The 46,629-nt window shown below is 41.1% G+C and carries 50 protein-coding genes and 13 pseudogenes; 34 read left to right on the top strand and 29 right to left on the bottom strand.

Features of this window, described 5'->3' with window-relative positions:
* Positions 1-79: 79 nt before the first annotated feature.
* The 5 genes and pseudogenes from aceA to JCM19055_RS19725 all read right to left on the bottom strand — a co-directional run bounded on the left by aceA (position 80) and on the right by JCM19055_RS19725 (position 5,898).
* Entirely contained in the window at positions 80-1,396 is a 1,317-nt protein-coding gene (gene aceA / locus JCM19055_RS19745; protein ID WP_081833858.1) for an isocitrate lyase, read from the bottom strand.
* Positions 1,397-1,564: 168 nt separating this feature from the next.
* The gene (locus JCM19055_RS19740) at positions 1,565-2,497 is read right to left on the bottom strand and encodes a peptidoglycan-binding protein (RefSeq protein ID WP_042360957.1); all 933 of its coding nucleotides are present in this window, start codon (positions 2,495-2,497) and stop codon (positions 1,565-1,567) included.
* Between the two features lie 206 nt (positions 2,498-2,703).
* Complete coding sequence (gene ytvI / locus JCM19055_RS19735; protein WP_042360956.1) at positions 2,704-3,870, bottom strand: sporulation integral membrane protein YtvI; 1,167 nt, start codon at positions 3,868-3,870, stop codon at positions 2,704-2,706.
* A 78-nt stretch (positions 3,871-3,948) separates the two neighbouring features.
* On the bottom strand, positions 3,949-4,887 hold the full coding sequence (locus JCM19055_RS19730) for an agmatinase family protein (protein ID WP_042360955.1): 939 nt from the start codon (positions 4,885-4,887) through the stop codon (positions 3,949-3,951).
* Positions 4,888-4,904: 17 nt separating this feature from the next.
* A pseudogene (locus tag JCM19055_RS19725) lies at positions 4,905-5,898 on the bottom strand (lipoate--protein ligase).
* Between the two features lie 105 nt (positions 5,899-6,003).
* Here JCM19055_RS19725 and JCM19055_RS19720 point away from each other — a divergent pair.
* The 7 genes and pseudogenes from JCM19055_RS19720 (at position 6,004) to JCM19055_RS19690 (ending at position 9,746) form a co-directional block, all read left to right on the top strand.
* Positions 6,004-6,264, top strand: a complete 261-nt coding sequence (locus tag JCM19055_RS19720) for a hypothetical protein (protein WP_042360954.1) — start codon at positions 6,004-6,006, stop codon at positions 6,262-6,264.
* 88 nt (positions 6,265-6,352) lie between these two features.
* A complete protein-coding gene (locus JCM19055_RS19715; RefSeq protein WP_042360953.1) occupies positions 6,353-6,577 on the top strand; it encodes a hypothetical protein in 225 nt (74 codons plus the stop codon).
* A gap of 228 nt (positions 6,578-6,805) precedes the next feature.
* Positions 6,806-7,099, top strand: coding sequence for a hypothetical protein (locus JCM19055_RS19710; RefSeq protein WP_042360952.1), 294 nt, complete (start codon positions 6,806-6,808; stop codon positions 7,097-7,099).
* 95 nt (positions 7,100-7,194) lie between these two features.
* Positions 7,195-7,835 (top strand): annotated as a pseudogene (locus JCM19055_RS19705) (viroplasmin family protein).
* Between the two features lie 59 nt (positions 7,836-7,894).
* Positions 7,895-8,418: pseudogene (msrA, locus tag JCM19055_RS32330) on the top strand (peptide-methionine (S)-S-oxide reductase MsrA).
* Positions 8,418-8,852: a peptide-methionine (R)-S-oxide reductase MsrB gene (msrB, locus tag JCM19055_RS32325; RefSeq protein ID WP_042360951.1), complete on the top strand. Its 435-nt coding sequence runs from the start codon at positions 8,418-8,420 to the stop codon at positions 8,850-8,852. The pseudogene msrA and the gene msrB overlap by 1 nt, the downstream one beginning before the upstream one ends.
* Positions 8,853-8,885: 33 nt before the next feature.
* Entirely contained in the window at positions 8,886-9,746 is an 861-nt protein-coding gene (locus JCM19055_RS19690) for an alpha/beta hydrolase (RefSeq protein WP_042360950.1), read from the top strand.
* Here JCM19055_RS19690 and JCM19055_RS26760 read toward each other — a convergent pair.
* Positions 9,691-9,948, bottom strand: coding sequence for an FbpB family small basic protein (locus tag JCM19055_RS26760; RefSeq protein ID WP_152549995.1), 258 nt, complete (start codon positions 9,946-9,948; stop codon positions 9,691-9,693). The two genes, JCM19055_RS19690 and JCM19055_RS26760, sit on opposite strands and share 56 nt — an antisense overlap.
* A gap of 220 nt (positions 9,949-10,168) precedes the next feature.
* Here JCM19055_RS26760 and JCM19055_RS19685 point away from each other — a divergent pair, with 220 nt between their 5' ends.
* Complete coding sequence (locus JCM19055_RS19685; protein WP_042360949.1) at positions 10,169-10,564, top strand: hypothetical protein; 396 nt, start codon at positions 10,169-10,171, stop codon at positions 10,562-10,564.
* 68 nt (positions 10,565-10,632) lie between these two features.
* Positions 10,633-11,427 (top strand): VLRF1 family aeRF1-type release factor, encoded by a 795-nt coding sequence (locus tag JCM19055_RS19680; protein ID WP_042360948.1) that lies wholly within the window; start codon positions 10,633-10,635, stop codon positions 11,425-11,427.
* Between the two features lie 164 nt (positions 11,428-11,591).
* Here JCM19055_RS19680 and JCM19055_RS19675 read toward each other — a convergent pair whose 3' ends face one another.
* The 8 genes and pseudogenes from JCM19055_RS19675 to JCM19055_RS32315 all read right to left on the bottom strand — a co-directional run bounded on the left by JCM19055_RS19675 (position 11,592) and on the right by JCM19055_RS32315 (position 17,373).
* Complete coding sequence (locus JCM19055_RS19675) at positions 11,592-12,632, bottom strand: hypothetical protein (protein ID WP_042360947.1); 1,041 nt, start codon at positions 12,630-12,632, stop codon at positions 11,592-11,594.
* A 176-nt stretch (positions 12,633-12,808) separates the two neighbouring features.
* The gene (locus tag JCM19055_RS19670; protein WP_052366582.1) at positions 12,809-13,525 is read right to left on the bottom strand and encodes a 5-formyltetrahydrofolate cyclo-ligase; all 717 of its coding nucleotides are present in this window, start codon (positions 13,523-13,525) and stop codon (positions 12,809-12,811) included.
* A gap of 1 nt (position 13,526) precedes the next feature.
* Positions 13,527-14,272, bottom strand: a pseudogene (locus JCM19055_RS19665) (YihY/virulence factor BrkB family protein).
* Positions 14,273-14,399: 127 nt separating this feature from the next.
* Positions 14,400-14,858, bottom strand: a complete 459-nt coding sequence (locus JCM19055_RS24775) for an MFS transporter (protein WP_265182404.1) — start codon at positions 14,856-14,858, stop codon at positions 14,400-14,402.
* A pseudogene (locus tag JCM19055_RS30525) lies at positions 14,843-15,780 on the bottom strand (MFS transporter). Before JCM19055_RS30525 ends, JCM19055_RS24775 begins: the two are co-directional and overlap by 16 nt.
* 139 nt (positions 15,781-15,919) lie before the next feature.
* Positions 15,920-16,189, bottom strand: a complete 270-nt coding sequence (locus JCM19055_RS26755) for a hypothetical protein (protein ID WP_152549994.1) — start codon at positions 16,187-16,189, stop codon at positions 15,920-15,922.
* 6 nt (positions 16,190-16,195) lie between these two features.
* The gene (locus JCM19055_RS32320) at positions 16,196-16,708 is read right to left on the bottom strand and encodes an MFS transporter (RefSeq protein WP_370543240.1); all 513 of its coding nucleotides are present in this window, start codon (positions 16,706-16,708) and stop codon (positions 16,196-16,198) included.
* Positions 16,612-17,373, bottom strand: coding sequence for an MFS transporter (locus JCM19055_RS32315; protein WP_370543239.1), 762 nt, complete (start codon positions 17,371-17,373; stop codon positions 16,612-16,614). Before JCM19055_RS32315 ends, JCM19055_RS32320 begins: the two co-directional genes overlap by 97 nt.
* A gap of 130 nt (positions 17,374-17,503) precedes the next feature.
* Between JCM19055_RS32315 and JCM19055_RS19650 the strand changes: the two genes are divergently transcribed.
* The 3 genes and pseudogenes from JCM19055_RS19650 (at position 17,504) to JCM19055_RS25890 (ending at position 19,417) form a co-directional block, all read left to right on the top strand.
* Complete coding sequence (locus tag JCM19055_RS19650; protein ID WP_042360945.1) at positions 17,504-17,890, top strand: OsmC family protein; 387 nt, start codon at positions 17,504-17,506, stop codon at positions 17,888-17,890.
* A 349-nt stretch (positions 17,891-18,239) separates the two neighbouring features.
* Positions 18,240-18,473 (top strand): annotated as a pseudogene (locus tag JCM19055_RS32310) (DUF3592 domain-containing protein); the annotation flags it as partial.
* A gap of 150 nt (positions 18,474-18,623) precedes the next feature.
* Positions 18,624-19,417: pseudogene (locus JCM19055_RS25890) on the top strand (YfkD family protein).
* A 39-nt stretch (positions 19,418-19,456) separates the two neighbouring features.
* On the opposite strand, the pseudogene yfkAB reads toward JCM19055_RS25890, so the two are convergent.
* Positions 19,457-20,587: pseudogene (gene yfkAB / locus JCM19055_RS19640) on the bottom strand (radical SAM/CxCxxxxC motif protein YfkAB).
* A gap of 103 nt (positions 20,588-20,690) precedes the next feature.
* Between yfkAB and pdaA the strand changes: the two are divergent.
* Complete coding sequence (gene pdaA, locus JCM19055_RS19635; protein ID WP_042360944.1) at positions 20,691-21,536, top strand: delta-lactam-biosynthetic de-N-acetylase; 846 nt, start codon at positions 20,691-20,693, stop codon at positions 21,534-21,536.
* Here pdaA and JCM19055_RS19630 read toward each other — a convergent pair.
* Positions 21,472-21,810: a hypothetical protein gene (locus JCM19055_RS19630; RefSeq protein WP_042360943.1), complete on the bottom strand. Its 339-nt coding sequence runs from the start codon at positions 21,808-21,810 to the stop codon at positions 21,472-21,474. The two genes, pdaA and JCM19055_RS19630, sit on opposite strands and share 65 nt — an antisense overlap.
* Before the next feature lie 209 nt (positions 21,811-22,019).
* On the opposite strand from JCM19055_RS19630, the gene JCM19055_RS19625 reads away from it, so the two are divergent.
* The 7 genes and pseudogenes from JCM19055_RS19625 (at position 22,020) to acsA (ending at position 28,994) form a co-directional block, all read left to right on the top strand.
* Positions 22,020-22,682 (top strand): hypothetical protein, encoded by a 663-nt coding sequence (locus tag JCM19055_RS19625; protein ID WP_042360942.1) that lies wholly within the window; start codon positions 22,020-22,022, stop codon positions 22,680-22,682.
* Between the two features lie 148 nt (positions 22,683-22,830).
* A complete protein-coding gene (locus JCM19055_RS19620) occupies positions 22,831-24,636 on the top strand; it encodes a PLP-dependent aspartate aminotransferase family protein (RefSeq protein ID WP_042360941.1) in 1,806 nt (601 codons plus the stop codon).
* Between the two features lie 29 nt (positions 24,637-24,665).
* Positions 24,666-25,652, top strand: coding sequence for an aliphatic sulfonate ABC transporter substrate-binding protein (locus tag JCM19055_RS19615; protein WP_265182403.1), 987 nt, complete (start codon positions 24,666-24,668; stop codon positions 25,650-25,652).
* A gap of 106 nt (positions 25,653-25,758) precedes the next feature.
* Positions 25,759-26,502: pseudogene (locus JCM19055_RS19610) on the top strand (ABC transporter permease).
* A 14-nt stretch (positions 26,503-26,516) separates the two neighbouring features.
* Positions 26,517-26,762: an ATP-binding cassette domain-containing protein gene (locus JCM19055_RS32305; protein WP_370543238.1), complete on the top strand. Its 246-nt coding sequence runs from the start codon at positions 26,517-26,519 to the stop codon at positions 26,760-26,762.
* Between the two features lie 139 nt (positions 26,763-26,901).
* Positions 26,902-27,264 (top strand): annotated as a pseudogene (locus JCM19055_RS32300) (ATP-binding cassette domain-containing protein); the annotation flags it as partial.
* A gap of 20 nt (positions 27,265-27,284) precedes the next feature.
* Complete coding sequence (acsA, locus tag JCM19055_RS19600) at positions 27,285-28,994, top strand: acetate--CoA ligase (RefSeq protein WP_265182402.1); 1,710 nt, start codon at positions 27,285-27,287, stop codon at positions 28,992-28,994.
* A gap of 44 nt (positions 28,995-29,038) precedes the next feature.
* On the opposite strand, the pseudogene JCM19055_RS19595 reads toward acsA, so the two are convergent.
* From JCM19055_RS19595 to ectA, 3 genes and pseudogenes are all read right to left on the bottom strand, one after another.
* A pseudogene (locus JCM19055_RS19595) lies at positions 29,039-29,426 on the bottom strand (ectoine synthase).
* 36 nt (positions 29,427-29,462) lie between these two features.
* The gene (gene ectB / locus JCM19055_RS19590) at positions 29,463-30,731 is read right to left on the bottom strand and encodes a diaminobutyrate--2-oxoglutarate transaminase (protein WP_042360939.1); all 1,269 of its coding nucleotides are present in this window, start codon (positions 30,729-30,731) and stop codon (positions 29,463-29,465) included.
* Entirely contained in the window at positions 30,713-31,282 is a 570-nt protein-coding gene (ectA, locus tag JCM19055_RS19585; RefSeq protein WP_370543237.1) for a diaminobutyrate acetyltransferase, read from the bottom strand. The genes ectB and ectA overlap by 19 nt, the downstream gene beginning before the upstream one ends.
* Before the next feature lie 319 nt (positions 31,283-31,601).
* Between ectA and JCM19055_RS19580 the strand changes: the two genes are divergently transcribed.
* Entirely contained in the window at positions 31,602-32,495 is an 894-nt protein-coding gene (locus JCM19055_RS19580; RefSeq protein WP_042360938.1) for an AEC family transporter, read from the top strand.
* Between the two features lie 45 nt (positions 32,496-32,540).
* Here JCM19055_RS19580 and JCM19055_RS30520 read toward each other — a convergent pair whose 3' ends face one another.
* The gene (locus tag JCM19055_RS30520) at positions 32,541-32,909 is read right to left on the bottom strand and encodes a DUF1731 domain-containing protein (RefSeq protein ID WP_265182401.1); all 369 of its coding nucleotides are present in this window, start codon (positions 32,907-32,909) and stop codon (positions 32,541-32,543) included.
* Entirely contained in the window at positions 32,870-33,436 is a 567-nt protein-coding gene (locus tag JCM19055_RS30515) for an NAD-dependent epimerase/dehydratase family protein (RefSeq protein ID WP_265182400.1), read from the bottom strand. Before JCM19055_RS30515 ends, JCM19055_RS30520 begins: the two co-directional genes overlap by 40 nt.
* Before the next feature lie 329 nt (positions 33,437-33,765).
* Here JCM19055_RS30515 and JCM19055_RS19570 point away from each other — a divergent pair, with 329 nt between their 5' ends.
* The 3 genes from JCM19055_RS19570 to JCM19055_RS19560 are packed head-to-tail and all read left to right on the top strand — an operon-like array spanning position 33,766 to position 34,891.
* A complete protein-coding gene (locus JCM19055_RS19570) occupies positions 33,766-34,362 on the top strand; it encodes a RecX family transcriptional regulator (RefSeq protein ID WP_042360937.1) in 597 nt (198 codons plus the stop codon).
* Positions 34,310-34,573 carry a RecX family transcriptional regulator gene (locus JCM19055_RS27700; RefSeq protein ID WP_081833853.1) on the top strand — a complete coding sequence of 88 codons (264 nt, stop codon included), beginning with the start codon at positions 34,310-34,312 and terminating at the stop codon, positions 34,571-34,573. Before JCM19055_RS19570 ends, JCM19055_RS27700 begins: the two co-directional genes overlap by 53 nt.
* Positions 34,574-34,891 carry a YfhH family protein gene (locus JCM19055_RS19560; protein WP_042360935.1) on the top strand — a complete coding sequence of 106 codons (318 nt, stop codon included), beginning with the start codon at positions 34,574-34,576 and terminating at the stop codon, positions 34,889-34,891. It begins immediately after the preceding gene.
* Here JCM19055_RS19560 and JCM19055_RS19555 read toward each other — a convergent pair.
* Positions 34,871-35,911: a metal-dependent hydrolase gene (locus JCM19055_RS19555; RefSeq protein WP_042360934.1), complete on the bottom strand. Its 1,041-nt coding sequence runs from the start codon at positions 35,909-35,911 to the stop codon at positions 34,871-34,873. The genes JCM19055_RS19560 and JCM19055_RS19555 overlap by 21 nt on opposite strands.
* A gap of 93 nt (positions 35,912-36,004) precedes the next feature.
* Between JCM19055_RS19555 and JCM19055_RS19550 the strand changes: the two genes are divergently transcribed.
* Complete coding sequence (locus tag JCM19055_RS19550) at positions 36,005-36,310, top strand: hypothetical protein (protein WP_042360933.1); 306 nt, start codon at positions 36,005-36,007, stop codon at positions 36,308-36,310.
* 14 nt (positions 36,311-36,324) lie between these two features.
* A complete protein-coding gene (mutY, locus tag JCM19055_RS19545; protein WP_081833852.1) occupies positions 36,325-37,443 on the top strand; it encodes an A/G-specific adenine glycosylase in 1,119 nt (372 codons plus the stop codon).
* Here the strand turns inward: mutY and JCM19055_RS19540 are convergent.
* Positions 37,353-37,709, bottom strand: coding sequence for a hypothetical protein (locus JCM19055_RS19540; RefSeq protein ID WP_042360932.1), 357 nt, complete (start codon positions 37,707-37,709; stop codon positions 37,353-37,355). The two genes, mutY and JCM19055_RS19540, sit on opposite strands and share 91 nt — an antisense overlap.
* A gap of 60 nt (positions 37,710-37,769) precedes the next feature.
* On the bottom strand, positions 37,770-38,072 hold the full coding sequence (locus tag JCM19055_RS19535) for a hypothetical protein (RefSeq protein ID WP_042360960.1): 303 nt from the start codon (positions 38,070-38,072) through the stop codon (positions 37,770-37,772).
* Positions 38,073-38,198: 126 nt separating this feature from the next.
* Between JCM19055_RS19535 and fabL the strand changes: the two genes are divergently transcribed.
* The 3 genes from fabL (at position 38,199) to JCM19055_RS19525 (ending at position 39,797) form a co-directional block, all read left to right on the top strand.
* Positions 38,199-38,948, top strand: a complete 750-nt coding sequence (fabL, locus tag JCM19055_RS19530) for an enoyl-[acyl-carrier-protein] reductase FabL (protein WP_042360931.1) — start codon at positions 38,199-38,201, stop codon at positions 38,946-38,948.
* Between the two features lie 58 nt (positions 38,949-39,006).
* Positions 39,007-39,168: a gamma-type small acid-soluble spore protein gene (locus JCM19055_RS26750; protein WP_152549992.1), complete on the top strand. Its 162-nt coding sequence runs from the start codon at positions 39,007-39,009 to the stop codon at positions 39,166-39,168.
* Positions 39,169-39,272: 104 nt separating this feature from the next.
* Positions 39,273-39,797 carry a DUF402 domain-containing protein gene (locus JCM19055_RS19525; RefSeq protein WP_042360930.1) on the top strand — a complete coding sequence of 175 codons (525 nt, stop codon included), beginning with the start codon at positions 39,273-39,275 and terminating at the stop codon, positions 39,795-39,797.
* Here the strand turns inward: JCM19055_RS19525 and JCM19055_RS30510 are convergent.
* The 4 genes and pseudogenes from JCM19055_RS30510 to JCM19055_RS19510 form a co-directional block, all read right to left on the bottom strand.
* A complete protein-coding gene (locus tag JCM19055_RS30510) occupies positions 39,794-40,261 on the bottom strand; it encodes a hypothetical protein (protein WP_265182399.1) in 468 nt (155 codons plus the stop codon). The genes JCM19055_RS19525 and JCM19055_RS30510 overlap by 4 nt on opposite strands.
* A 10-nt stretch (positions 40,262-40,271) precedes the next feature.
* Positions 40,272-40,853, bottom strand: a complete 582-nt coding sequence (locus JCM19055_RS30505) for an aromatic acid exporter family protein (protein ID WP_265182398.1) — start codon at positions 40,851-40,853, stop codon at positions 40,272-40,274.
* Between the two features lie 69 nt (positions 40,854-40,922).
* Positions 40,923-42,101, bottom strand: coding sequence for a GTPase family protein (locus JCM19055_RS19515; protein WP_042360929.1), 1,179 nt, complete (start codon positions 42,099-42,101; stop codon positions 40,923-40,925).
* Between the two features lie 21 nt (positions 42,102-42,122).
* Positions 42,123-43,414, bottom strand: a pseudogene (locus tag JCM19055_RS19510) (glutamate-1-semialdehyde 2,1-aminomutase).
* A gap of 116 nt (positions 43,415-43,530) precedes the next feature.
* Here JCM19055_RS19510 and bcp point away from each other — a divergent pair.
* The 5 genes and pseudogenes from bcp (at position 43,531) to perR (ending at position 45,856) form a co-directional block, all read left to right on the top strand.
* Positions 43,531-44,004: a thioredoxin-dependent thiol peroxidase gene (bcp, locus tag JCM19055_RS19505; protein ID WP_042360928.1), complete on the top strand. Its 474-nt coding sequence runs from the start codon at positions 43,531-43,533 to the stop codon at positions 44,002-44,004.
* Positions 44,001-44,357, top strand: coding sequence for a hypothetical protein (locus tag JCM19055_RS24750; protein WP_081833849.1), 357 nt, complete (start codon positions 44,001-44,003; stop codon positions 44,355-44,357). Before bcp ends, JCM19055_RS24750 begins: the two co-directional genes overlap by 4 nt.
* A pseudogene (locus tag JCM19055_RS32295) lies at positions 44,303-44,955 on the top strand (NAD(P)-dependent oxidoreductase). The gene JCM19055_RS24750 and the pseudogene JCM19055_RS32295 overlap by 55 nt, the downstream one beginning before the upstream one ends.
* 54 nt (positions 44,956-45,009) lie before the next feature.
* On the top strand, positions 45,010-45,240 hold the full coding sequence (locus JCM19055_RS19495) for a cyclic-di-AMP receptor (protein WP_265182397.1): 231 nt from the start codon (positions 45,010-45,012) through the stop codon (positions 45,238-45,240).
* 169 nt (positions 45,241-45,409) lie between these two features.
* The gene (gene perR, locus JCM19055_RS19490) at positions 45,410-45,856 is read left to right on the top strand and encodes a peroxide-responsive transcriptional repressor PerR (protein ID WP_042360958.1); all 447 of its coding nucleotides are present in this window, start codon (positions 45,410-45,412) and stop codon (positions 45,854-45,856) included.
* A gap of 55 nt (positions 45,857-45,911) precedes the next feature.
* Here perR and JCM19055_RS19485 read toward each other — a convergent pair whose 3' ends face one another.
* On the bottom strand, positions 45,912-46,262 hold the full coding sequence (locus JCM19055_RS19485; RefSeq protein WP_042360927.1) for a DUF2614 family zinc ribbon-containing protein: 351 nt from the start codon (positions 46,260-46,262) through the stop codon (positions 45,912-45,914).
* Between the last annotated feature and the right edge of the window lie 367 nt (positions 46,263-46,629).

Raw genomic sequence — 46,629 nt, 5'->3', positions numbered from 1 at the left:
TCTGAACACCAGGTTTCCTGGTGTTTTTTTTGTTTTGAGGAAGAAAGCTCTAGTGTAGACAACTAGGGCTTTCTTTTTTTTATTTGTTACGAAAGAAAAGGCTACCAATTGGTAGCCTTTTTTTTACTGTATTAGAACTGTTCAGTTCAGTAGAGCCTGCAAGAGCTGTCGTGGAAGAAGTACCAGAAGAGATCGTTTGTGCGACTTCATCAAAGTACCCTGTACCAACTTCACGTTGATGCTTTGTTGCAGTATAGCCACGAGACTCAGCTGCAAATTCGTTTTGTTGTAGCTCAGAATAAGCTGCCATTCCGTGATCTCTGTACTTTTCTGCAAGATCAAACATGCTGTAGTTCAATGAGTGGAAGCCAGCGAGTGTAACGAACTGGAATTTGTAACCCATCTTTGCAAGTTCATCTTGATACTGTTCAATTGTTGCTTGGTCAAGGTTTGCTTCCCAATTAAAGGATGGGGAACAGTTGTAAGCAAGCATTTTGTCTGGGAACTTCTCATGAATGGCATCTGCAAATGCTTGAGCTTCTTCAAGGCTTGGCTTAGACGTTTCACACCAAATCAAATCCGCATAAGGTGCGTACGCAAGACCACGAGCGATCGCTTGGTCAATGCCTGCTTTCGTTCGGTAGAACCCTTCAGACGTTCGTTCACCAGTAATAAATGCTGCATCTGCAGGATCGATATCACTCGTAATTAAATCTGCTGCATCGGCATCAGTACGAGCGATGAGTACTGTAGGAGTGCCTGACACATCAGCGGCAAGGCGTGCTGCAATTAAATTCTGTACGGCGTTTTGTGTAGGAAGTAGAACTTTACCTCCGAGGTGACCGCATTTCTTCTCAGAAGCGAGTTGGTCTTCTAAGTGAACGCCAGAAGCACCTGCTTCAATCATGCCTTTTACGAGTTCGAAAACATTTAATTTTCCGCCAAATCCAGCTTCAGCATCCGCGACAATTGGCACGAAGTAATCAATATCGCCTTTGCCTTCCATATGTTGAACTTGATCTGCTCTGCGCAATGCGTTATTAATTCGCTTTACGACTTGAGGCACCGAGTTTGCTGGGTATAAGCTTTGGTCCGGGTACATTTCACCTGCAATATTAGCATCGGCTGCTACTTGCCACCCGCTAAGATAAATCGCTTTCAATCCAGCTTTTACTTGTTGAACAGCTTGATTACCTGTCAATGCGCCGAGCGCATGTACTTTATCCATAGAGTGTAGTTGAGACCAAAGTTTATTTGCCCCTGTTTTTGCAAGTGTGTGTTCAATTTCAAGAGAGCCGCGTAGTTTAAGCACTTCCTCTGCTGAATAAGGGCGCTCGATCCCGTTCCAACGCGATTCATTTTCCCACTGTTGTTGCAATTCTTTTTCTGTCGTCATGTTTCCCAACTCCTTTGTATTATAACAGTTAGTTCTTATGCTATTTAATATATAACAACAAACTCTGTTATGCAACACTTTTTCGTCAATTCATACAATTAATTTAATTTATGGACAAAAGAACGATAAAAAAACCTTGATCACTTAGGATCAAGGTTTGGAATTTTTTTAGTTAAGAATGGTTACACTTACGGTTTGACGACCGAAGTTCAATGCTTCTTCACGAGTTGGAACGTGAAGGTCGATTTTGTTTCCGTTAATTGCACCACCAGTGTCTCCAGCAATCGCTTCTCCATATCCTTCTACGTAAACGCGACTACCGAGTGGAATGACATTAGGGTCAACGGCAACGACATTGGCATGCGGATCATTTCTTAGATCAATCCCTGTTGCTGTAATTCCTGAGCATCCATCACAATAAGCGGTATATGCAGTTGCTTCCATTTGAATCGTTGTTCCTTCTGGACTGCTTGACGCGTTGCTGCTTTGTGACTCAGTCGCTGTTGCTTCTTCGGTACTTGCTGATGCCGTTTCTTGCTCAGGTTCTTCACTTGTTGCAGGTTCTTGTTCTGTTGTAGCAGCGGGACTAAACGTCATCATCGCTGAGAATGTTTTCGGTCCAGCAACGCCGTCAGCAGAAAGTCCGGCGTCGGATTGGAATCCTTTCACTGCTTCTTCAGTAAGTGGTCCAAAAACCCCATCAACTGTGCTGCCAAAATATCCAAATGCTTGTAGGTCACTTTGTAAATGTTCGACGAGCGTATTTTCATCGCCCTTCTCTAAACTGTATAAGGCACTCAATGTTTGAGGACCAGCAATACCATCTACGAGCAAACCTTTTGATTCTTGATAACTAGAAACTGCGTCCTGTGTAGTTGAATCAAAGACCCCACTTGCATCGTCTTCCGATAAGTATTCCGCCTCTACGAGTAACTCTTGCAACTTCTCAACGTGTTCATGTTCCATACCGTCTTGCAAATTCTCACTACCAAAATCGCTAGCATCTGCTGTTAGAGGTACAAAAAGCAGTGCAACGAGTGTTACTGCAATTGCAACAAAATGAGAACGGTGAATCTGTTCAACAAATTTCAATTTCCCCATGAAGCTAACTCCTCCTCTTGGCGTGCTTAGTCACTTGTTTTGTCACTAGCATCCTAGCAAGTAAATCAAGTGGGACACAAGAGGTTTGTGGACAATTTAACAGCACTGAAAACACCTTGTAATATGTGAGACGTATTCATTACAAGTATCGTACGGTTGTAACAAAGTCGGAGTTTGTTAGTCCTTGTCGCAATTGCAGTGCTTTCTTACGGGAAAACATGAACGTTAATGCTTATTTTTTTGTCAGGTGGTGTTTCTTCGATAAAACCGTGTCGAATAAACTGTTCGACCTCTGTAATCACGCCGATATCTTTCAATATGGTTAAGACGACCAAAAGTGCTGGACCTAAGAACAATCCAATAACACCGAGAACTTGGAAGCCAACAAATAAGGAGAAAAGAACAGCAAGCGTGTTCAGATTCATACTGACAGATAACACTTTCGGTTCAAGCGACTGACGTACAATGACGACAACGACATAAAGTACGAGCAGTGAAATGCCTAAGAAAATATCACCGGTAACGAGGCTATAAATTCCCCAAGGGATAAGAATGGTTCCTGTTCCTAAATAAGGAAGAATTTCTGCCAAACCAGTAATGAGAGCGAGAGTAATCGCGTATTCAACGTTCAAAACTAACAATCCAATTAACACAATAATGGTGGTGATGGTCATTAGAATTAACTGGGCGCGAATAAATCCCCAAACTCTCGTTTTTACTTGCTCCATAAACAAGACGAATTTCGTTTGAATGCCAATTGGAATACGACTTTGTAAGCTCGCTTTCATCGTGCCGATATCTTTACCGATAAAGTAAACGGCAAGAATAACAAAGATAAAGGCAAACAAAAATACCGGTATTCCAGATACGATGTTCGTCATACCGTTCGCAATCGACTGGGCGAAGTTACCTAAAATGCTACCCACTTGATTACCTAGTTCTGTAATCCCTTGTTGCAACGTTTGTTGTTGCTCACCAGAGAGGTTATGAATAAACCAATTCATTTCTTGCCATATCGGTAAGATTAGTTGATTAAACATGTGCTGCAGTTGCATAGCACCTTGTTCAATCCAACCAGGAAGTTGATCAGAAATTTGTTGCACGATATAAATAATCAAAAATGTAATTCCTGTAATAATTCCCCCGAGTACTGAGATTCCAATGAGTACAGTCGTTAAAGAAGCGAGTGTTGATGGAAACTTGAGCTTGATCTTTAACACCTTTAGCAACGGGGAGAAAAGCCAAGCAATGAATGCAGCAATAACAAATGGGTACGAAATGCGAAACAAATACGCTGACACGAGTAATGCAACAATCGCTGCGATAAATACACCAACAGCTCTTGCTACAACAAAAGCTTGTTCTTTAGTCATGAAGGTATCGCCCTTTCGGCAGCAAGGGTAGGTGTCATGGATCGGTGCTTATTCACTAAGCTTGCAAATCATATTCTATTATATACGCTCAGCATGCCCAGCTAGTACATAAAGAATAACGGTAGATGCAAGATGAGAGGAGAAATCGGTCGGATCTTGTTGAGGGTATACTTCAACGAAGTCCATTCCACAGAGTCCTTGTTTACCAAGTTCATGAATCACAGTAAGTAACTCATAAGAAGTTAGACCGTTTGTGTCAACTGGGCCTCCTGGGTTGTAAGCGTGATCTAAAACATCACTACAGATCGATAAATAAACGGCATCGACGTCTTTGCTCGCTTGTTTGTATAAATCACGAGCAAGTGCACGTAAATCGTTCGTTTCTTTAAACTCATTAACCGTTCTTGTGATCGCACCTGCGTCTCGTGCGAATTTACCACTTTCTGGTTTATTTCTCGGGCCATGAATACCAGCATGAACGAGAGAGGAATTCACAACAGCATCCATTTCATAGAGTCTTGCAAACGGAGTGTTTCGTGCATACAAGTCGCCATTAAAGTCGTTCATGTTGTCATAGTGAGCATCAAGGTGGATGATTCCGAGTTTTTTACCTGGGTTACTTTCCGACCACCCTTTTACGATAGGGTACGTAATACTATGGTCACCACCTAAAGCGACTGGGAATACTTTTTTATTCCAAACGTCTTTTGAGAATGAAGAAATTCGATGCATCGTATTTTCAACTTCGGCAGGGATAATATCAACGTCTCCCATATCTGCAAGAGATAACGATTCGAACACATCAATATGATCTAGCTCAGGTAAATAGCCACTGTACCTAGCCGATGCGATTCGCATTGATTTGGGTCCAAGTTCAACTCCGGTGTAATCGCCCCACGTGACTCCACCTTCCCAAGGAACGCCATAAATGACAACGTCTGCTCCTCGCTCATCTTTATCAACAGCCCACTTGGCCCCTAGAAAAGTCGGTGTGTTGCCGTAAACATATTCACTCATGAGTATCCCTCCAGCTTTTATTCTGAGATTAATTGAACGAGATCTTCAACGTCAATGGCACCAAAGTACTTCTTCATGTTGAGTTCTTCTAAAGCTTTCCGAACATCATTTGCTTCGTGTTTTCTTCCTTTTAGTACGTTTTCTACATCGGTTACATCACCTGTCCCAAAGAAATCACCAAAGATTGTCGCTTCTGTAATGGTTCCTTTACGAACTTTTAAACGGAAGTCAACGAGTCCTGCAGTGAATTTCTTAGAACGTTTTATATCGTACGTCGGGGATTTGCCGTAATTCCAGTCCCAGTTTTTGTAACGTTCATTTGAGATTTCATGAATTTGTTTCCAGTCATCTTCGGTTAATGTATATCGTTCAAAGTTCTCATCACCATCAAAGATGTGTAATAAGATTTTTTTTGTTTAAAGTCTTCCATAGAAAGAGGGTGATCAAGAAAATCATTAATGTTCGCTACGCGACTGCGAATGGATTTGATGCCTTTCGAGCGAATTTTTTCATCACTTACATTGAGGCAGATACGACGTTTCAATTTCGGAATCAAGCATAAGCGTACCGTGACTAAACATGCGTCCTTTTGTTGAAAACTGTGCATTGCCAGAGATCTTTTTGCCATCTGCGTGCAAATCGTTACGTCCGCTAAGTTCAGCTGGAATACCGAGTTGGTTTAACGCTTCCACGACAGGCTCAGTAAATTTTTTTGAAGTTGCTAAAGCTGTTGCCGTCATCTTTTGTAATAAAACTAAAGTTAAGGTTTCCGAGGTCATGGTAGACGGCACCGCCGCCAGAAAGTCTGCGTACGACATGCAACTGATTGTCTTTTACATAATCGCGATTGATTTCTTCAATTGTATTCTGGTTCTTGCCAATAATAATCGAAGGTTCATTAATATAAAATAATAAGTAGGTTTCGTCTTGATTTAATTTCGTTAAGATGTATTCCTCAATTGCTAAGTTCAGTGATGGATCAGTAATGTTTTGATTATCTACAAAGATCATTGTATTTGCCTCCTTACGTGCTCCTTCTATTGTATAAAAGCTTGTTCATCATTGCACGTTTTCTGATTCTTTTATGCTATACTTGTACAAACAAGGAGTGATGATATGGGTACGCTAAGTCAAATTTGGCGTGACAATGCCGATGAGCTCGTAAATGCATTGCGTGTTCATAAGAAAGAATTTATAATCGCTGTCTTAATTCTGATAATTGCGTCAATCGCTGGTGCGTTAACGAGCCAATTTATTGATTCTGGACGTAATGGAATCATTCGCTTCTATATTGGTGGGATTTTTACTTCGTTTGTTTTGTTTAGCCTATATTTTATGATCGATCAAGCGATTCGTGGTCGAAAGGTAATTGAATAAATAAGTAGCAATGCAAGAAATGGTAGTCAATGTAGGATTAGAATCGACAAAAAGGGGGAACGAGGTGCACAAGAAAGGATGATAATGAATGGCAGTAACAAAAGATGAAGTGCGTCAACTTGTCGATCGTTTAACTGAAGAGAACTTAGATGAAGTGTATAACTACTTGAAAGATCTTTTAGATAATGAAGAGGTAGAGCTAACAGATTCTGAAATTGAAGGCATACATGACCAAGATGCTTATTATGCGAATGAAGAAGAAGCTTCTGAAGTACAGAAGGTGAAAGACCTCTCTTCTAGAGGGTCACTCTAGAGAAAAGTAACAGCTTATGTCCAATTGGGCATAAGCTTTTTTTAATGTCAAAGGAAATGAGACAATCTCTCACAATCTCTTATGATCGTGTGAAAGTTTGTGAAAGGGTTTTTTTTCTGTTTAAGAAGTGTCAGAAACGGTAAAACATTAACTAGGCAAGCAAGAACAATCAACAAGAACCATAAAAAAAGTACATTTGGTTTTATAATTCTAAGGAGGAAATATATCATGAATAAGAAATTATTGTACGGAGCACTTTCAGGAGTATTTGCAGTAGGGATGTTAGCAGCTTGTGGAGACGATGCTGAAGATCCAGCAGGTGAGCCAGGCGATGACATGAACGGTGGCGACGAAATGGCGCCAGAAGATGATGGCCTAGAAGATGACGGCATGGACGATGGCATGGAAGACGATGGTCTTGAAGATGACCTCGAAGACGATGGCATGGAAGATGACGGTATGGACGACGATCTAGAAGATGATGGCATGGATGATATGGAAGATGACGACGACGATATGTAATCGTTAGAATGAAGCTCTGTAGATTTTCTACGGAGCTTCTTTTCTTTAATATAAGAAAAAGAGCATGATATGATACGGGGAGTAGGGGGCGTATTATGGCCAAAAAGAAATACTACGTCGTTTGGAAAGGCAGAAAGCCTGGCATTTATACGACGTGGGCAGAGTGTGAAGCGGAGGTCAAGGGATTCAAAGGTGCCCGTTTTAAATCATATCCAACATATGAGGAAGCTAAACAAGCGTTTCAATCAGGGAAAAGTGTGGTTGCATCAACACAAAAAAAGCAATCTACTCGTACAACAAACCAGAACCAGAGAAAAACATCGCTTTATTATGAAACGACGAGCATTTCTGTCGATGCAGGAACGCATGGAAACCCTGGACCTGTTGAGTACCAAGGGGTTTGGACTGAAGATGGACAAGTGTTATTTAAAACTAAACCATACCCGTTAGGGACGAATAATATGGCGGAATTTCTAGCAATTGTCCACGCGCTCCAATTTCAAAAAGAGAAAAATTTAAACGTTCCTATCTATAGTGATTCACAAACAGCGATCGGTTGGGTGAACAAGAAGAAGGCGAAGGCAACACTGGTCGTTAATGAAAAAAAAGTAAGCCGATTTGGAACGATGTCTCAAAAGCAGAAAAATGGTTACATCAACATGGCATCCCTAACCAAGTTTTGAAATGGGAAACGAAAGATTGGGGAGAAATTAAAGCTGACTATGGACGGAAGTAACATAAAGTTTCGTTAATGGGAAAAAAAATATAGAACACGCATGAGGAGGTTATTTCGTCATGGAAAAAGCGACATTTGCTGGTGGTTGTTTTTGGTGTATGGTTGGTCCGTTTCAAGCACAAGAGGGGGTCACCAATGTACGGTCTGGTTACACAGGTGGTCATACAGAAGACCCAACGTATCGTGAAGTGTGTAGCGATACGACCGGTCACGTTGAGGCAATTCAAATTGACTTTGATCCAGGTGTTGTAAGTTATGATCGACTGCTAGAAATCTTTTGGATGAATATCGATCCAACAGATGCTGGTGGTCAGTTTAACGATCGTGGGGATTCGTACAAAACAGCTATTTTTTATCATAGTGACGAGCAAAAAGATTCAGCAGAAACGTCACGTGCCCAGCTTGAAGAAAGTGGCCCTTTTGAAGGTAAGGTTATTACGCCAATCGTTCCAGCGAAGGTTTTTTATGATGCAGAAGAAGAACATCAAGATTATCATTTAAAAAAAACCCATTTCACTATCAATTGTATAAAAGAGGCTCAGGTCGAGCAGGATTTATTAAGAAACACTGGGGGAATGAGTAATGAGTGAGAAAAAAGATTTAAAAGAGCGGTTAACCGACATGCAATACAACGTTACGCAACATGACGCAACAGAGCCTCCTTTTCAAAATGAGTATTGGAATCATTTTGAGGAAGGATTATATGTGGATATCGTCTCTGGTGAGCCGTTATTTACGTCTAAGGAAAAGTTCGAATCAAGCTGTGGCTGGCCGAGTTTTACGAAGCCAGTTGAAGAAAAAGTGATTAATGAGAAGTTGGATACAACTCACGGCATGCGTCGTACAGAAGTTCGAAGCAAAGAAGCGGATTCACATTTAGGCCATGTATTTCCTGATGGACCAGGACCAGAGGGATTGCGTTATTGCATTAACTCAGCAGCCATTCGCTTTGTTCCTTACGACCGATTAGAAGAAGAAGGTTACGGAGCGTTTAAAGCGCGCATGGATTCAAAGTAATGGAACATCTTGAACAGAAGCGTCTTCATTTTTTTGCAAGATCAACAAAGCTATCTTAATCATTATCATTTATCAACAATTGCAGAATATGAACAAACTGTTGTACGTGTGGAACAGGTAGACGTAATTGTTCATTGGTTTACACCAAAGTCGTACAACGACACGCTCGTTTTTATACACGGATATATGGACCACAGCGGCGCGCAAGCGCCGTTTTTTACAAAGGCAGTAGAACACGGTCTACGTGTCGTTGCGATCGATTTACCAGGTCACGGATTGTCATCAGGTGACCGCTACGCAGTACGTTCTTTTGATATTTATGATCAAATGTTGGAGGTGCTGTTAGATCAGATTCAGACGGAGAAGGGAAGGCGACCGTTCCTACTCGGTCATAGTACCGGTGGAGGTATTATTGCCCACCATATATTAAAAAGAAACAATCCGTATGTTTTGCATCCAATTCTCGTGTCACCGCTCGTGAGAACGATGAGTTCACTATTCATGAAAGTCGGGCAACCGCTCGTTCAATTGACGTCAGAAGAAGTACCTCGGAAATTTCGGCATAATACAGGTGATGGCCACTTTGCAATGATGCAACAACAAGATCCGTTGCAAAGCGATCGAATACCGATCGCTTGGGTCAAACAAATGCTAAGTTGGGAAAAGGAATTTCTTTTTAATCAACCGAGTCAAAAGACCATTTCTATTATTCAAGGCACAGCTGATAAAACGGTCGATTGGAAGCATAATCTTTCGGTTTACAAACAGAAGTTTCCTAAAGCCAATCCAATTCTAATTGAACATGGTGAACATCAGTTACTAAACGAAGTAACACCTATTAGAGAAATGACGTACAGCCGGATCTTTCATATTGTGCGGCAGTTTCAACAATAAAAAAAGAAGCACTCTTATAAAAGTGTGCTTCTGATCTAAGCTTACGATAAAGCTTTCTTATTATTTGACTTTTTTTTAAACGTCTGAGTTGGCGATCTTCAACGCGCTTTTCAATCGCGTTAAGTAGGTCTGCGTCTCTCTCAAGATCTTGTTTATTTTGGTCGACTAGTTCATTAAAAGAAGTTCTAAATGGTCGTCGCATGTTTCCCGTCCTTTTGAATAAATTCATTGAATAGGTAATTTGTAAACTTACCTGTAAGATCATTTTACCCTATTTGCAAAAAATTAAACATTGATAAATTGTTACAATTTAGCGAAGCGTACAAGTATGGACAACATTTGCGAAGAATCGTGAAATATAGAGCGGTTTCGATGTATAATATGGAAAAGTAAACAATAATTTGAACGATGGAGGGATCAACTTGTCAAAAGAAGGAAGAAAATGGACAGCGTGGGTAGTCATCGGTGGAATTACAGCTTTTGTTGTGTATATATTTTCGAATAAGAAAACACGTGAGAAAACGATCGGTTACGTTCGAGAAGGTGCTCAGTTTATCGATGAGACCGGAAAGTTTGTAAAAGACAACCAAGAAGAAATTCGATCTTTAATTAAAGATACGAGCACGAAAGTAAATTCACTCGTTACCGTTGCAAGTTCAGAGATTGAACAAATTGCCAAGCATACATCACATTTAAAAACGACTGCAACGGACCTCATTGATACCGCAAAGTCAGCGGCAGAAGAAATTAAACATCAAAAGAACATTGAAGATGATCAATCTACTCCCGACAATTTAACGTATTTGGACCCAAGATAAAAAGATGTTTATTCCTTACTATGAGCGGTAATAAGTACAGTACGTTATTGCTGTAGGAGGAATAGAATATGTCACTTATAGAAGAATTAGATCAACTACAACAGGTACAAGATAAAGAAGGAACACTAACGGTTTACTTGAACACCGATTTTCAAGACCAGAACCATCACCGAGGTGAATGGAAGATTCGACTGAAGAATGGTCGAAAGCGGCTGATTGAATACGCAGAGAAGAGCGAAGACGCTGATTCAGTGAAGAAATTGAAGAAGCGACTTGAAGAAGTCGAGTCATACATCAATGACCAACAAGCGAATATGCAACGAGGCTTAGTTATTGTAACGACGGCTAATGGAGATGTGTTCTCTGCACATCTACTGCAAGTGCCAGTTGAAACATCGTTTCATTGGGAAGAAGAAGCTGAGCTTGAACAATTGCATGAGCTTCTTAAATCTTATCCACAAACAGGCATAATCGTCACTCAGAAAACCGATGTTACGTTTATTGATACAGCACTTGGTGAAGTTCGTGATTCGTTTACGTTCAGTTGGGATTTCGAGAACGACGATTGGGTTCAACACGATGCAGGACATGCAAGTTCACCAAACGGTGCCGATACGGCAAATGACGAATTCGACCGCCGTTTTGAAGAGAACATGCAACGTTGGTACAAGAAGCTTGCTCCAGTCATTATACAAGAAATGAAGAAACGCGAATTAAATGGTGCATTCTTCATTGGAAGTAAGCCGATGATCGGGGAACTCACTCAACATTTCTCATCAAACCATATTCAAGGTAGAGTTGAGAAGAACCTTGGTTCAAAGTCAGTGAAAGACATTGTGTACACGGTATTCAAAGAAGCATAGACTTACTCGATTGAATTTGTGAGTGAGACCGAGACAATCGTGTTACTGAAGCAAGTTGCCAATCATATTCATGATTAGGCGTTACTTGATGTTTCTTAACACTAAGCATGAATCTAAAAAGTGGAGAACCGTTTAATACGGTTCTCCACTTTTTAGTCATGTGATCATTCACAGGGAAATTCATAAATTGCAATGCCGTAAGGTCTTGTACCTACAGGCAGGGTAGCGATCACAGTATTGGCGTCAAGGTCAATGACCGATACAGTATTGTCAAAGTTATTGCTAACATAAGCGAGTCGAGTCGCGGGACTGATAGCTACGGCTCTAGGGGCTCTGCCCACTGGAATGACGTCGAGCACTTCATTCGTCACTCCGTCCACGACCGCTAATGTACCATTGTTGACTACAATATAAGCGGTATTCGTTGTAGGATCAATCGCTGTTCGATACGTTTCGTTCGGAAAACTTAATTGATCAACGACGGTATTCGTTGTTAGATCTATAATCGAAACGATAGAAGCTCCTTGCACGGATACATAGGCTTTTCTGTTGACCGAATCAATCGTAATTTGTGTAGGGGTCTGCCCTACAGTAATTTGGCCGATCACCGTGCTTCCATCTATGATTGATACAGTATTGGATGCGGAATTCGTAACATAGACATAATTCGTTACTGGATCTCTCGCGATATCATACGGGGTATTGATTCCGACACCGGTAATTGCACCCACTTGTTGATACGTTGTACCGTCAAGTAGCAAAATTCCTGAACGTGTTGTTGTAACATAATAGATATTTTGCTCAGGATCATAAACAATATTTGTCGGGAAACTTGCCCCTGTCGTAGGTCGATACGTAGCGATAACTTGATTCGTTACTGGGTCAACGACATCAATGGTTTGAGAAAAGCTATTAACGACATTGATTAGACCAGTAAATGGATTATAATATGTTGCGAATGGCTCTCCATTTAGACCGATTGTTCCTAAATCTTCACCGGTTGTCAGATCAATCACACTAAGGTTATTGTTTCCTTCATTTGCTACGTACACTCTACCGCAAGTTGGAGGTACTGGCGGTGTCGGTGACGTCGGTGATGTAGGTGCAGTTGGTGAAGTCGGCACGATAACGTTGCCAGGACCGTTGATGAGGTTATTGTTGATCGTTATGTTGCCACAACACTTCTCTTTATTATTTCTTGTCATGCATAACCCTCCTTTCTACGATAGTATATGTGACAACGTATAATACGGATGGTTATTTGATGAGTGAAAGTCACCTATCACCTATTTAAAGTGGCATGAGAATGATCGAGTTGGATAGTTTTAAGGCTTTCAAAAAAAAGCACCTTCCATGTTTAACTTTGGAAGGTGCTTTACTACTATGCGTTATTATTCTTTAATTCTTTTAACTCTCTAAGAATTGGCATCTCATCTAAGTCGTCTTCGCTGACAATCGACCAATCAATACCGGTAGACTTATGGCTTTCCTGAACTTCGATGATCCGTTCATTGGTAATGACATAATCCATTGAGACATCGTAGTGTGCGCTAGGAAGAGAAAAGTCAGTGAGCTGTAACTCATGGATGGTTGTTACGACAGGAATCGCTCGGTTACCGATTTCTCGAATAATGCCGTATTCCCGATCAGCAAAACCTGCGCCTTTCCCGATGCGGTGACCGCCAAAATCGACAGCAACAGAGCCCATGAGCATGAGATCAATTTCAGGTAGCTCATGGAGTGGGGTAACGTTACCATAGGCATTCATATGCTTTAAACTTGCTGCTTTTCGTTCTTCGCCAGCGGGTACTGTGCCAGGGAGAATAACGACAAACCCGTCTTTAAGCCTTGGTGTAGGAATGAGTAATGTTTTTTGGTCTTTAATCACTTGTGCTCGGATCGGCAATTGAGGCGAATCAGGATTTACTTTTACGACGTTTGCTTCTTTGTATATAGATAGTTGGAACAGTTGCTCTGCTGCAGCTTCTGCTCCTTTGAAATTTGGGATCCTTCCTTCCAATGGGAATGGAAAGCGCCCTGCTTTTTGTTCTGTAAGGTCGGTCCAGATTTTTTCACGTATCGCTTGTTTTTCGTTCAAATTAGGTCTCTCCTTCATGCTTATGAACATTGATTCGTAACGCATTTAACTGTGCGCCAAGTAAAATCATTAATCCAGTTAGGAAAAACCATACCATAAGACCGATAATCGTGCCTAGACTACCGTATATAATCGAGTAGTCATTGAATTGGTTATAAAATGAGAACCCTAGTGAAGCGATCTGCCAACCGATCGTTGCGAATAGGCTCCTGGCCACGTGTCTCGCCAACTAATCCGCTTGCTCGGTACAATTGTGTATAAAATAATCAGTACAATCCCGATAACTAGTACGCTTATGGACCAGCGGACCACGGACCAAAACGGTGCTAGCCAGCTTTCAACTCCTAATGTGCTAAAAATAAATTCTCCAATCGGCTCTCCAAAGATAGGAAAGAGAAGAGAGACGAGTAGTGCTGTAAGGAATGAAACAACAAGAATTGAGCCGACTCCAACCATCCGCTTTAATGACGGGTGGGGGAGTTGATAAGCTTTGTTCACAGCACGAATGACCGCAAAAGAACCGAGAAACGTTAACCAGACAGTTGCGATCGTGCTAATACTTAGTACATTCACTCGTTGATCATTAAAAATATCGCTTAATGTGGATTGAATAAACGAGTAAATTTGATCTGGAATATACGGTGAGATAAGTTCTAAAAGTTCAGCAGTTCCAACTGGAAAGAAACTAATAATATTTAAAATAACAATGAGCAAAGGAAAGAAAGCTAACAAAAAGTAATAAGCCATTTGAGCAGCAACATCAAATAACCTCTGCTCCCACGTCGTTTTGACCATTGCTACGATCAGCTTGACCATTCAATTTCTCCTCACACGATAAGTTCTTGGTAGTTTGAACAATTTTATAAGATCTCAATCATTGCCAGTCTTTTCTTAGGTGAAACACAATCGGTATGCTAATCGCAAGGCAAATTGCTACGATAATATATACTTCTTGAATAGCGCCAAGTCCAGATTGAAGTTCATCAGAAGTTGTTACAAGATGTGAGTTGCGGCGACTTTCATAAAGGATTGATAGCAACACAACGCTAATGACCTTCATCATTTGACGCGCTACATTGTTAAACACAGAGCCAGCAGATACGTGTTCTGCTGGTAAAGCATTTAAACCAGCTGTAGTGACTGGAGTATTAATAAAGCCGTTCGCAATTCCGTGAATCACGAGCAACGTAATGAGTAAGGCAACACTTGTCGTATCAATTGAAAAGGCGAGAATAAACGTCACAACTGTAATCGTAATAACACCAATCATAATGACAGGATAAGGACCTTTGCGGTCAAGGAGACGACCTCCAATTGTCATAGAGATCCCCATGCTAACGCTTGAGGAAACAGTAACAACCCAGCGTACAATGCCGATTGTCCATACACTTCTTGAATAAGGATGGGAATGAGAAGTAAGACAGAGAACATAGCCGTAACACTGTTAATAAGTATGAGTAAACTGGCAGAGAAGACAGTGTTTTTAAGTATTGAAATGTCGAGTAATGGTTCAGAAGTCCGTAATTCGTGGACGACAAAAAGTCCGAGTAATACTATTCCACTAAAGATAAGTAGGTAAACATACAGTCCCGCATTCGTTTGAAGTGCATCGATCCCAATTAACGTTCCTAATATCCCGCCAGTAACGAATAGAAAGCCTAACCAGTCAAATTGACGTCGTTCTTTTTGTGCATCCTCTTGTAAAAACTTAATGGCTAGTAGTAAAGAAATAAAGGCAGTAGGGATGTTCATAAGAAACAGCATGTGCCAAGAAAAGAATTCAAGTAATAACCCACCTGTTGTAGGTCCAATCGTTGGGGCAATCATCACTGCAACGCCCCAGATCCCCATTGCAAATCCCCGTTCTCCTTTCGGGAATTTCTGGAAATCATGATCATCGCAATGGGCATGATCAACCCGCCGCCGATTCCTTGAACGAGCCTAAAGGCAATCATGCTTGCAAAATCCCAAGAAAAAGCCCCTGCTAAAGAAGAAAATAAGAAGATAATCGTTCCTGTAAGAAAGATTGTTTTACTACCAAACCGTTTTGCCAGGTAGGTTGAAACAGGCATAATTAAAGCCATACCTAAAGCAAACGCTGTAATAATCCATTGCCCAGCAACGGCTGTAAGTGCATAAAAACCCATAAAATAAGGCAATGCAACATTCATCAAACTATTGTTTAAGACGACAGTAAAGCCAGCAAATAACGTTGCAGACAAGACGCCCCACTTAGATTTTTGTGGATCACTCATCAATTCCATCCCCTAAAGATTCGAGTTGCGAAGTATTTAGTAAAATAAAAAAAATATTCTCTTTATTATAGCAGAGAATTTGTTATTGGACTATTCGTCATCCGTTCTCATTTGATCATAAAGAGCACCTAGCATTGCGTTAGTCTAGGTGCTCTTGTATAAATGTTGCATTGTAGCTATATTTGCTGTGCTTTAAAGTTGCTCTTCTCATGCTAGACAGACCGACAAGCTGTTGAGCGACAGTGAGCGTTTGTCTGGCGACAGTGAGCGTTTGTCTAGCAACAGCGATGCGGTGTCTAGCGACAGTGAGTGTTTGTCTAGCAACAGCGATGCGGTGTCTAGCGACAGTGGAGCGGTGTCTAGCAACAACGATGCGGTGTCTGGCGCCAGCAAGGCACTGTCTCAACACCGCGTCTCACTGCTCCCCACGATAAACAGGGCGGAAGATGAGTCCTGCAACGATTAATACGATTAACAACGAACCGATTGCGTAATAGAGGCTTCCTTGACCGACCCATTCAATTAAGACGCCGCCAGTGACTGGGCCGAGCATGCTACCGAGACTAAAGGAAATTGCGATGAGGACGTTTCCGGTCGGAAGTAGCTGTCTAGGTAACAAGTCTGCCATGTACATTAATCCGAGTGAATAAAATGAACCGAGCAATCCTCCGGCGACGAGAAAAGCGGCTATGAGAAGAGGAATATGATGTTCAAATTGTGGAATCGCTAAAAAGATCAACGCGCCAACAGTAGCAAGTAGTAAGAGGACTCGTTTACGTCCTGCGCGGTCACTTAATAACCCGAGTGGGATTTGCGTAATTACACCTCCGACTACAAACGCTGGCAGTATAAATGAAAGCCATTCGATGTCAATGCCCATACGCATTGCATAAATCGGGTAACTGCATGAATGGTTGCTTCCATAAATCCAAACGTTAATGGTGGTAGAAATGCAAACCAACCGTATTTGATGACGAGTAAGTAGCGACCCAATACTCCCGATTGTTGTACGGTTTCAACAGTGTTGTCAGGCCATTCGTTTCGCAATTTTAGCATGATGACCCAAATCATCGCACAAAATAGCGCTGCAATCACAAACGGAAGTCGTTCGTCGATCGCTAATAAGTTCGACATGAGTGGCCCGCCGGCGAATCCAGCACTAAACGCCAGTCCGTAGATGGCGATATTTCTTCCGCGTACCGCTTTTGAACTCGTTGATGTAATCCATACTTGTGTTGAAAAATGGACCATATTATCTGCGATTCCGATAATTAATCGTAGGATAAACCAAAACCAGAAGCTTTGCCATAATGGAAATAGTAGCAAAGTAACGATGACGGCGATGAGACCGATTGAAATGACGGGTTTGTATCCATATTTTCGTACAGGGTGTTCAATAAATGGTGAAGCAATCAGAATACCTATGTATAATGCAATTGCATTAAAACCGTTTGATGCAGAGGAATACCCTGCTTGTTCAAGAAGAATCGCTAGTAAAGGCAATAACATACCTTGGACAAACCCGGCGATAAAGACCATAATGACGAGCATTGTAAATCGAAATGTTGGTGAATTGGATTGTAACGTAGTCAAAATTACCGCTCCTTATCGTGTACAAAAGCTATCATAGCGAAGTTTCGTACAATTGAAAAGGTGAAAAGCAAACCGTTCGCAAACGGGAGAAACATTCGGTACAATATACGAGAATAAAGGAGGCAAAATCATGAAATTCACAATTCATAATGAGGAAGCATTTGAAACAGAAGCACCATTTGGACCTCTTGTCATCTCAGGAAACGATGAATTTGGTTATCGTCCTTATCAATTACTCGTATCATCAATTGCTGGTTGTAGCGCAAGCGTATTTCGTAAGATATTGAGAAAACGTCGGGTTGAATTTGAAGACATCGTTGTCGAAGCTGAAGTAACTAGAAATGACAACCCTCCTAATGAAGTACAAGCTGTTCACCTCCATTTTACCGTTACAGCACAAGGTGTTTCAGAAGAGCAATTGCAAAAGATGCTCCATGTTGCTTCTAAAAACTGTCCGATCGTTCAATCAGTAAATCAGTCTATTGAAATTAAAGAAACGTTAACATTACGAACGTAACATGTGCGAGAGCGGATCATTCCGGTCTCGTATTTTTATGAAGGAAAATTCAATAAAATGAACATAAGACGTAGATTTCTCAATGGGAAAAATATAAAGTGATTATATAACGAATAATTCTTAAAATTATTGAAAGGTGATCACAATGTCGGATCTCATTGGTGTAGTAGTTGTCATTGGTGCTGCAAATGTTATTGCGTTGCCGTTCCTCATATTAGGCTGATATACAAAAGACGAACGAAAAAGTGGACGAGAGTCGAAGGGGAGATCGTGCCTTTTCCTAAACAAGAAGCCTTCATGAACAAAATTCCGAAAAAAAGCCCGGCGATTCGTCACGGTTTCAAATGCAAAGCCAACGGTTCGCTTTGAGCGAATTGACGGGGTTGAGCAAGTCGTAACCGCAGGCATTAGTCACGATCCGCCTCTTAAGATTGGCAGGCAGATTGGGGTGTATTACAATCCAGAGCAGCCAACGAAAATAACGCTAGAACATTTTGCGCACAATGGGAACGCCTTGTTACTCGTCGCAATCATTCTTTACGTACTATCACTTATTCCTATTGCAATCATTCTTAGTAGTTAATTACGCACGGTTCCATAACTTCATGGAATCGTGCTTTTTCTTGTGTAAAGGACAGGTTCTATTACGAAAATAAAAGTCAGTGATGATTAATTTGGATAAAACATACGGCCTCTGAAAAGACTATAAAAAAAATCGCTTTTGGAGGTTATTATGAAACGAATTGGTCGAATCCTCATGATCATGCTCGTTCTTGCAAGTGCCTTGTTACCGTTGATTGCCAATGCAGAAAGTGAGCCTGAAGCAAACCCATTTGAAAAGCCTGATTATGTTTATAATATTTCTAGGGAGAATACGTTTGAGAATGTGAGTCGAGAATTGCCTTACTTGGAGCCTGCTGAATTTACAAGTCGTCTGCAGGACGCGTCTGACGTTCGCATCGAAAATCCAACACTCATTTCTATGCTCAATGAATCCAATGTGAAAGATTCGAAGTAGCCTTCGGTGTAAATGCATCGATTTATTTAGGCTCTTGGGCGCTCTCTTACGATTCCGAAGAAACAGATGTAAACTGGGAGTACGAAAGGATTAACTCGAATACGATTGATAATCGTGGCGGTGAGGACTCTTCAAAACTTTCATTTGTACAAAATGATGACAAGTTCATCAAAGGGGAATTATTAAGTCCTGTTCCTCAACAAGAAGATGTTCAGAACATGATGCGAATTACAGCAACGAAGAAAACGTCGTTACCGTTAACGTTCTTAGCACCTATTGGAAGAGAAACGAAGATTGGTCCAGAATATCAAGTCCATGCAGGTCAGATGGGTACGGTTCAAGGATATGTACCGGCCGTTCATGACCAAGGGACGGTCACTTATGGAGAAGTGTTCTTAACGTTAAAAGGGAAAAATCCAGCACTCGTCGTTAAAAATATCGAAAAGCAACAGGTCGATGCTTGGATTCCAGTTAAGGACTTTGTCACATTGAAGTATAACAATGGATAAAACGAAACAAGCTTCTATTTGAAATAGAAGCTTGTGTTTTTATAGGCGACTTGCACGTTGTTTGAAATCGATATTTTTATAATAAGCGTTTTTAACGAGGGCATTCGGTCCTAAGCATTGAACCGAAGGGCAATGGCAGTTAAGGGTTTGGTTTAGCGCTGTTTGTTGCCACTTATCAAATGCATCAGTAAGCGATGTGTCGCGGATATTCCCAAGCTTTGGTTCATCACCAAAGTCTGTCACGATAATATCCCCATCAAAGATGTTAACGTTTAAACGACTTCGACCATCAGGGTCATTTCGAATGGTGACGCCATCGGTTTCATGTAGTCGTTTGATGAGCGCCACATCTTCATCATTATCATTGCATGCGTAAAAAGGTAAAGTCCCAAACAACATCCACGTATTTGGATCTTTAACGTCTAGCAATCGGTGAATGCCCTTACGGATATCAGGAAGTGTTGAAATGCTTAGCTTAGAAGCGAAGTCACTCGGATACATCGGGTGAACTTCATGGCGCTGACAGCCCATAGAAACAATTTGTTCATGAATTTTTTTCTAAGTGGGGCAATGTCCGTTCATTAACCATCGTTTCAGCTGAAACGAGAACCCCACGTTTCGTTAGCTCTCGAGCATTTTCAACCATTCGATCAAAGAAGGCATACCGTTTATCCATGCTAGGTGCATTCGCCATTTCTTTGAATCCAATTTCAGCGAAGTCTTCTTTGCTGCCGTAGTTGTGTGAGATATGTAATACATCTAAATAAGGCAGGATCACTTCATATTGCTTTAATGGAAGTGTGAGGTTGGAATTAATTTGAGTTCTTGCTCCGCGTTCATGCGCATAGCGCAAAAGTGGAACAACGTAGTGATCAACCGATTTCTTTGATAGCATCGGCTCGCCACCTGTAATGCTCAGTGCTCTTAAATGAGGAATTTCATCTAATCGTTTTTTTTGAGCAGTTCAAACGGTAATGCTTCAGGGTCTTTACGCTGGAGCATATACCCGACAGCACAATGTTCACAGCGCATATTGCATAGCGTTGTTGTTGTAAATTCTATATTCGTTAACGTAGACTGCCCAAACAATTGCAGGTCTTCGTAAGCTTCCCACGGGTCGTTTTGGGGTGTGATCGGTTGGTGATGAGTTGCAGGCGTATGTAAAGACATCGTTCGTCTCCTTTATGGTAGAAAGTCAAGAACAGCAAAACTGCACTATTTCCCATTGTAACATACAGAAATGGATATTTTATGGATCGGGAAGGAACTAAACATGAAGCGATTAATGATAGTAGTTATAGGGTTATGTTTATTCTCTGCTAGCACAACATATGAAGAGGCTTTTGCTGAAGAATCTTATGGATGGAACTTCAAACCAGCAAAAAATAACGAAACACCGACGACAGAAGAGCAGTACTTAGAATGGCTCGATAAGTATGATGGATACTTTCTCGGCGATGCAAATGAAAAAGAATTGTATGTAACATTTGATAGCGGTTATGAAAATGGTACAATGCCAGATCTTTTAGACATTCTAAAAGAAAAGCAAGTGCCTGCAGCCTTTTTTGTAACAGGTCATTATTTAGAAAGTGAGCCTGAATTGATTAAACGTATGGCTAATGAAGGGCATATTGTCGCAAATCATTCGTGGAGCCATCCGCATTTTCCGGACTTGTCTGATGAACGAATTATCGAAGAGTTGAAGAAAGTAGAAGATCATTATTTTGCTTTAACAGGAAATCCGATGCATTATGTACGACCACCTCGAGGAACATTTAATGAGCGCACGTTAGACGTATCAAAGAAGTATGGCTATCATCATATCTTTTGGTCGTTTGCCTATGTTGATTGGAATACTGATGATCAAAAAGGAAAAGCGTACGCGTATGAAAAAATAATGGACCGTGTCCATCCAGGGGCGATTCTTTTACTTCATTCCGTCTCAACTGATAATCGAGACGCGCTCGGGGATGTTATTGATCAGTTAAAGGCTGAGGGTTATACATTCAAGAGTTTAGACGAACTTACGGGTAAACACTCAGCCTCACCAATCATTAGTGGGCAAACAAGCGAGCCCCAATTCGGTCTGCAACCGTTTGTAACGTGGATAAATCCGTAACATCAAAGGCAACCGTTTCTTTTGTACGAACGACAAGTTTTCCATTGTCTTCATTCTCACCGATCGCAAAACTTAGAGAACCTATGTATTCATCTTCATCGCAGTCAGAAGCAACAATTGGTTTATCATCACCTAAATGAAGTGCAGCGTAATGAATGTAATTAACACGCTCTACTAATGTGTGGACGGTCTCTTCTAAAAACCGTGGATGTTTATTATTTTTTTCGAGTTCAGCTACAATCTTAATTGCAGCAATGTCTGTTGCGATTGACATAGTAATCCCTCCAGTGATCATTCGTGCATGTTCAATTCTAACAAACGTTATGCATTAGATTCGCTAGTAAGTTTAGGAAATGTGTGGTTTAGTCAATAAACGTTCATACATTTCCATTCGGTTCATCATGATTTTCGTGTACACTTGTAAGCAGACAGTTTGAATGAGCAATGCGGAAATTGGGGGCTTGACGATGTCGACGCTTTTTTTTGACAGGCTTTTTTGTTGCAGGGGTTTTTACGGCCTATACAACATTCCTAATGCTTATAACGTGGCCGAATCGGAAAAACGCACGCTATAAACAAGTGAAATATTTTGGAGCGAGTATTTCTTCTGCAGCAGTTTTGTTTTTACTTTTTTGGGTGACTGCAGACGACCATGAATTTATACCCGCTGAAATGATGTATGCAACGCCAGAGTCGCTTTCAACAGTAGAAGAGCAAGCGAGTTGGCACATAACATCAGAACTAGGACAAGTAACCGTTGATCACAATGATGTGATCCGTAATCTCGAATTTGTAGAGAATAATGAGGAACAGTTTACTGAACTTCATGCATCGCTTACAACAGAAGACAATGTAACGACAGAACTGATTCGTTCATCTACGATGAACCGTACAGCAAGAGTGTTACAACGTTTGTCGCAAATTGAAGAAGTTGATATCATTCATCTTAATTGGGACCTTTATTATGAGCCAGAGTATGGACCAGGTGAATTCGATACGATCTTAGAGATGACGGTATTCAATGAACAATTACGGAATATTGAATGGGAAAGCCTCGAGCAATTTGATGCAGAATTAATTGCAACAGAATATTGGGAGAAGCCAGAGCTAAGTGCTGTGGTGAACGAAGAGAAAGCAGGGAGCTAATCCTTGCTTTTTATTTTGTGTATAAAAAGTAAATTTTCTAAAAAAACATGTTGACGTTAATGCGATGAAGCAGTAGAATACTATTTAATTCATATAAGATTAGTATGATTAAACATGAATAAGGAGAATATTAGGAGGAGTCAGAACAATGAGTAAACACCAAGACGATGTAAAAACCTATGATTTAGAGACTCTCGTATTGCACGGTGGTCACCATCCTGATCCGACAACCGGTTCAAGAGCAGTGCCAATTTACCAGACGAGTTCGTATGTCTTTCACGATACTGAGCATGCAAAGCAACTGTTTGCGTTAGATGAACCAGGAAACATTTATTCAAGAATTGGTAATCCTACGGTCGAAGTTTTGGAAAAGCGAATTGCTTTGTTAGAAGACGGAGTAGCGGCGGTAGCAACAGCTTCAGGGCAAGCTGCAATTACATTAGCGATCTTAAACATTTGTCAATCAGGCGATGAGATTGTTGCGGCGAACAATCTTTATGGCGGTACATATAACCTCTTTGCGACAACACTTCCGAAATACGGAATTCATGTGACGTTTGTTGATGCAACAGATCCTTCAAACATTGAGAGCGCGATTACCCCGAATACAAAAGCAGTTTTTGCTGAGATTATTGGAAATCCAAGCTTACACGTCTTAGATGTTGAAGCAGTTGCTGATGTTGCACACCAAGCTGGGATTCCTCTAATTATTGACAGCACGTTTGCTAGTCCTGCTGTTTGTCGCCCGATTACGTGGGGAGCAGATATTGTCGTTCATTCAACAACGAAGTGGATTGGTGGTCACGGAACAACGATCGGCGGAATTATCGTTGATGGTGGTCGTTTTAATTGGAATAGCGAGAAGTTCCCTGGTTTTACAGAGCCAGATCCAAGTTATCATGGTGTGCGTTATGCAGTTGATTTCGCTACTCTTGCGTTTAGTCAAAAAGTACGCGTCCAACTTCTACGTGATTTCGGTCCAGCGCTTAGTCCGTTTAATGCATTCTTACTATTGCAAGGGTTGGAAACATTGCCACTTCGAATTGAGCGTCATCAAGAGAATTCTTTGAAGATCGCTGAATATTTAGAGTCTCACCCTGCTGTTGACTGGGTTTCTTATCCAGGGCTGCAATCACACGACTCTCATGAACTTGCAAAGAAGTATTTGCAACGTGGGTTTGGTTCTGTCGTGAACTTCGGAATTAAAGGTGGACTTGAAGCAGGGAAAACATTCATTGATTCTGTATCAATTTGGTCGCACCTTGCAAACGTTGGTGACGCAAAGTCTCTCGTCATTCATCCTGCTAGTACAACGCATCAACAATTGAATGAAGAAGAGCGAAAGAAGTCAGGCGTGTTAGAAGAGCTTATTCGTCTTTCTGTTGGCTTAGAGTCGTCAGGAGATTTAATCACTGCACTCGATAAAGCTCTTTATAAAGCAACAGGATTAAGTCATGCAGGTAGTAGCAGACCAGAGGGAGTCGTGAATGATGAAGGGGTCATTCGCTGGGCGCTTCATTCTTCGCTCGAACGGACGACTGTTGATGGTCAAGACTCTGTTCGAACGAAATCATTAGCTGTTGTTGGATTAAGTGGCAATGCTGCTAGACCTAGCTATCGACTTGCTCGAAAAATGCAACGACTCGGGTACAAGATTATTCCGGTAAACCCTAAGGAAACAGAGATCTTAGGAGAGAAAGTCTATCCAGATCTTCAATCAATCGATGAAAAAATCGACATCGTACAAGTGTTTAGAAGTCCGGAGGCGGCAATTGGTATAGCTGAAGAGGCAATTCTTACAGATGCTTCGGTTTTCTGGCTACAAGAGGGTGTTATTTCTGATGAGGCGGTTCGCATTGCGACCGAAGGTGGTTTAGAAGTGGTTCACAACAGATGTACGTATAAGGAAGCCCAACGAATGCGTGGCACAATCCGTACATTCAGTGGCCAATAAACTATCATTAGAAATAGGAGTGGAGAATGTTGAAAAAAAGAAATGTAGGATTTACGTTACTAGCCGGAGCACTACTGTTGTCAGCTTGTGGAAGTTCCACGAGCGGTGAGGAAAGCGCACCAGAGACCATTCGCTTAGATTATGCGTTTTATTCACCGACGAGTCTTGTCTTAAAGGAGTCAGGCAAGGTCGAAGAACACTTTGAAGAACAAGGAATTGATGTAGAGTGGGTACTCAGTCAAGGAAGTAACCGAGCGATTGAATTACTCAATTCTAACAGTGTTGACTTTGGCTCTACTGCAGGAGCGGCAGCTCTTGTTGCCAAATCGAACCACGCGCCAATTGAGACAGTTTACGTTGCTTCTGATCCTGAATGGACAGCGCTTCTATCAAATGGTGACATTGAAACGATTGAAGATTTAAAAGGCAAACAAGTAGCGGCAACGATGGGTACTGATCCTCATATTTTCTTATTAAGAGCTCTACACGAAGCTGGCATCGATGAAAGTGAAATTACGATCGTTCAACTGCAACATAACGACGGTGCATCCGCATTAGCAACAGGGGAAGTGGATGCTTGGGCAGGGCTTGATCCACATATGGCTACCCAAGAAGTTGAACATGATGCAGAGCTGTTTTACCGCAATCAAGACTTCAATACGTATAGTGTCTTAAATGTGCGTGAGGACTTTGCTGAAAGTCATCCAGAACTCGTTGAAGAAGTCATTGAATTATACGAAGAAGCAAGAAAATGGACGCTTGATAACCATGAGGAAGCGACAGCCATTCTTGCGGAACAAGCTGATTTAAGTGAGGAAGTCGCAGCAATACAAATGGAAAGAAATGATTTCTCGAACCCCGTTCTTGAAGATGAGCATCGCGATGCACTAATTGGTGCGGGTGTTGTGTTAGAGGAAGGTCATTTAGGTCCAGCAGCTTCTTCAGTAGAAGAGTTAGTCGATGAATTGCTGAACCCTACGTATGTCGAATCGGTCGTTGGCTCTACGAGCGATTAATGGGGGAGCACTATGACACAAACAGAAGTATCACATTCATCGAATAAGAAATCTTCAAAGAAAAAAAGCAACAACTTCTAGTGCAAACTATGCTCGCTCATTTGCAATCGGCTTAATTATTCCAGCTCTTCTTCTTCTCATTTGGGAAGTGGCATCTAGAGCTGGGATTTTCCCTCAATATTTATTACCAGCTCCTTCTGCAGTCATTTCTACGTTGGTCGCCTTAGCGAGTAGTGGAGAACTATGGACACACGTTTCATCAACCTTATCTCGCGTACTCATCGGATTTTTCTTAGGAACAATTGTTGCGGTCGTCTTAGGTTCATTTATCGGCTTTTTTTTAAACCGTTGGAACGACTATTCGATCCACTCCTTCAAGCGTTAAGATCGATTCCTTCATTAGCGTGGGTACCACTCTTTATTCTATGGATGGGAATAGCGGAAACGTCAAAAGTGACGCTTATTGCAGTTGGAGTTTTTTTTCCCAGTGTATTTGAATATTGTAAGTGGCATTCAAGGCGTTGACCGGAAGCTCATTGAAGTTGGGAAAGTTTACAACATGTCAACAGCTTCTATTATTACAAGAATTGTATTACCTGCTTCTTTACCTTCATTTCTTGTTGGGCTTAGAAGTGGACTTGGTTTAGGGTGGATGTTTGTTGTAGCTGCAGAACTTATGGGAGCAAGTGAAGGCTTAGGCTTCTTGTTAACACTCGGACAGAATACGTCGCGACCCGATACAATTTTAGCGAGTATCATTTTGTTTGCGATCCTCGGTAAAGCAACCGATGCAATTCTAAAACAATTAGAAAACCGTTCATTACGTTGGCAAGATCGGTATGAGACATAAAGGAGGGCATGAGCATGTTAGCGGTTCAAAAGGTGAGTCGTACGTTTGACAATGGGTATAAAGCATTTAAGCCGGTAAGCTTTCATACAGAACAAAGTGAGATTGTCGGCATACTCGGTACGAGCGGTTGTGGGAAAAGTACGTTACTACGTGCCATAGCCGGACTTGATCTCGGCTTTGACGGTGAGATTTCGTTTCAAGAGCAATCAGTAAGAAGTGGCACGGATCACACGGGTGTTGTATTCCAAGAGCCCGATTAATGCCTTGGTTAACGGTCATTGACAACGTTGTGTTCGGTTTAAAAGGGAACAAACAAGAAAAGCGTGAGAAGGATCCCGTCTTCTTCGTGCTGTAGGGCTAAAAGATACAGAAAAACTATATCCGCGAGAGCTTTCAGGGGGCATGGCACAGCGAGCGGCCATTGCAAGAGCCCTCGTTACAAACCCGCAATTGTTGCTACTTGATGAACCATTTAGTGCACTAGATGCGTTTACAAAAATGCAATTGCAAGAGTTACTCATCGATTTATGGGAGACAAATCATACGTCGATGCTCATTGTTACCCATGATATTGATGAAGCGTTATTCTTATGCGATCGCGTGTTAATCTTTCGAGATCAACCTGGGGTGCTTTTTAAAGATTTGAAGATTGATTTGCAAAGACCTCGGGAGCGAGGATCACTCGCGATGGCAGAATACAAACGTGAAATCTTGCAATCATTAGATTTAAATCATGACGTTCATGTAAAGTCAGCAATTTAGACAATTGAGGAGGATTAACGGTGAGTTCAATTACATCAGGAGAACGTCTTATTTTAGCGAGTGAGCTTAAAGAAAAAGCAAATATAGAATCCGTGGACGCTACTTCGTTTCATTGGAAAGACGAGTTCGATCAATGGAGAGCACGTTTGCAAGGAAAATGGAATGCCGCTTATGAATGTATCGACCGACACGTAGATGAAGGGAGAGGCGACCGAGTCGCGATGATCTATGTGAACGATGACATAGAAGAAGAAATCACATACCGTCAATTAAAGAACGAAACGGATCGACTTGCTGTTGTCATTAAAGCAAAGGGAATCAAACGGGGCGAGCGCGTGTTCACGCTATTGCCAAAGACACCTAACGCATACATTGCGGTGCTCGCCATTATTAAAGCGGGCGCTGTTGCTGGTCCATTGTTTGAGGCATTTCAAGAAGACGCAATTTTCGAGCGGATGTACAATTGTGATGCCAAAATGATCATTACCGATGCACAGTTAAAAAGCCGAGTACCATTAAATAAGCTGCCGGCATTAGAACATGTTCTAATTGATGGGGAAGATGCGGACAAGGAAGCGGGAGAGTATCATCTTCAAGAGGAACTTGAATCGGTTTCTAAAGAGAGTGCCGCACAAGTGACGGAATGGATGGATGAGAACGAAGGCATGATCATTCATTATACATCGGGTTCAACAGGGCAACCTAAAGGAGTTCTGCATTCTCATCGGGCAATCGTCCAGCAGAAAAAGACTGGCGAATGGGTGCTAGATCTAAAAGAAAACGATGTGTATTGGTGCACATCACACCCAGGTTGGGTAACCGGTAGCTCTTACGGAATTTTTGCCCCTTTCTTAAACGGTGCAACGAGTCTAATTAATACAGGACGCTTTGATGCAAATGAATGGTATAGCTATATTGAACGATTTAACGTGACGGTTTGGTATAGTGCGCCAACGGCATTTCGAATGTTAAAAGCTGCTGGTGGTCAGGAATTAATTGAGCGATATAACTTGTCTAGCTTACGACATGTGTTAAGTGTAGGAGAACCTTTAAATCCAGAAATTGTAAAGTGGGGTTATGAACAGCTAAACGTTCGAATTCACGATACGTGGTGGATGACTGAAACGGGAGCGCAATTAATCGTTAATCTCCCGCATCAAACGATAAAAGCAGGCTCAATGGGACGACCGTTACCTGGAATTACAGTTGCAATTCTTGATGAAGAGGGCAATCCATTGCCACGCGGAGTGGTCGGTCAACTAGCTGTTCAAAAAGGCTGGCCATCAATGATGCGTGAAATTTGGAAGAACGAGGAGAAGTATCGTTCTTATTTTCCTTATGATGGAGAATGGTATGTCTCTGGTGATCTAGCATACCAAGATGAGGAAGGATTCATATTCTTTCAAAGTCGAAATGATGATATGATTAACTCTTCTGGAGAGCGTATCGGTCCTTTTGAAGTGGAAAGTGCGCTAATTACTCATGATGCCGTCATTGAAGCGGCAGTTGTAGGTAAAGCCGATGAGCTACGAGGGGAGATTGTCAAAGGCTTTGTTGTCTTACACCCTAACTATGAAGAGTCACCAACATTACTTGAAGAGATTCGTTTACACGTTCGAGGCAAACTTGCAGCACATGCAGCACCGAGAGAAATTGAAGTGCTGAAAGAGTTGCCGAAAACGAGGATTAGCGGTAAGATCATGCGACGATTATTAAAAGAACAAGCATAAGAAAAACGCAGGAGCTAAAAGCTCCTGCGTTTTTGTATTTGTAATTAGTCTAGATCTGCTGGGTAAACACCATTCTCATCGTGGATTTCACGACCGCTTAATGGTGGGTTGAATACACAAACCATACGTGCATCTTCAATGCCGCGAAGTAGGTGCTCATCATGCTCATCAAGTGCATAAAGTGTACCTGCTTTAATCGTGTGTACTTTGTTATCACTTAACGTAACAACTTCTGCATGACCCTCGATGCAATAGACTGCTTCGAGGTGGTTTTGATACCAGATGTGTGTTTCTGTACCAGCACGGATAATCGTGTCATTCACAGAATAACCCATTCCGTCTTTTTTTGGAGATGAGACGGCGACTAACCCAGTTGCCACCTTCGACTTCTTTTTCAGTTCCTAGGATGTCTTCTAATTTAACGACTTTCATGTGTATTGCCTCCTATAGTTGAGTAACGATCGATGTTTATGCGTTAAGTGCTTGATCGATGGCTGCATCTAGTTTATCAAGTCCTGCTTGAAGACCTTCTTTATCAATTGTAAGTGGTGGGAAGAGCTTAAATACTTCATCGTTAGGTCCAGCTGTTTCCATAATTAAGCCTTGCTCAAATGCATTAGCGGCTACTTTGCCAGCAAGGTCTGGAATGTCTGTACGAATTCCTTGAATGAATCCACGACCTTTAAGCTTTCCTTCAAGTGCAGGATATTTATCAATCATAAGTTGTAAGAAGCTAGTGATCATCTGGGATTTCTCTTCAATACCTTTTTCAAAGGAAGGATCTTTCCAGTAATCAAGGGCCGCTGTCGCGGTAATGAATGCGAGGTTGTTTCCTCTAAACGTACCATTGTGTTCACCTGGTGCCCATTTGTCTAGCTCTGGCTTAAAGAGTGTTAATGCAAGTGGTAATCCGTAACCACCGATTGATTTAGACAAGCAGATGATGTCTGGTTTAATGCCAGCAGGCTCAAAGCTAAAGAACGTACCTGCACGACCAACTCCAGCTTGAATGTCATCAACAATCAATAACGCACCAATGTCTTTAGCGAGCTTCTCAATCTCTTGAAGCCATTCCATACTAGCAGCGTTCAAGCCACCTTCACCTTGAACTGTCTCTAAAATCAATGCTGCAGGTGCATCAATACCACTACCGTTCGTCGCTAAAAATCTACGAATGTACTTCATTTGAGTTTCTACAGGCTCATCGACATATTTGTCGTAAGGCATAATTGTCGTATTACTTAATGGAACGCCAGCGCCTTTACGCTTAAAGTCATTTGACGTTACAGAAAGTGAACCGAGTGTCATACCGTGGAAGCCGTTAGTGAAACTCACGACGTTTGTTCGGCCAGTAATCTTACGAGCAAGCTTTAATGCACTTTCAACGGCATTTGTACCGGTTGGTCCTGGGAACATGACTTTGTAAGACATGTTACGAGGCTCTAAGATTGAAGATTGGAAAGCGCTCAAAAATTCACGCTTTGACTTTGAGGCCATATCGAGGGAATGAGTGATTCCGTCTTCCTGGATGTACTCGATTAATTTCGCTTTCATTTGATCATCATTGTGACCGTAGTTCAATGCGCCAGCACCGGAGAAAAAGTCAATGTACTCTTTACCTGACTCATCGTATAATTTATACCCTTTAGCTTTGTGAAAAACGGTAGGGAAACTTCTGCTATAACTTCTTACCTCAGATTCTATTTGTTCAAATACGTTCATGACATTGACAGACATGTAATTGATGTGCTCCTTTCGAGTATAAAAAACGTTTTCTTATTGACGTAAAAATGGGCCGATCTTAAACGATAGTTCAGCTTCATGGCCTTCTCCAGGGAACAAATCTTCGGAGAAGCATTCCGACACGTGACAAGCAGTATCGTTTTTACGGCTAATCGCCGGAACAGCTTTTGCGAAGCGTCGTTCGATGGAGTTACTGTTGCTTCAAGATACTTTACTTTACCACATGAGTTACGTTCTAAAACTTCATTTAGCATACGTGAAGCGAGTCCGCGTCCTCGTTGTGATTCATCTACGCCGACTTGCCATACAAATACAGTGTCTTGGCGTTCTGGAAGAATAAAAGCGGTAACAAAACCTACAAGTTCATCGTCTTCTTTAACGACAACACAAGTTTCGGCGAAATATTCCGCCATCATCAAATATTTGTACGATGAGTTTAAATCGAGTCCTAGCTTCTTTGCTAGTTCCCACATTTCAGCACCATCTTCGACTGATGGTTTCGTAAATACTAGCGCTTCTTTCTCCGTAATTGGAGTAACCGCCATGTGATCATCACCTTCTAAAGAGTATTTTATTTACCTACTCTTCCATAACCGTTATCCTAATCGTTTAAACCAGTTATTTGGAATGAGTAGCTAACTATTTCCTTTTTGAAAAACGATTACGGTATATAATGATAAGGAGAAACAAAAAAAAGATCAAATGCATTTAAAAGGACTCTGACCCACTGAGAGACGATTAATCGTGAATTGATGATTTGAACATAGTGGTGCATTTTAATTTCTGCCGATTTGATCAATTTCCTTATTTGGCTAAGAAAAACTCGACAAAAATATACAGAAATAGAAAGGGAGAGAAAGAAGCTTGACTATATTCTTAGAGGTCGTATTGCCTGTTCTATTAGTGTTTTCACTCGGATTCATATTAGAAAGAAAATCCAAACTCGATATTAAACCGATTTCAACACTCGCGATTTATATTATGACGCCTTGTCTCGTTTTTCAGAACTTTTACCATACATCGATCGATGTACAAATCTTTTATATGCTCTTGATTGCTCTTATTTTATTATTAACTCTCGTAATACTCAATAAAATTATCGCTTATTTCATGAAAATACCTTCCGATCGGGAAACAGGATTCGTTTTATCTACGGCATTTATGAATGCGGGAAACTACGGGGCGCCGATCATTTTATTTGCATTCGGGCAAGAAGGGTTTCAATTTGCGGTCATGTTTATGGTCATTCAATCGATTCTAATGAATAGTTTTGGAGTATATTTCGCAACAAAAATGAAGGAATCGATGATGTATGCTGTAAAAATGGTCTTAACAATGCCGGCAATTTGGGCATTGTTAGTAGCGGCTATTGCGAAATCCATTCCGTTTGAGTTGCCGTTAGCGTTAGAGAGAACGACGAGTATGGTTTCTGAGGCTACAATTCCTACCGTCATGTTAATTTTAGGGATGCAGTTAGCCAAAATTCCATTATCAGGTTTTGAATGGAAAGGCATTACATATGCAAGTATTATGAGACTTTTCGTATCGCCACTCATTGCCTATGGACTAACGTTGCTGTTTCCTGTAGATCCATTGTTAGCAAATGTCATTATCGTGCTTGCTGCAATGCCAAGTGCAGCAAATATCGTCATGTTTGCTGTTCAATTTGAGGCAGAACCAAAGCTCGTCTCAAGCATTACGCTCGTGACGACGATTATAAGTATATTTTCAATTACAGCATTGCTCGTTCTATTATAAAAAAACCGCTACGTTCATCGAATGCCTCGATGCGTAGCGGTTTTTTTAAGAATAAATATCTTGTAACGCTTTTCTTAAAGTAGGGAAACGATACGAATAGCCGAGTTCTTCAGTTCGTTTCGGGATGACTCGTTGCCCTTTAATAATAAGGTCGCTCATTTCTCCAAGCGCAAGTTTCATAGCAAAACGCGGAGCAGGTAGCCAGTGTGGGCGGTGGATCGTTTCTCCAATGATTTGCCCGAATTTACGCATTCGAAGTGGTTCCGGAGCGGTGATATTAAAGGGACCTTCACATTGCTCATTTTCTAAGCAGAATACAATTGCGTTAGCAGCATCTTCGACATGAATCCATGAATACCATTGTCTACCATTGCCTATTCTGCCTCCAACACCAAACCGATAGGGGAGCGCCATGAGTGGTAGTGTCCATCATTACGATCCAATACGAGTCCGAGTCGACCGATCACTAAACGGACTTCATCTTTCACTTGCGACGCTTCACTTTCCCACTGTTCACTGACTGTTTGTAAAAAGTATTGATTGATCGGTTCTGAGTACTCTGTGAACGTATCTTCTTCAGAAACTCCGTAGTATCCAATTGCTGAGGAACTGTAGAAAACACTAGGCGTTTGCTCTAAGGCTCGTATAATTCGAATGCATTCTTGTGTGGCCTCCACTCGGCTTTTTAAAATTGCTTCCTTATGTGAACGAGTCCAGGGCTTACTAATCGAAGCACCCGCTAAATTTACGACCGCATCAACGTTTTTTAATTGATTTTCTGGTTTTGAGCCATCGAGCCACGTTACGTAACGAATGTGAGATTGATTCTGTTTGTCTTTTGCATTTCTTGTTAGAATAGTAACAGAGTGACCATTTTCAATGAGACGCTCGGTCAGTTTCGTTCCGACCAGTCCAGTTCCACCTGAAATGAGTACGTGCATATTAAGAACCTCCCTTTCTAAGTAACTCATACCCAAAAATGACGAGTAGTTATCCTATAAAGTAGAATTAAATAGCGTCCTTTGAATTGTGTAACGTTATAGATGACAATGAAAAACAACGAGCAAGAATAGATTATTGATGCGAGTGGGGTCAGTGCAAGCGAATGCGATGAACATAACTGAGCGGCCTGTTTGAACTTCTTTAGTAAACGCTTATGATCGTACAATTACGAGCTGAGAGCTCGATAACGAAAGCGAGGTGAGCCTGCTACTAGTTAGTGATGAACACGAGCTAAGGATATTTTTCTTTAGACTAGTAGTAGGATGCAATGAAAATAACAAAAATTGCCGTCCAAAAAAATGATCCAGAGCGGTACAATATTTTTGTTGGGGACCAACATGAAGAACGCTTTGCTTGTGGCGTTGATCAAGAATTGCTGCTGCGTCATCACCTTCATAAAGGCATGGAAGTTGATGAAAATAAGCTTGCGCAATGGGCATTAGAAGACGAATATGAGAAAGCGTACAAACATGCATTGCATTATGTAAACCGCCGTATGCGAACAGAACATGAAGTGCGTCTTGAGCTGGCGAACAAAGAGGTTACAATGGACCACATCGATCAAATTCTTGAAGCGATGAAAGAACGTAAGTATGTGAATGATCAGATGTACGCCAAATCATATGTTAATCTCGAATTATCAACAAGTTCTAAAGGTCCTGGGAGAATGAAGCAATACTTAGAAGAAAAGGGTGTTGCAAGGTCAACCATTGAGGGTGCACTTTTGAGCTATACGAAAGAGCAACAACTAGACAAGGCGATTGCAGTCATCCAAAAGAAGTCGAGGCAATACAAAAAAAGACAGTACGCAAATGAAAAAGAAGAAGCTTACAGACGCTTTGTTGCGACTTGGCTTTTCATATGAGATGATTCAATTGGCATTAGAGCATCTTCCAAAAGCAGATGAAGAAGACGCTTTATCGATCCAAGCAAAACAAGCTGCACAAAAGTTACAAAAGAAATATAGTGGACAAGACCTTCATCGACGCATCGTTCAAAAACTTGTGCAAAAGGGGTTTTCTTATCAAGTGGCGATCGATTATGTTAATGAGAACTTTCAGGAGGAAGATCAATAGATGGATCAACGTTATGGACGGTTAACACGACAAGAACTATTACGAGAAGTAACCACGTTAACAGAACGGGCGAGAAAAGCAGAACAGAAAGGAATGTTAAGTGAATTCGAGGTTTATGAAAGAAAAAAAACCATCGCTCAATCGTATTTACTTGACCGAAAACAGTATGAGCCTGGAAAACGATATGAAATTCAGGGTGAAGATCAAGGTTCGTTACTCATTTCCTATATGAATGGCGTTTTTGCTTGGGGATACCGAGACGGAGAAACAGACTTAACCGCAATTCCAATTTCACTACTAAAAAGACATGCAACGTAATGTTACGTTGCATGTCTTAATTTCGCTTTTTTTCGTATTCTGTTCGGTAGATTTTTGTAGCTTCTGTTCGAGCTTTGTTTGGTTGTAGATCCAACCAGTATAAGACCCGAGGATTTGTAGGTTGCTGTTTAGGCGGACAATTGTAATAAATGGATAATATCCACCAGAACGATAGCGAAGATCTGTAAACGTTACTTCATATCCAAACGACTTCTCTTCAACATTCCAACGGTATGCTGGGGAGAAACTTAAAAATGCCGTAAGGTTTGTATCTTTTAGAGCGGCCAAAATGACTTCATCTTGGGGAATTGGCTCAAAAGGAAAGCTTTCTAAATAACGAATGTTTTTATTCTTATAAGTGGCGACATGTAAGTGGTTTCTTGTACGGATGACGAGATGAAAGTCGGTCCAGCGAATCGTCGGTGAAATAAAGATGTGACTGGCTCTTGGATGTCTTTTTCTCGCAAGACGAACGATCTTATTGCGAACGTGCATCCTCCACAGATAATAAATCAATAAAACCCCGTAAATCGCTAAAAACGTATAGCCAGGGTGTGCGCCCATAATCCACAAAACGATGCCTAGAATGTGCATTCCAAAGAGAAAAGGATCGAATATATTGATGGCACCGAGTGCAATCCACCGGTTTTTAAAAGGGGCAAGTGCTTTCGTACCGTAAGCATTAAAAATGTCTACAAACACGTGAAGACCGACTGCGAGTAATGTCCATATCCAAACATGGATTAACGCTGCTTCTGGAATGAACATAAATGTTAAGACAGCAATGGCTACTGACCAGAGTAAAACTGCAGGAAGTGAATGAGAAGAACCGCGATGGTTTTTAATATAAACGGCGTTATTTCTCATTTTTAAAACAGTGTCTAAATCAGGTGCTTGTGATCCAAGCATGATCCCAACAGCAGCAGCTGCGAAAGTCGCTTGATTCTCGGCGATGACCGGGTCAAGTGTAGCAAGCCCGCACAACCCTACACCCATGACTACATGTGTCGCTGAGTCCATACCCGGTTGTTCCTCCTTTTGTAATGCGTGTAAATAGATTAGCAAAAATCGGTTCTGACGTAAATAAAAGAAAGGTGATGACGAGTAAATACAATGCAAATCTTTATGGAATATAAAGTTCATGATGACTATGTAGTTGATTACGAACGACTGATGCCTCATATTAAAGAAGCAATGAAGCAGTTCAACGTTAGAAATTATCGTGCCTACAAAGCATTTGATCAGCCGAATTTATTTGTTGAGATGTTCGAAGTGACCAATCAACAAGAGTATGAGTACGTGAAAAGTAGTCGAAGAGATGAGAACGAGCCAGTTTTTGGTAAGCTTGCGCCACTAATTACGAAGCCATTGGCCAACATGAATTGTTGGGCATTTATTGAACAAATGGAGAATAACTAGAAAGGATCTTCACCATGTCACTTTTTGCATATCAATTTACAAAAGACCTCGTTGACTGGTATGAATCTGAACAACGAGACTTACCGTGGAGACGGAGTAGAGACCCCTATCGGATTTGGATTTCAGAAGTGATGCTCCAACAAACGAGAGTCGATACGGTCATTCCATACTACGAAAACTTTCTAAAGAAGTTCCCAACGTTGCCTGCTTTAGCCAATGCCCATGAAGATGAAGTGTTAAAAGCTTGGGAAGGACTTGGTTATTATTCAAGAGCAAGAAACCTCCATGGGGCGGTTAAAGAAATTGCAGCCTCATACGACGGTATCGTTCCGAATGACCCTGATAAGTTCCGCGAGCTAAAGGGCGTTGGTCCTTATACGGGCGGTGCGGTCATGAGCATTGCATACGACTTTAAAGAACCAGCAGTCGATGGAAATGTTATGCGAGTTCTGTCTAGAGTACTTTACATTACTGAAGATATTTCAAAACAAAAAACGAGAAAGCAATTTGAAGAACACGTTCGTGAGTATTTGGAAATGACTGAGCCATCTAAGTTTAACCAAGCTCTCATGGAGCTTGGCGCGTTAATCTGTAAACCGAAAAAACCGGATTGTAATCAATGCCCAGTCTCTAAATTATGTGTAGCGAGAGAAAAAGGAGTTGTGGAACAACTCCCGATCAAGGCAAAAAAAGCAAAACCTAAAGATCAACAAGTCTCCTGTGCGGTTATAGTCGATGAAAATGAACGAGTGCTCATTGAGCAACGTCCGAAGGAAGGCCTTTTGGCCGGTCTTTGGCAATTTCCAGCCGTCCTTGGACAAGCGGATGATCTTTCATCAGTCTTAAACGATCAGTATAAATTAGACTTACCGTTACAAAAAGAAAGCGACGTATTTAAGCATGTTTTTTCTCATTTAAAATGGGAAGTGTCCGTCTACACTGGAACGATTACAACTGAAGAAGAACACCAAGGTGTTTGGGTAAATAAACACGAGTTTCAAAGCTATAGCTTCCCTGTTGTTTACCAAAAGATTGCCAAGCATTACTTAGATGGTGATTCATCCTCATTACTCATTAATGTAGGACGCATGCTTTCCATATCTTCTCTCGTCTTATGCGTACCTAACTCGTAGATACGCTTGTAAACGTGATCCAATCCGTGCTGAAATTCTCGACTGTCGTCGTCGGTATACTCTTCATTAAAATGCCTGAATGTAAATAAATCTTGTAGCTCCATATCGTGAGCTTGAACTTCGCTTAATAGCGTTTTTAATTCTTCGATTTCGTGAGCAGAAGCTTCGATCTCAAACTGAATTAATTCACTATCGTCAATTTTTGTCGTTGTTACATCATCCATGCTAATTGGATTTAAATTCACATAATAAATTTGTTTGTCCATGATAACTCCTCCTTATCGTTACACGTAGTATGTGCAAACGTTAGGAGGAGTTATGTGTGTTTACTTACTAATCTCATCAAGCATTGACTTTGTCTCTTTTGAGCCATATTGATAAATGAGTTTGTACAAGCGTCCGAACTCTTTACCGACTTCTTCTTTATCGCGATCGGCTTGTAATTCATCGAAAAACGTTACGATTTCATCGCCTTCTACGTCATGAAGTTCAATGACACTTAGTTCATTTTCTAATTCGTGCTTCTCCTCTGTATTAACGAATACTTCATATTGAATGGTATTGTCATCTACTTTAACTGGTGATAACTCAAGTGAGCCTTGATTTACTGTAACAAAAAAACTTTTCACGTGCCACAAAATCTCTCCTTAAAATCTGGCTTATGAGAGGATTACCCGTTAACGAACAAGTATAATCTGAACCAAACGACTCAAATGTAATGGTATAATGCCAATGATACTGAAGGAGGGAATGATATGGAAAGAAAAGTAGCACTCGTTACAGGCTCAAGCCGTGGAATTGGAAGACTAACGGCGATTGAGCTTGCAAAACGTGGATATAACCTTGTCGTACACTATGCGAGAAGCAGAAAAGACGCAGATCAGACTGTCGAGGAAATTCAATCTCACGGTGTTGAAGCAATCAGTGTAAAAGCGAATCTAAATGATGAAGAAAAGATTGATCAATTATTTGAAACCATTCAGGAGCATTATGGAAGGTTAGATGTCCTCGTCAATAATGCAGCATCAGGCGTTTTAAAGCCTTCTATGGAACTGACGAGCAATCATTGGGACTGGACGATGAATGTCAACGCCAAAGCGTTACTTCTCTGTGCACAAAAAGCCGTCCCGTTAATGGAGAAAAATGGACAAGGCCATATTGTAAGTCTCTCTTCGTTAGGTTCAATTCGTACATTAGAGAACTATACAGCGGTAGGTGTTTCAAAAGCTGCTGTCGAATCGTTAACACGATATTTGGCTGTTGAACTCGCTCAGAAGAACATTCGAGTCAATGCAGTAAGTGGGGGAGTTGTTGATACGGATGCGTTAAAGCATTTCCCTAATCGTGATGAAATTCTAGAGAGTTCTGCGAAAAATACACCAGCAGGGCGGATCGTTGAACCGCACGATTTAACATCGACAATTATGTTTTTAATTTCGGATGAAGCGAGTATGATTTGTGGTCAAACAATCATTGTTGATGGCGGTATTTCGCTGACAATGTAATTTCTTTGCATAAGATTTCACACAGCGGGCATGTTAATCGTTGTGGAGGTGAAGTCAAATGGCTAAGAAACAAAACAACCAACAAAACCAACAACAACAAAATCAACAAAATCAACACCAAAACTACGAACAAGAATTCGGTAGTGAGACTGATGTGCAAGAAGTGAAGAAACGTAACGCACAATCACAGCAACACAAAAACCAAAATAACCAACAGTAATGTAAGATGGGGAGCGTCCTTTACGGATGGCTCCCTTTTCTTTTGACGTTAGGTTTATTATACTACGGATAACGATTTGTCATTGGGAAGAGAGGGATAGCCACGTGATTCCAACAGAAGGGGAAACAATCGAAATTCGTAGTTATAAACATAATGGGAAACTGCATAGAGTTTGGGAGCAGTCAGCTGTGTTAAAAAGCACATCCCAAGAGATTATCGGAGGTAACGATCGGATCCTTGTCGTTGAAGGCGATGGGAGCTCTTGGAGAACGAGGGAACCTGCGATTTTTTATTTTCATCATGAAAAATGGTTTAATGTGATTGCGATGATTCGAAGTGACGGTACGCATTATTATTGTAATATCAGTTCACCGTGCGCTTATGATTCTGAAGCTTTGAAATATATCGATTATGATTTAGACATCAAAGTGTATCCAGATCACAGTTTTCAGTTGTTGGATGAAGATGAGTTTTTGTTGCATCAACAGACAATGAACTACCCCTTCGATGTCAAAGAGAAAGTCACCGAAGGGGTAGAGGAATTAAAATATTGGATTTATCAAGGGAAAGGACCGTTTGATCCCCAATTTATTGAGCGATGGTATGAGGAATTTCTGATGCATCGTTAATCATCGCTATTGTGATAACTAAAGAAGCTTTCTACGAGACGGTCGAGATGCTCTAGTCGCTGGTTGTATTCGACGATATGAGAGACGATCGGTAGTAAGCTTAACCATTCTTCCCGAGTAACTTCTTTGTAATCGTAGGAGTCCATGAATAGGTCAGTTAGTGATTTGTTGCCTTCATCGACTTCCTCTGCCATCGTATCGGTCATCTGAGTGGTTACTTTTCCGTCATAACGCATTAAGATCCGTTCATGATACGTCGTTAAATGATCAAGCTGTTGTGACAATAGCCGTTGCATATTGTCGGGAAGGTGATGATAAGCATTTTCTCGATCATCTAAGAAGGTCAAAATGCTAATAAGCTCCTTATTAACGTTAACCATTTCTCTAAACAGTACTAACTTACGAGCCTTGTTGAATTTGTTCTTAATGAAATAATTACGTTCTTCTTTATATAACAAGTACATCTGATCTAATTCAACGAGCTCTTCTTTTGATTTTTCTAGATCTTTTCTTCTGGATTGAGTATTCGTATCGTGACGAGTCGTTAGTCGAATCCACTGTGCGGTGTTCTCGGTCATTGTGACGACTTTTTTTGTATAACTTTTCTTCATATTTAGGCGGTATAAATAGCATGTTAATGAGAAATGCCGAGAATACCCCAACCATAATTAAACCAAAACGAGAGATCGCATACATCAAGTATTCTTCATTCGGAGCTGAACCCATAATAATGATAATCGTGACGAGTGTGACTGGAATCGTTGCGGACTCTAAGTTCATGCGAGTAATAATAGCGATTGCCAGCATGACTACGACCCCGATTACAAATGGTTCATGCCCAAAAGCAAGACCGAATACGACAGCTAGAATCGCTCCAATTGTATTCGCTTGAAGTTGTTCTAAGATCGTTTGATACGTTTTGTAAATGGAAGGCTGGATTGCAAATGCTGCTGTTAATCCTGCAAAGAAAGCGGGTTCTAAACCGAGCCATTGAGCCGCATACAAAGCAAGCATAATGGCCAATCCAGTCTTAAAAATGCGGGCGCCTAGACGCATAAGAATAAGCGCTCCTTTCTACGGTTAGTCCAGCGGCTTTTCTTGATTAAAATCATAGGCTTCTTTCGCTCAATCGCTGGTCTTTTTTTCAATAAAGTAAAGGATTGCTGCTTTGCAAAGACCCCACGTTGCGGTCGCAGCGAGTGTTCCTGAAATGGCGTTCCCGGCAACTGGGAATACGAATTTGCTAACTGAACGTGATAGCTGCCGAAAAGCTAATGCGGTTCCAACATTGGCTCCCATCGCTGTGAAAAATTCAAGGAGTGTTTTGCGGTTGAACTTGCGCCCTGAAATGTACGCAATTGCAGCGACCATAGAAATTTGAATACTCGTTATTATAGGTAGGTCGGCGAGGGGGATCGGTTGTGCCCCAACCCCGGCTGCAATGGTGGATGCACTTTTGCCAACGGTTTTAGCAATCCGGGTTTGAATCTTTTTTCCCTGTGTAATCCTCGCCCACTCCATCCACGTATTTCCTGGAAGTTGATCTAGTAAATAGTCAGTGAGCGTTTCAATGTTATAACGGCGGTCATAAATGATTTCACCGTTCTTAAATGCGAGATAAGCACAGACTGGAATAACTTTCGGAATATCTTTGAATTCTTTATTGAGCATTTTGTTTACATGAGATACTGCGAGATGAATGGCTTCATTTTTCTCCGAAGTAAACGGTGGGTCAGTATCATAAATGGGATCTAGTTCATCAACTTGAGTGACAACACCTACAATCGGTGGACGATAATCGTGCTTTTCGAAGATCAATGATTGTAGACTTTTCAGTTGCTTTATATCTTCTGTAATCCGACTGTCGACTTCTTTAGCTTTGACGAGAAAAAGAATGGCATCTGGATACGTATCTTGAAGGGCTTCTTGCCAAGCGTCTTCTTCAGAAAGATCAAAGCGTTCTGAAGAACCTTCGCCAAATCCTCTCGTATCAAGAACTTCCATTAGTGTTTCGTTTTTGTCATCTATAAATGTATGCCAAGAAGCGCGCTCTGTTTCTGCGACCACACTACCGACTTTGGCGACTTCCTTTTGAAAGATCGCATTGATTAGCGTTGATTTCCCCGCACCCCGCCGACCTACGACGGCGAAACGAGGGGAGCGGGTATTTAAAAACAATTCTTCGAGTTTCTCAACTTCAGGGTTTATTTTCTGCTTAACGGAGGCCGGAAGTTTAGGCAAAAGTTTATTCCGGATTAAGTCAAGTGATTGTTGAAGTTCTTCAGGTTTTCTTTCGTTGCTCAAGAAAATCACCTTTTTCTTCTTTTATCGAACTTCTTTAAAGGCTTCCTTAGCAATCTCAATCGTTTCTTCTACATCGGCTTCTGTATGAGCAGTTGTTAAGAACCATGCTTCATATTTACTCGGTGCTAAATGAACGCCTCGTTTTAATAATGCATGGAATAACTGTGAAAAACGTTCGCCGTTACTCGCTTTAGCATCTTCATAATTTCTAATTGGTCTGTCTGAGAAATAGACAGTTAATGCTCCTACTTTACGGTTAATCACAACATCATCAATACCCGCTTCTTTGGCGGCTATGTGTAGACCATCTTCGAGTTTCTTTCCGAGTGTTTCTAGGTGGTCATATACACCTTGTTGTTGCAAGACTTCTAAACATGCAATTCCAGAATGCATGGATGCAGGGTTTCCAGCCATTGTTCCTGCTTGATAAGCAGGGCCAAGTGGTGCGATTTGTTCCATAATATCAACGCGACCACCATAGGCACCAATCGGCAATCCGCCACCGATAATTTTCCCTAGTGCAGTAAGGTCTGGTTTAACACCGAGAAGGTCCTGGGCAGCTCCGTAATGAAAGCGAAAGGCTGTAATCACTTCATCATAAATGACGAGGCCGCCATAACGGTGTGTTAAGTCATTTACCGCTTCTAGAAATCCCGGTTCAGGTTCTACAATTCCAAAATTCCCAACAATTGGTTCAACGAGAACAGCAGCGACGTCATCTCCGAACGTTTCTAATGCTTGTTCTAATGCATCTGCATCGTTAAACGGAACTGTAATGACTTCTTTTGCAATGTTTTTCGTGACACCTGCGGAATCTGGAGAACCTAATGTCGAAGGACCTGAACCTGCTGCAACAAGCACAAGGTCCGAATGGCCGTGGTAACAACCTGCAAATTTAATAATCTTATTACGACCTGTATAAGCTCTTGCAACTCGAATGGTCGTCATAACCGCCTCTGTACCTGAGTTAACGAAGCGAACCTTCTCAAGAGAGGGGATGGCTGATTTTAACATGATTGCAAAGTCATTTTCTAACCGTGTTGGTGTTCCATATAAGACACCATCTTCAGCAGCTTGTGTAATTGCTTTTGTAATGTGAGGGTGTGCGTGCCTGTGATGATTGGACCGTACGCTGCAATGTAATCAATGTAGCGGTTGTCATCCAAGTCATACAAGTATGCACCGTTTCCTTTCTTTATTGAAACAGGAATTCCTCCGCCGACTCCTTTAAATGATCGGGAAGGGCTGTTTACGCCTCCAACGATATGTTCATTTGCGATTTCGTATTGTAGTTGTGACTGTTCTATATTCATTTTGTAACCTCCAATATCATCAATCTTTATTCTACCATTGTATGATTCGACAAACACGTAAAACGCGATCATAATAGAAGAAAGTCATCAAAAAAAGTGAGAGGAAGTTGAATAAAATGGAATTATTGAACAAAGTAGCACCAGATTTTACGTTGCCAGCAAGCAATGGTGAGAACCTTTCAATTAGTGATTATAAAGGAAGCATCGTTGTTCTTTATTTTTATCCAAAAGACATGACACCAGGTTGTACCACGCAGGCGTGTGATTTCCGTGATGCTATGCCAGCGCTGAGTGAAGATAATGTCGTTGTCCTTGGAATCAGTCCTGACTCGTTAGAACGTCATGACAAATTTATTCAAAAGCATGAACTTCCGTTTACGCTAATTGCAGACGAAGAGCAAGAAGCCGCAAACAAATATGGAGTTTGGCAATTGAAAAAGAACTTCGGCAAAGAATACATGGGAATCGTCAGGTCCACGTTTTTAATAGATGAAACAGGAACGGTAATTAACGAATGGAGAAACGTGCGTGTTAAAGACCATGTAGAGAAAGTGAAAGAAGCGATTCAAGCCCACAAAAATGGAGGATGATGATCGTGGAAGTTGTTATTACGAATAAAATACCGACTGAAACCATTCGTGAGATTAAAGAGCAATTGCCTTCTGTTACGATCACTCAGTTTGAAACGATGTCAGAAGCGAAAGAAACGCTCGAGAGTGCAGACGCATTGTTCTTATTTGGCGGAGGTTTAACAGAACATGTCATTTCGAGTGCAGTTAATTTGAAGTGGGTAATGACTTCTTCGGCAGGTGTTGAAACTTGCCGTTGGACTCACTTGAGAAACGAGGAATTACTGTTACGAATGCAAGAGGTGTTCATAATGTGCAGATGGGAGAGTACGCCCTTCATGCGATGCTTGATCATGCACGTAAACATAAGGTAAGCGTAGAGTATCAACAAAACAAACGATTTGAGAACTTCAAGCCAGGTGAACTTTACGGCAAAACGTTAGTCATCCTCGGTACAGGCGCAATCGCACAAGCTGTCGCAAAGAGGGCGAACGTGTTTGGTATGAGAGTGCTTGGAATCAACCAAAGCGGGCGAGATGTTGAGCATTTTGATGAGACATATGCGCTACAAGAGTTGTTTAACGTGTTGCCTAACGCGGACTATATCGTAAACGTTTTACCGTCAACACCAAAGACGAAACAACTTATTAATGAAGAGTCGCTTAGTTATATGAAACCCTCAGCCGTGTTTATTAACTTTGGTAGGGAGATGCTGTTGATGAACAAGCGCTCATTGAAGCATTAAGGAATAAACAGTTGAACCATGCTTACTTAGATGTGTTCGAAGAGGAGCCTTTACACGAAGAACATCCATTATGGGGAATGGATGAAGTGACGATCACTCCTCATATCGCTGGTTACTCATCACATTATATGGAGAGGCTTCTTCCGATATTTGTACATAACCTTCGTGTCTTCGTTGAACAAGAAGGAGAAATGAAGAATATCGTTAATAAAAGTGAAGGTTATTAGCGTTCATTTTGTGATATGATGAAACATAAACATGAGTCAAACGGAGGTTTTCCAGTGAAACTGCTTGTATGTATTGTTAATGACGTATACCGGGATCATCTTGAGAAAGTATTGCAAAATTCAGGTTATCGAATTACTGAACTAGCAAGTAGTGGAGGGTTTCGGAGAAAAGGGAATACGACCTTTTTAATTGGTTTTAAAGATCAAGATTATGATGATCTTAAGAAGACAATGGAAGAAACGTGCGTACACGTAGAACAAAAGAAAAAAAATTCAACCGACTAGTAAATACCGGTTTACATCGTTTGTTATGGAAACGGCAACGAATGATGATTGGACAACACGGTTTAATAAGGCGTAAGAATCCCTATATTGACAAGCATTTCACTGTCCGTTAAACTAAATTATAAGAATTATAATGTAGTAATTGTTGTATGAAAGAGGGTGCATGGCGATGGCAAGTGAACGACTTCAGCACGCGGTCGATTCATTAAAGTCTACAAAAGTGCGAATGACACCGCAGCGTCATGCGATTTTAGAGTTTCTCTTTGAGACGATGACGCATCCAACAGCAGATGAAATTTATAAAGCTTTAGAAGGTAAGTTTCCGAATATGAGCGTTGCTACGGTGTATAATAATTTGCGCGTATTCAAAGAAGTAGGGATCGTTAAAGAATTATCCTATGGAGACTCTTCAAGTCGTTTTGATTCAGTAACAAATAGCCATTATCATATTATTTGTAACGACTGTGGTAAGATTGTTGATTTTCATTATCCAGCTCTTGATGAAGTGGAGACGTTAGCTGAACATGTGACGAACTTCCAAGTTCAATCACATCGTATGGAGATTTATGGAACGTGTCCAGAATGCATGAGTAAACAATCGATCGCACACGATTAATTGTTTTGATCTATAATGAAATGCAAAAAAACACCGCCATATCTCGGCGGTGTTTTTATTTAGGGTTAAAAGATGACTTTCGATTGTAACGAGCGTCTAACTCTTTTCCTTCTAACGCTTTATCGATTGTGAGTGGTTCATTACAGTGCATACATGCATCTACACGACCGAGAATTTTCGTCGCTCCTTCGCATGAAGGACAGATGACTTGTACAGTTTTCATCGACTGCATACCAATCCATAGATAGACAAGAGCGCTCGACAGCACTGATAGGAAGCCAATGATCATTGCAATCGACATTAAGATTGGATTTTCACTAAATACAAAGATAGCTATATACATAATGAAGATCCCGATAAAAATTAATGCGAGTGCAAACGTGCGAATGCGATTAATTTTCGCCACTTGCTATACCTCCTGTTACTTTCAATAAGAACACGTCCATAGTATAACATAGTCATTCATAGCGGTGCATCGACTGCTTTAGAAACTTTTTAAACTTTTTATGGAAAATGTATTGACGCTATAGTTAATATCATGGTATCTTTATATCCGTCGCCAAGAGAGACGGCAGACAACATCGAAAAAAACAACGAAAAAAAAGTTGTTGACGATAATTGCAAAAACATGGTATCTTATAACTCGCACTAACAAATGCGAAACACACCGAAAAAAAAGAATTAAAAAAAGTTGTTGACACAACGAACTGACGGTGGTAAGATAGAAAAGTCGCTGTCACAACGACAGCAACACAAACTAAGCAAAACCATTG

This window comes from Geomicrobium sp. JCM 19055, assembly GCF_000698185.1.
In the GTDB taxonomy this organism is placed as follows: Bacteria; Bacillota; Bacilli; order Bacillales; family Marinococcaceae; genus Geomicrobium_A; species Geomicrobium_A sediminis.
Note: the sequence above shows the minus strand (reverse complement) of the source record. Positions and strands in the feature narration are given on the sequence as shown.

Bases quoted from the DNA above. Each gene is read 5' to 3' on its own strand.
- JCM19055_RS30505 (WP_265182398.1), bottom strand. From the start codon at position 40,853: ATGCGTCTAGGCGCCCGCATTTTTAAGACTGGATTGGCCATTATGCTT.
- JCM19055_RS19715 (WP_042360953.1), top strand. From the start codon at position 6,353: ATGGCAGTAACAAAAGATGAAGTGCGTCAACTTGTCGATCGTTTAACT.
- JCM19055_RS19630 (WP_042360943.1), bottom strand. From the start codon at position 21,810: ATGTCAATCGCAACAGACATTGCTGCAATTAAGATTGTAGCTGAACTC.
- JCM19055_RS19620 (WP_042360941.1), top strand. From the start codon at position 22,831: ATGAGTAAACACCAAGACGATGTAAAAACCTATGATTTAGAGACTCTC.
- ectB (WP_042360939.1), bottom strand. From the start codon at position 30,731: ATGTCTGTCAATGTCATGAACGTATTTGAACAAATAGAATCTGAGGTA.
- JCM19055_RS24775 (WP_265182404.1), bottom strand. From the start codon at position 14,858: ATGGGGATCTCTATGACAATTGGAGGTCGTCTCCTTGACCGCAAAGGT.
- JCM19055_RS19710 (WP_042360952.1), top strand. From the start codon at position 6,806: ATGAATAAGAAATTATTGTACGGAGCACTTTCAGGAGTATTTGCAGTA.
- aceA (WP_081833858.1), bottom strand. From the start codon at position 1,396: ATGACGACAGAAAAAGAATTGCAACAACAGTGGGAAAATGAATCGCGT.
- fabL (WP_042360931.1), top strand. From the start codon at position 38,199: ATGGAAAGAAAAGTAGCACTCGTTACAGGCTCAAGCCGTGGAATTGGA.
- bcp (WP_042360928.1), top strand. From the start codon at position 43,531: ATGGAATTATTGAACAAAGTAGCACCAGATTTTACGTTGCCAGCAAGC.
- JCM19055_RS19550 (WP_042360933.1), top strand. From the start codon at position 36,005: ATGCAAATCTTTATGGAATATAAAGTTCATGATGACTATGTAGTTGAT.
- JCM19055_RS19570 (WP_042360937.1), top strand. From the start codon at position 33,766: ATGAAAATAACAAAAATTGCCGTCCAAAAAAATGATCCAGAGCGGTAC.
- perR (WP_042360958.1), top strand. From the start codon at position 45,410: ATGGCAAGTGAACGACTTCAGCACGCGGTCGATTCATTAAAGTCTACA.
- ectA (WP_370543237.1), bottom strand. From the start codon at position 31,282: ATGGCGGTTACTCCAATTACGGAGAAAGAAGCGCTAGTATTTACGAAA.
- pdaA (WP_042360944.1), top strand. From the start codon at position 20,691: ATGAAGCGATTAATGATAGTAGTTATAGGGTTATGTTTATTCTCTGCT.
- JCM19055_RS27700 (WP_081833853.1), top strand. From the start codon at position 34,310: ATGAAAAAGAAGAAGCTTACAGACGCTTTGTTGCGACTTGGCTTTTCA.
- JCM19055_RS19675 (WP_042360947.1), bottom strand. From the start codon at position 12,632: ATGACAAGAAATAATAAAGAGAAGTGTTGTGGCAACATAACGATCAAC.
- JCM19055_RS24750 (WP_081833849.1), top strand. From the start codon at position 44,001: ATGATGATCGTGGAAGTTGTTATTACGAATAAAATACCGACTGAAACC.
- JCM19055_RS26750 (WP_152549992.1), top strand. From the start codon at position 39,007: ATGGCTAAGAAACAAAACAACCAACAAAACCAACAACAACAAAATCAA.
- JCM19055_RS19730 (WP_042360955.1), bottom strand. From the start codon at position 4,887: ATGAGTGAATATGTTTACGGCAACACACCGACTTTTCTAGGGGCCAAG.
- JCM19055_RS30520 (WP_265182401.1), bottom strand. From the start codon at position 32,909: ATGGCGCTCCCCTATCGGTTTGGTGTTGGAGGCAGAATAGGCAATGGT.
- ytvI (WP_042360956.1), bottom strand. From the start codon at position 3,870: ATGACTAAAGAACAAGCTTTTGTTGTAGCAAGAGCTGTTGGTGTATTT.
- JCM19055_RS19740 (WP_042360957.1), bottom strand. From the start codon at position 2,497: ATGGGGAAATTGAAATTTGTTGAACAGATTCACCGTTCTCATTTTGTT.
- JCM19055_RS30515 (WP_265182400.1), bottom strand. From the start codon at position 33,436: ATGCACGTACTCATTTCAGGTGGAACTGGACTGGTCGGAACGAAACTG.
- mutY (WP_081833852.1), top strand. From the start codon at position 36,325: ATGTCACTTTTTGCATATCAATTTACAAAAGACCTCGTTGACTGGTAT.
- JCM19055_RS19650 (WP_042360945.1), top strand. From the start codon at position 17,504: ATGAAATTCACAATTCATAATGAGGAAGCATTTGAAACAGAAGCACCA.
- JCM19055_RS19720 (WP_042360954.1), top strand. From the start codon at position 6,004: ATGGGTACGCTAAGTCAAATTTGGCGTGACAATGCCGATGAGCTCGTA.
- JCM19055_RS26760 (WP_152549995.1), bottom strand. From the start codon at position 9,948: ATGCGACGACCATTTAGAACTTCTTTTAATGAACTAGTCGACCAAAAT.
- msrB (WP_042360951.1), top strand. From the start codon at position 8,418: ATGAGTGAGAAAAAAGATTTAAAAGAGCGGTTAACCGACATGCAATAC.
- JCM19055_RS19555 (WP_042360934.1), bottom strand. From the start codon at position 35,911: ATGGACTCAGCGACACATGTAGTCATGGGTGTAGGGTTGTGCGGGCTT.
- JCM19055_RS19560 (WP_042360935.1), top strand. From the start codon at position 34,574: ATGGATCAACGTTATGGACGGTTAACACGACAAGAACTATTACGAGAA.
- JCM19055_RS32305 (WP_370543238.1), top strand. From the start codon at position 26,517: ATGTTAGCGGTTCAAAAGGTGAGTCGTACGTTTGACAATGGGTATAAA.
- JCM19055_RS30510 (WP_265182399.1), bottom strand. From the start codon at position 40,261: ATGTACTTGTTATATAAAGAAGAACGTAATTATTTCATTAAGAACAAA.
- JCM19055_RS19540 (WP_042360932.1), bottom strand. From the start codon at position 37,709: ATGGACAAACAAATTTATTATGTGAATTTAAATCCAATTAGCATGGAT.
- JCM19055_RS19680 (WP_042360948.1), top strand. From the start codon at position 10,633: ATGTCACTTATAGAAGAATTAGATCAACTACAACAGGTACAAGATAAA.